Raw genomic sequence first — 57,671 nt, 5'->3', positions numbered from 1 at the left:
AACAAAGTAAAATACGCCTTGCTTGTGAACGCTGATCAACAGTTAGTGATTCATAATCTTTGATTTTATTAAACAAGCTATTCGCTATACTTAACGTGATAAAGGAGCGCGAATAATCACAATGATATTTATTTAAATCCCCCACAGGAGTTGTTGTATCTACGGTTGTTTGTTTACCAATAACCGTATCAAGTTCATCATTATGAACAGTAAAATACTCTTCAATATTATGAATCGCATTGCGCGTATTAGTAATTTCATAAGTTGATGCACTCATATTCACAATAAAGCCTGCGGGTGCAATGCCCATTAATACTAGCATTAACAAGCCAATACCTTTTTGACCATCATTAGCACCATGTGAAAAACTGACACCTGCTGCTGAGATAATTAACATTATACGTATCCAAAATGGAGGTTTTTTCTTACCATATAATTTCTCTCGTTGCTCTGGTGTCATAAAAATACGTTCTCTTTTCTTACTACTTTTTTTACTTTGGCCTTTTCGTGTCCAATATTTTCGTAGTAAAAAAATCATCAAGCCTGCAATTACCAATCCAACAATAGGTGAAATTATTAATGACAAGAAAATCTGAATCATTTTAGAAATATTAAGAGCATCAATAATTGATGTATCCATAATAAATGCATTAGCTAGTGCCACACCAATAATTGAGCCAATCAACGTATGCGAGCTAGATGCGGGGATCCCTATATACCAAGTACCTAAATTCCAAATTATGGCTGCTAATAAGATTGAAAAAACCATCGCTAGCCCATGCATTGAACTTACATTAAGGAGTAAATCCGTTGGTAAAAGATGCACAATCGCATAAGCAACGCTTAGTCCACCAAGCAATACACCTAGAAAGTAAAACATCCCCGCCATAAAAACAGCAAGTTGTTCTTTTAATGCTCTAGTATAAATAACAGTTGCTACCGCATTAGCCGTATCATGAAAACCATTAATAGCTTCATAAAATAGGACAAAAAGCAAAGCAAGAATTAATAATACGATAGTTGAAAATTCTAAATCAGCAAATAGATGAAACATAATATATCTTTCTGTTGTTAATAGCGGCTCTATTATCCTTGAGAATAGATTAATGAGCAAAACAATTTTTACATTTTTCGTTTAGCATAATGAGACGCTAATACGGCACAAATCATTAATTGGATTTGATGGAAAATCATTAAAGGCAAAATCATTATTCCTATGATGGAAATGGGGAAGATCACGCTAGCCATTGGAATACCACTAGCCAGACTTTTTTTGGAACCACAAAAAACAATTGTTATTTCATCTTCTTTATTAAATCCAAGTAATCTTGAACTATAAGTCGTAATAACTAATACCACAGTTAATAATAAAATTGAAAACAAGATAATTTCTAAAAGAGAGAGGAAGCTAATTTGTGCCCAAATACCATTGGCTACAGCATCACTAAAAGCGACATAAACTACTAGTAAAATTGAGATACGGTCAGTTTTTGAGATTAGACTTTTATACTTATCAACCCATTTACCAATGAAACGTCTCGATAAATGACCAATAATAAAAGGTAACATCAGTTTAAACATTATAGAAGTTATTGCATCTAGCATATTCATTGAACCCGCAGCTTGTGTATGCATTAAAATTCCAACTAAAAGCGGAGTAATAAAAACTCCCAATAAAGTTGATGCGGATGCACTACAAATAGCAGCTGCAACATTACCTTTAGCTATAGAAGTAAACGCAATAGCCGATTGTACTGTCGCCGGTAAAACACATAAATAGATAAATCCTAAATATAGATTTTGTGATAAAAAAGTAGGTACAAATACATGCATTGCCAACCCTAGAATTGGGAAGATAACAAAAGTGGTACAAAATATTATCAAGTGTAATCGCCAATTTTTAATACCAACGATAATCGCTTGTAACGAGAGTTTAGCGCCATGCATAAAAAATAATAAACCAATAGCAAAAGTAGTTAAGTAATCAAAAACCACTTTGGTCTGACCTTTACATGGAAATAAACTTGCTGTAATAACAACACCAATTAAAATTAATAAAAATGTATCGATCTTAATACGTTGCAATATATTCATCGGCATCAGCGTAATTGATTAAAAAAATCGCCACAAATGTGGCGATATAATTAATGAGTGATAGTTTATTCTAAAAAGCTACGAAGTACATCTGATCGACTTGGATGTCGTAATTTGCGTAGTGCTTTAGCTTCGATCTGACGTATACGTTCACGAGTTACATCGAATTGTTTACCAACTTCCTCAAGAGTATGATCAGTATTCATATCTATACCAAAACGCATACGTAAAACTTTTGCTTCACGAGGGGTTAACCCTGATAAAATATCACGGGTTGCACTACGTAAGCTTTCGGAGGTTGCCGCATCTAACGGTTGTTCTAATGCGGTATCTTCAATAAAATCACCTAAATGTGAATCTTCATCATCACCTACAGGCGTTTCCATTGATATTGGTTCTTTGGCAATTTTTAATACCTTACGGATTTTATCTTCTGGCATCTGCATGCGTTCTGATAATTCTTCCGGAGTTGGTTCACGACCAATTTCTTGTAACATTTGACGCGAAATGCGGTTTAATTTATTGATAGTTTCAATCATATGTACCGGTATACGAATAGTTCTTGCTTGGTCAGCAATCGAACGGGTAATGGCTTGTCTAATCCACCAAGTAGCATATGTTGAAAATTTATAACCACGACGATATTCAAATTTATCCACCGCCTTCATCAAACCAATATTACCTTCTTGGATAAGGTCTAAGAACTGCAATCCACGGTTAGTATATTTTTTAGCAATAGAGATAACCAAACGTAAATTAGCCTCAACCATCTCTTTTTTGGCTCGACGTGCTTTTGCTTCACCAATAGACATTCTTCTATTAATATCTTTGATTTGCTCGATAGAAAGGCTAGTTTCTGTTTCGATTTGTTGTAAAAGATCAATCTGAGCCATTATAGGTTCTTCAAATTCTTTTAAATTAGCAGCAAATGCACCCTTTGCAGTTAAGGCTTTTTTATACCAGTTCATATTAGTTTCATTACCGGTAAAATACGCCATAAATTGTTTTTTCGGCATTTTGCATCGTTCGACACAGATCTTCATAATTACACGTTCATGTGATCGCACGCGATCCATCATGCTTCTCATATTATTAACAAGAATATCGAACTGTTTACCCACTAAACGGAATTGTTTAAAAATTTCAGACAGATTTTCTATTTCTTTTTGTGCTTTTTTATGTGCACGCCCGTGTTTTTTAATTGCCTCAGAGGTTTTATCATGTTGTTCTTTTAATTCAGCAAATTTAGCTTTTGCCACTTCTGGATCAATAGAGACATCATCATCAGATGAAGAATCGCCTTCTTCATCTTCATCTTCATCTTCATCTTCGCCATCATCCAGATCAATTTCTTCTTCACTATCTTCTAAGTCTTCAGGTAGATCTTCTGTTGATTCTTCGGCATTTGGATCTACAAATCCGGTAATCAAATCAGATAAGCGAACTTCGCCTGTTTCAATTAAATTATACTGTTCTAACAGATAAGTAATTGCTTCAGGATATTCTGATACTGAAGTTTGCACCTGATTAATACCATCTTCAATACGTTTAGCTATATCAATTTCGCCTTCACGCGTCAGTAACTCTACTGCACCCATTTCACGCATATACATACGCACTGGGTCAGTTGTTCTGCCTATTTCTGATTCCACATTAGATAGTACTAAAGCCGTTGCAGCTTCAACGGCTTCTTCATCAGGGACATTATCTGAAAGTAATAATTCATCAGAATCAGGAGCTTCTTCAAGAACCTGAATCCCCATATCATTGATCATTTGGATAATATCTTCAATTTGATCTGAATCAATAATCTCTTCAGGCAAATGATCATTGACATCAGCATAAGTCAAGTATCCTAACTCCTTACCTCGAATGATTAGGAGTTTTAGCTGTGATTGAGAATTTTGCTCCATAAAAGGTATCCACGCTTTGTTATTAGGTCATGTATATTATATATGTAGTGTATGACATTTTTATTTGCACTGCATATACTCTGTATATTTAGTCTTTTTTCGATAAAACAAGTATTAACGTCGCTAATTCTTTTTTCTCTCCAGTACTTAAGCCTGAGACTCTCTCTTTGGCGATCAACTCATCTTGTCTTTGGGCAAGTATATTATCATATAACTCTTTCAAAGTATGACTAAAAATTGTTGCTATTTCATCTTCTTGGTAATGAAACTCCCAAGTTGATAACCGGTTTAATTGTTTATAAAATGGTCGGTCAATGCATTCCGTTAATAATTGTGCTGTATTTATATTTGGATAACGTTGGCATAATTCAAGTAGTTCTATAAAAATTTCGATGCCTGCAAGTTTGACTTGGCGAATAGTATTAAGATCTGATACTTTTTTGGCTAGATCGGGATATTGAACTAATAAGCCGATTAAAATACGCATCGTAGTTAACTTCATTTGTGGCACTGGGGTGGGTTCAGAAGGTTTTTTATCATTATTAACACGAATCGTATTAATTAGCTGTTCAAGCTGGGATACATCAAGTAATCCTAAATAATTACCTAACTGCTGTAATAAGTTCAATCTAAACGCTTTAGCTTTAACCTGATCTAGCAATGGTAAAGCGAGAGAACTTAATTTAGCTTTTCCTTCAGCGGTTTTTAAGTCTACTTGTTTCAAGAGCTCGTCGAATAAAAACTTAGATAAATTTGGCGCTGATTTTAAATAATCTTCGAAACCATTTTTACCAATTTTTCGTACTAAACTGTCAGGATCTTCATTTTGTGGTAAAAATGCAAAGGTAATATCTTTACCATCAATCAAGCATGGTAATAAAACATTCAAAGCGCGCCAAGCTGCATTGCGCCCAGCATTATCACCATCATAACAAAAAACAACAGAATCGGTCGCACGAAACAATAACTTAATATGTTCCTCTGATGTTGACGTCCCTAGAGCAGCAACCGCATAATTAATGCCGAATTGAGCAAGAGAAACAACATCCATATAACCTTCAACTACAATCAATTGCTGTGGATTACGATTTATTTCCAGCGCTTCATAAAGTCCATATAACTGAAAACCTTTATGAAAAATAGGAGTTTCAGGAGAATTTATATATTTTGCGGAGTCATTAATAATAGTTCGGCCACCAAATGCAATGACATTACCTTGCCGATCACGAATAGGAAACATGATACGCCCACGAAAGCGATCGTACTGATTACCACTATCATTTTTTACCAACATTCCAGCTTGGTTATACAGTGTTGCTTCTGCTTTAGACTTAACAACATTTTGCGAAGTTAATCGCCATTCATTAGGCGCAAAACCAATCTTATATCGAGCAATAATCTCGGCATTAAGTCCACGTTGTTCCAAATATTGATTAGCATCTTTTGAAGTTGGTAAGGTTAATTGTTGTTGGTAAAAATTAGTTATTTTTGCCATCAATGTATAGAGATCACGCCTAACATTACGTGATTCTATTTGTTTAGATTGGTCTGAAGGATTGTTATTATTATCAGTATAAGGAACACGAATCCCTTGCATACTAGCTAATTCTTCAATTGCTTCGGGAAAGGATAATCTTTCATATTGCATCAAAAAATTAACAACAGAACCAGAGGCGCCACATCCAAAGCAATAATAAATCTGTTTTTTTTCGTTAAGCGAAAAGGATGCGGTTTTTTCATCATGAAAAGGACAACAACCAAAATAATTATTTCCTTTTTTCTTCATTTTCACGCGTTTGCTGATCACATCTAGAATATTAGTGCGAGCCATCAAATCTAAAATAAAATCGCGAGGAATAAGACCTTTCATGATAAATAATCAACCAATTTTGGTATTGTCAGAAAGACAACAAGCCGTAGCTACATGTACGGCTTGTTTGAACTGTTCATATCAAAAATAACAAATTGATTTTAATATCAATTTAAATTTTTAGTATAAATATTAGTATAGACGAGTGCGACGAGCGTTTTCTCTTTCTAATTTTTTAGCATGACGTTTAACTGCTGCTGCTTTTGCACGTTTACGAATGGTTGTTGGTTTTTCGTAAAATTCACGATTACGGACTTCAGCTAAAACTCCTGCTTTTTCGCAAGAACGTTTAAAACGACGTAATGCTACATCAAAAGGTTCATTTTCACGTACTTTAATTACTGGCATGTGCCTCTCACCTCAAATTTGTTTAATATCACAAGGAACTAAAAATTAGTGCCGAATTTTACCTCTAATTAACATAGGTTGTAAAGTAAAATATCTAATTATTGCTTAAGAACAAATTAATTTGCTTCTCATCTGCCAGAGTCAGATAATAACGCTATTCTTATTAAGAATAAGTAGGAGTTTTAATGTCACCTTTTATTACTGGGCAATATCCAGAGCGTAGATTGCGCCGCAACCGTGCACACGACTTTAGTCGTCGTTTAATCGCTGAAAATAGCTTAACAGTCAATGATCTTATTTATCCTGTTTTCATTGTTGAAGGTAAAAACATTGCCCAACCTGTTGCATCGATGCCTAAAGTCAACCGGATGAGCATAGATGTATTATTAAAAGAAGCGGAGCAAGTGGTCAAATTAGGGATCCCTGTTTTATCATTATTCCCTGCTATTGACGCTTCAAAAAAGTCTTTACTAGCAGAAGAAGCCTATAATGAAAACGGCCTAGTTCCCAGAGCTATCACGGCGTTAAAAAAAGAGTTTCCGGAGTTGGGAATATTAACTGATGTGGCTCTCGATCCTTATACAACACACGGACAAGATGGTATCATCGATAATAAGGGATATGTACAAAATGATATAACAGTTGAAGCTTTAGCCAAACAGGCATTAGTACAAGCACAGGCTGGTGCTGATATTATTGCTCCAAGCGATATGATGGATGGACGTATTGGTGTAATCCGTGACGAACTCGAAGAACAAGGCTTTGTTAATACTCAAATCATGGCTTATTCGGCAAAATACGCATCCTGCTTTTATGGTCCATTCCGTGATGCCGTTGGTTCAGCAAAAAATATTAAAGGTGGTAATAAAAAAACCTACCAACTTGATCCTGCTAACAGTAACGAAGCCTTACACGAAATTTATCAAGATCTCAGTGAAGGGGCTGATATGGTCATGGTAAAACCAGGTATGCCTTATCTCGATATTGTCCATCGAGTAAAAGAAACTTTCGCTGTACCAACTTTTGTTTATCAAGTTTCTGGGGAGTATGCTATGTTAACCGCGGCTATTGAAAATGGTTGGTTGGATAAAAAAAATGCAATTATGGAATCTCTACTTTGCTTTAAACGAGCTGGTGCCGATGGCATATTAACCTATTTTGCTAAACAAGTAGCTGAATGGTTAAAAAACTAATAAATCTTATTATAATACTTAATAGAATCGACTTATCTAGATAAAGAAGTCGATTTTATTAACTTAGTAATTCATCCGAAAGTAACTCATTCTCCAGCAATCACTTAAAAACATAAGCTATTTTTTAATAATATTAAAATTAAAAGATAATTAGCCACTAAATCTTAAATAATTTTTTTAGTTTCAGCATATGTAAAAAAGTTTCAGGAGCACTATATGTTTACGTAAAAATCTGTTACTATTTGTTAGTAATAGTAATATTGGAGTAACACATGATTTACGAACTCGTTCCAACTGAGTTACATGATGAATTTAGGGCCTTTCATCATGATTTGGAAAATATAACATTACAACATATTGAAGGTTGTCCATTTTGTGGTGAAAATAGCTTTTATTTGATCCGTTCTAAACCAACAAATACTTATCGTTGTAAAGCATGTAACAAATATTTCACTGCTGCCACTAATACACCTTTTAATCGTTTAACTCCATTTAACTGGCTAGAAATCATTTTCGTTCATCGAATCAAGAATAAAAGTTATCAATTTATTGCCGAAAAAAAGCTGGGTACTTCGCTCGAGAAAGTAATGCGTAGAGACCATGCTATAATAGATTTTTTGCAACAGCATTATTCGTCTTTACATAAGTGGTATACCAATCAAAAACAAGCCACATTAACACCTACTTTGTCAGAACAACATAAAATTATTAATACCAAAATAATGACATTATTAAATGAGCAAACTCCAGTTTGTATATACTGTGCATCGACCAATACCACAAAAGTTGGCACCAGAACTTGTTACCGTTGCAAACATTGTCGACGGAGTTTTAACCTTTTAAGTGATACCCCTCTCAATAGGTTACCTCGCCCTGAATTATGGAGAGAATTTATTGATTTGTTAGTTGCCGGGAAAAATAATATACAAATTCAGAAAAAACTTCATCTTAATAGTAATACTGTTAGTCGCTGGCGTTCAGCTTGGTGTGAAATGATGAAAAGATGGGATTGTGAAGCACTTGCTACTTGGTGTAGTCGTCATTAACATATTTTTAATATTTATAAAATAAGTAACTTAACTTTATAATATTATTAGCAATAATATAATTTTATTATTAAACAATATAACATTAATAGAAGCCAAAATTATGAAAAAATATATTTCTTTATTATCTGTAGGTGTCGTTAGTGCCACCTTATTGCTTGTTGGTTGTGATGATAAAAAAACAACTACTGCTGAGAACAGCGCTAATGCGAATCAAGATTCTAAATCTGAGACAGCCAAAGCTTCAACAAACTTAACAGTTGGAGTAATCAATAGCTATCTTTTCCATACAGAACCTGAATTATTACCTAATAGTAAATTAATTAAACAGCAACATATTCAAGGTTCTTCTGACAAGGTCATTAATTATAATACCCAAGGTTATGTTGCTAATTATGACCTTGAGGGTTTACATGCTGAAATTAATTATGATACCGCTAAGTATATTTATGGTATGAAAGAAACCCGAAATGATTATGATATTACTTTTGATGCCACTAAAAATATTGTCGGTATGAAAAACAGCAATGGTGATATTGTAGCTAGCTCAGAATTTGATGAACAAGGCCGCCTAGCTGAAATGACATTATCTCATTTTGCTGATAATAATGTTATCTTCCATAATCAAATCATTTACGATCAAGATCAGGTGGATCAGATCTTATCTAACGCTTATGTGCCTGTAGATGAAAAGACTAAATTTCCAATTTTAGTTCAAGAAAAAAATATCATTTACAACAGCAACAAACAACTGGAAAAAACAATTACCACAACTTTTAAACTTACATCAAATGGTGAAATTATTATTAATAATAAAAATGAAAAAGAAGTAGAATCAAGCGAAACTTGTACATATTCAGATTACAATGAAAATAATGATTGGACCAAAGCTGTTTGTGTAACTACTGGGGATGAATCAAAAACGGTAAATCTTACTAGGACAATTCAATATGAATAGGCTTTATGCCTATTCATATTAAGTTGATAATTAACTTAATCATCACCATATTCATCATATTCACGACAAAGAACAATAGTGTCTTCGATTAAGCGCCTCGCAACTGTTCCATACTCAGGAATTTTTGGTAACTCTGTGTAATGGTACCAATTTGCTTCAACTAACTCATTTTTATCTACTGTAATATCACCACTTTCATAATCAGCTAAATAAGCCATCATTAATGAGTTAGGAAAAGGCCAAGGTTGAGAGGCAACATAACGAATGTTTTTTATTTTAATTTTTGATTCTTCAAAAACTTCTCGCTCAACAGCCATTTCCATGGTTTCACCAATTTCAGTAAAACCAGCTAAAACCGTATATAAATTATCTTGGTTATGCCGAACATGTTTTGCTAGCAAGATTTTATTTTTATGCCTAATAGCAACAATAATCGATGGTGATATTTGTGGATAGTAGCGTTGATGACAGTTGTCACACATACAACACCACTCAGTTTTGCTGATATACATTTCGTGACCACAGTAACCACAATACTTATGAGAACGATAAAACTCAGCTAATTGTACTGCTCGTCCAGCCATATTAAATAAAGATAAATCATCACCATTCAATAATGGGCGGATGGAACTCATAGAGTTAGGCATTTCTTGGCAAATCAACCAAGCCGATTGCCCATTCCATTCTCCAATAAATTGTGCTAATTGGTTACTAAAACCAAACTCACTAGCTAAACCTAAGGGAACCTGACCATCAGGTAACCATAGACGCCCATTTTTACTGACAAACCAATAACCGCGTTCGTTTCCAGTTAAATAAAATTGTTGTTGTATATTCATAAAGATGTACCAAAACCAAGACTAAAAAAGAGGATTTTACTCCTCTTTTTTAAAGTTATATTATTTCTTTTTCTTCTCATGTAGCCCTTTCTTCTCAAGCTCCCAATAAATAATACGTTGTTGAGCAATTGTGAACAAGTTACTTACAATATAATATAAAACTAAACCTGACGGGAACCACAAAAAGAACACTGTAAAAATCAATGGCATATATGTCATTAATTTTTGTTGTAATGGATCAGTAACTGGTGTTGGTGACATCTTCTGAATTAAGAACATGGTACCGCCCATCAATAAAGGTAAAATATAGTATGGATCTTGTGCCGATAAATCATATATCCAAAGTGCAAATGGCGCATGGCGAAGTTCAACCGTATTACCTAGCATATAAAATAAGGATAAAAAGATTGGCATCTGTATAATTAGAGGGAAACAGCCACCAAGTGGGTTGACTTTCTCTTGCTTATAAAGAGCCATTGTTTCCATACTCATTTTTTGTCTATCATCACCATAACGCTCTTTTAGTGCTTGTAAACGCGGTTGTAATAACTTCATTCGTGCCATTGAACGATACTGTGCACGCGTTAATGGGAATAAAATACCTCGAACAATAAAAGTGATAACAATGATAGAAAAACCCCAGTTACCGATAAAACTATGGATAAACTTCAGTAAATAAAACAGCGGTTGTGATAAAAACCATAACCAACCATAGTCGACAATTAAATCAAGATGATTAGCTGTTTCTTGTAACTGATTTTGAATCTCTGGTCCAAGCCATAATTTAGCACTAATTACTTGTTTACTACCAGCTTGGACAACGGTTGATTCACCTTTAAAACCAATAGTAGCTTGCGAATTTTTAGCGGTTGCACGGGAATAAAGGATATTACTTTGATCTTGTGTTGGTACCCATGCTGATGCAAAGTAATGCTGTAGCATAGCAATCCAACCAGTTTGTGTTTCCACCGATAAAGTTTTATCTTTTATGTCATCAAAACTATATTTGCTATAGTTTGTACTAGAACTAGAATAAGCTGTGCCACGGAAAGCGCTAAGCCCTAATCCGCCGCCGCCTTCAGTTACTGCATCATGAGGTAATTCAATAGTTTGTTTTAATTGACCATACATTGACACTTCAACTGGTGCTGGACTTTGGTTATCAACATCATATTGCACGTCAATGGCATATTTGCCACGATGTAATATGTAATATTTAGTATAAGTCACCCCATTAACTTGATAAGTTAATGGTACACGTAATTCATCTTCACCATCTGCTAAAACATATTCTGTTTGTGATGTTTGATACACAGGTCGTTTGGTACCTTGAGTAGCATTATCTGGTCCATCTTTACCAGTTAAACCACTCTCGGCAATATATACAAAATCCGGACGAGAAGTTAATAACTGAAATGGAGTACCTGAATGTAGTGTTTGCTCATATTTTAATAACTGAGCTGACTGTACATCTCCACCATAAGTGTTTATTGAAAGCGATAGTACATCTGATTTAACAGAAATGGTTTTACCGAGAGATAAACCATCGGTTGAGTCATCTTCACTAACTTGTTGTGTTAATTGATTGGTTGTTGCAGGCTTAGGTTCATGATCTTTTTGCCACGTTGTCCAAATCAAAAAAGTTAAAAAAAGTAAAGCAATAACTAAAATATTACGTTGGGATGCCATTAGTGTTTTTCTCTATTGTTTTTAATTCTTGGAGGAACAAAATCTTCTCCTCCTTCATGTAAAGGGTGACATTTTAATACACGTTTGACCGTTAGCCAACCTCCTTTTATTAATCCAAAGCGTCTTAATGCAATTATGGCATATTGTGAACATGTTGGTGTAAAACGACACTTAGGACCAAGCAATGGACTAATAATACGCTGATATATACGGATTAACAAGATAAAAAAGTTAACTATCAATAACTTGCATGCAAAAACATGCTGTTTGATTATTAAGATAATCTTATTTAAACCATTTGTTTGGTGATGATTCGTTGACATAATTGGTCTAGTGTATCAACTAATTGTTGATTAGTTAATCCAATAACAGGTTGTTTAGCCATCAAAATAAAATCAAGATTAGGTAATTGATGTTGATAATGACGAAAATACTCTTTAGTAAGCCGTTTGATGCGATTACGTTCATGAGCTCGTTTCACCTGCTTTTTCGCAATTGCAAAACCTAAACGTGGATGAGCTAGAGTATTTTTTCGCGTGACTAATGTGAGGAAAGGAGAACCGGCGCGAATAGATTCTTGAAATACGTAACTAAAATCAAAGGGAGTTAACAAGCGCAACTCCCGAGGAAAAGTGAGTTTAACCACCCAACTTTAAATCAGCTAGCAACAGTTAAACGAGCACGGCCTTTGGCACGACGGCGAGCAAGAACTTGACGACCATTTTTAGTAGCCATACGAGCGCGAAAACCGTGAGTTCTATTACGTTTTAATACTGATGGTTGAAATGTGCGTTTCATGACGATTTATATCCAAATCTAATTTATCAACAGGTTGCAGAGTGTAAACTCCACAGCATTAATTAAGGAGGTCGGAATTATAGAAGTTATTTTATTTTTCGTCAATGAGATTTTCACAGATAAATTGTAGGGGAATATCATCGTCCTTAATAAAACATCACTAAATAATAAACACTCTTATTCATCATTAAATGTAAGTACGCGTTTACTTTTTTCTCCCCCTATTTCTCGCGCCAATTTAGGTACTAAATAACCAGATACTTGTTCAGCAAGCGCTTTCATCAATTGTTTTGCAATTTTATCTTCCACCAAAAAATGGGCTGCCCCTTGTACTTTATCTAATAAATGAATGTAGTAAGGTAAAATACCTGTATTGAAAAGTTTATTACTTAAATCTGCTAAAACTTTTGCATTATCATTCACATTTTTTAATAATACACTTTGATTAAGCATGGTCACACCATGTCGTTTTAATTGATCTATAGCATCACTGACACCATCATCAATCTCATTTGGATGATTAATGTGAGTAACTACTATGATTTGTAAACGGCTTTGAAAAAATAACTTACAAAGTGCTGTCGTTATTCTTGTTGGGATAACTATAGCTAAACGTGTATGGATGCGTAATCGTTTAATATGAGGGATCTTTTCTAACTCATTAACCAAAAAAGCTATTTCATGATCTTTGGCCATTAAAGGATCACCGCCAGAAAGAATAATCTCATCTAATTCAGAATGATTGGTAATATAGTCAATTGCATTTTTTAGATTTTTCTTATTACTTTGATTATCTTGATAAGGAAAATGTCGCCGAAAACAATAACGACAATTAACAGCACACGCAGTTTTAGTTATTAACAAGGCTCGATTATTATATTTGTGAAGTAATCCGGGAATAGTATTTTCTTGTTCTTGTAACGGATCATCACTATATCCAGCAACATTTTTCATTTCATTAGCATCACAAAGTACCTGTAACAATAATGGATCATGCTTATCTCCTTTTTTCATTCGGTTAATGAAAGATACAGGTACACGTAGCGGAAACTGTTTCTTTGCTTGTTGCATCGGTAATGAAATAGTTTCATTATCAAGATTTAACCAACGATAAAGTTCTTTAATATCAGTAACGACATTAGCAAGATCAAAAACCCACTCATCTTTATTTGGTAGTTCAATTTTTTGCTGTATAATATGGCTCATTTTTTTGAAATTCAGAATAATAGTTGGAGCTTCTATGGCATCTTATAGTACGAACGAGTTTAAAGCTGGTCTAAAAATAATGCAAGATGGTGAACCATGTGTAATTGTTGAAAACGAGTTTTATAAACCAGGGAAAGGGCAAGCAATTAACCGTGTAAAAATTAAAAAATTACTTTCCGGGAAGACTGTTGATAAAACATTTAAATCTGGTGAATCAGTTGAAGGTGCCGATGTTGTAGATATGAATTTAGCTTATCTATACACTGATGGTGAGTTTTGGCACTTCATGAATAATGAAACCTTTGAACAGTTATCTGCTGATGCTAAAGCGGTTGGTGATAATGCAAAATGGTTAGTTGAGCAAGCTGAATGCATTTTAACATTGTGGAATGGACAACCTATTGCGGTAACTCCACCAAACTTTGTTGAACTCGAAGTTATTGAAACAGATCCTGGCTTAAAAGGTGATACCGCCGGAACCGGAGGTAAACCAGCAACATTATCAACAGGTGCAGTTGTACGTGTACCATTATTTGTGCAAATTGGTGAAGTACTTAAGGTAGACACTCGTTCTGGTGAATATGTTTCACGAGTAAAATAAAACCATAATTTTCACTGAAAATTTATAATCATATGAAATACAAAAGCAGATGAGTTGCATTAACAACACACTGCTTTTGTATTAATATTATTTTACTACATTTATTGTTCAAGCAGTTTTATTTTAATCAATCTTATGAGATTCAATTCGCACCCTGATAACCAAGTTGTCGCCAAGATTCATAGACAACTACTGCAACAGAGTTAGATAAATTCATACTTCTGCTATTAGCCCGCATTGGAATCCGAATCTTTTTGTCTTGAGGTAACCTATCTAATATCGCTGCAGGTAATCCCCTAGTTTCTGGCCCAAACATTAAAAAATCATTGGTTTGATAATGAACTTCACTATGAGGTTTCTGCCCTTTTGTAGTTAAAGCATAAACTTGATTTTCTAAATTAAGTTGATTGTCAGCTAAAAATTGTTCAAGATTTTTGTAACGTTTTACATCAACAAATTCCTGATAATCTAACCCTGCTCTTCTCAACTTTTTATCATCCCAAAAAAAGCCCATTGGTTCAATAATGTGTAAATTAAAACCGGTATTAGCACATAGGCGAATAATATTACCGGTATTAGCTGGTATTTCAGGTTCAAATAAAACAATATTTAACACGATATTTGACACAATTCGTTCTCTTCTATTATTAATGTTTATGAAGGGGTAACACTATTACAATTCTAAGCCCGCCTAAATGGCTTTTTTCGGCTCTAACGATACCATTATCGCGAGTGATGGAATTAGATACGATGGCAAGGCCTAAACCTGTTCCCCCTGATTCACGATCACGAGCTTCACTGGTACGATAAAAAGGTCTAAAAATTTGTTCCAATTCTTCACTTTTAACACCAGGTCCATCATCATCTATAGTAATAGATAGCCTATGTTGATTGATAGAAAAATTGATCACAATTTCTTTATGTGAATAACGAAAGGCATTGCGAATTACGTTCTCAAGGGCACTACATAAAGCATTGGGGTAACATAAGATTATGCTTTTTGTTGGAGTTTGTTCAATTGAAAAGCTTTTACCAATCTGTTCGGCTTCAAAAGCAGCATTATCAAGAACAGGTTTGAATAAGATATCAATTTGTTTTAGTTCTCGAATTTCTTTATAATCATATTGTTGTCTTGCTAAAGATAATAAATCTCCAATCATTGAATCAAGTTTTAATGCTTCACTATTAATACGTATAACTTCTTTACTTTCACCTTGTTTGCGGCGCAATAATGAGGTTGCTAGTTGTAACCGCGTTAATGGCGTTCTCAGTTCATGAGAAATATCTGAAAATAACTGCTGTTGTAATTCTTGCATTCTATTTAATTCACGCAACATATGGTTAAAACTGGCACCAGTAGCTTTATATTCAGAAGAACCAATTTTTTCAAGTTCTGGCCATTCTTGTAGATTTCCTTTAGCGACTTGATCGGCTACCTTTTTTAACCGCCGAGCAGGTTTTGCAATGCTCCATGACAACCATAAAAGAAAAGGCGAACTTGCTAGCATGGTTAAACTTAATAATAAAAAAGGGTGATCAAAAATTAAATTAACAAATTGTGATTGAATATCAGACGCTGGTTGTAAAATATATAATTGGTAATTTTCTTCATTATAATGAATTAAAAAAGGTCCAATAATTTCCTGAGAATCATAGATTTTTTTTGCAGGATCATCAATGTTATGAGATTTTTCATTAAAATTTTTAACAAGATCTATATGATTACTATCCGCAGTAATAATCTGTTGGTTTGGAGTAATAATAAATAAAAACTGCCCTGGTTTTTGGTAATTATCCATCACCACAATAAAACGCATCCACCAACGAAAACTATTCTTAGGTATATTAATCAGGTCTTTTTCAATTTGGTTAGCAAGTATAATACCTGTTTCTTTCTCTTTATTAGCTAAATAAGTTAGATTACGAGAGTCAAAATTAGGCAATAACATAATAAGCATCAAGAAAAAAGCAATAGTTATAAAAAATATTGTGAAAATTCTGATTGTAAGACGATCAAAAATCCACATATCACTTTCCCTTAGTTAATAAAAATCTTGGTTTTGTTCAACATCGTCATTATGATCCACAATAAACAGATAGCCTTTAGAACGTAATGTCTTAATCCAAGGTAATCCATCTCGACGTAAAGGCAGTTTTTTGCGTAAATTTGATACATGAACATCAATTGAACGAATTAGAGGGGTAAATTCTTTACCTAAAACAATTTCACATAATGTATCTCGAGAAATAATTTTACCCGCATTGTCTAGTAAAGTAAGTAAAACTTGAAATTCTGTACCAGTTAATTCAATACACCTTTCATCAAAGTAAACTGATTGCTTAATTCGATTAACAGTTAATTTATCAATAGTGTATTGAACTGGTTTATCTATACTGCCATTTTCTTTATTATCCCAATGAGTTCTACGTAATAAGGCATTAATTCGTGCAACAAGTTCACGATCATTAAATGGCTTTAAGATGTAATCATCAGCACCGAGTTCAAAACCAATGATTTTATCAGATACATTATCTTTAGCGGTTAGAAAAATGACTGGTACAGTAAATTTAGCTCTAAGTTCAGATAACATAGTAAGCCCATTCATTTCGGGCATCATAATATCTAATAGAATAAGATCAATAGTACTGTCAAACTTTTTTAGAGCTTGTACTCCATTATTAGCAGTTTCTACTGCAAATCCTTCTAATTCTAATATTTCACTCAATAAAGAGGTGATTTCTGGGTCATCATCAACTATAAGTAATTTGTTCATTACAAACCTCTTCGACTTATTAATTTATCAGTATTTATAATTATCCAATTACAAATAAAGACTTAACTTATTAAGTTATAATAATATATAAAAAAAGTACTAGCTACATAATAAATTCATGAACGAGAAGCTAATCTTTAAATACTTTAACGTTATAAAATCCTTGTTCAATCAGGTAAAGCGCTTGTAATTTACTCATTACGCCTCGGTGACAATAAAGTAAATATTGTTTGGATTGATCTAAATCACCAAATTGAGTTGTTAATTTATAAAATGGAATTAGCTTAATTTCAACATCATTTAATTTGAGAGGCTGAGCTTCTTGCTCTTCCGGAGAACGAATATCTATGATGATCTGATCTGGTTTAAGTGTTGTTACAGTTTCGACTTCGGAAATAGTTGTATTCGTTTGTTTAGCTATTTCTCGAATATCAATATTTTCTGCTTTAGCAACTGCGTTATCTAATATTGAAAAATCAAAATTAAGCTCTTCTATTTCTATTTTTTCTTTAACCGCTTTTACTGTAGGATTTTTAGAGATCACACCACAAAACTCAGGCATGGTTTTAGCTATATCCTCAGTACCAATCTGGCGAGCAAGGTTAATAATAGTTTCTTTATCATGTGTGATAAGCGGCCGTAAAATTAATGTATCACTAACATTATCAATTAACCTTAAATTAGTTAAAGTTTGACTGGATACTTGTCCTAAGGCCTCTCCGGTAACTAAAGCTTCAATTTTATAACGCTCAGCTATTTTTGACGCAGCTCGGATCATCATTCTTTTCAAAATGACACCCATTTGACCGTCATCAACCTTTTCAAGGATCTCGCCCACTACATCAGAAAAATCAATAGCAATAAAACGTACTTTATGTGAACTACCATAGCGTTCCCATAAATAATGAGCCATTTGTTTTACACCTATTTCGTGAGTTTTACCACCAAGATTAAAAAAACAATAATGAACTCGTGACCCACGTCTAATTAGCATATAGCTCGAAACACCCGAGTCAAATCCACCTGAAATAAGTGAAATAACATCTTCTTGAGTACCTGTTGGGAAGCCGCCTATTCCTGCATGACGCCCTTTTATCAATAGCAACTTGTCTTTATCAATTTCTAAGTGGACGGTGAAATCAGGGTGAGTTAATTTAACTGTTGCTGAAGCAACATGCTGATTTAACCCTCCCCCCACATAACGTTCAACATCAATTGAAGTAAAATCGTGTTTCCCTCTACGTTTAACGCGGACGCAAAAAGTTTTGTTTTCAATTAATGGCGCATAGTAATCTAATGCTTGTGTATAAATATCATGCAAATCAATAAAAGTTAACTCATCAACGACTAAAATATGATGAATACCAGGAATACGGGTTAGTAGTTCTAAAATTTGAGTTTCACTATTTTCAATTTTTGGACGTACTTCAATAAAATCCCAATGACGAACAACAGCAACTTCATCGATATGATGTTTTAAAATATTCCGAATATTGCTAGTTAATATTTTGATAAAACGTAAACGAACAGAATCACTTTTGATGGTAATTTCAGGAAAGAGCTTAACAATAAATTTCATAGATCTAAATGTTTTATACTAAAAATGGCAACATTATACTAATTTTTCGGTAAAAACGCACAATTGATTAGGAGAAATACAGAAAATCCGAAAATCTACTTGCTTGTTGGACGCTCTTTCGCTAATATTTCGCAACAATAAATTCTGTTGTATAACATATAAAATTGACAGGTTGAAATGTACGAACTTTTAATTGTAGGTTACTTAGTTATCGCTCTTGTGATAATTGTTTTAGTATTAATTCAGCGCGGAAAAGGTGCTGATATGGGATCATCGTTCGGTGCTGGTGCATCAGCGACTTTATTTGGTTCATCAGGCAGTGGCAACTTTTTAACTCGCACTACGACCATCTTAGGTATATTATTTTTTGTCTTAAGTATTGTTTTATCAAATTTAGGCAGTCATAGCCATAAAACATCAAGTGGTGAATTTAATAATATTGAAGAAGGTGCACCTGTAACTACTCAGCAAGATACCAATCAAGCTGAACCTGCAACAGCTCCAGTTACACAACCGAATACCACAAATCCAACATCTGATATTCCGGAATAAAAACGGCGCCGTGGTGGTGAAATTGGTAGACACGCTATCTTGAGGGGGTAGTGCTTCAGGGCATGCGGGTTCAAGTCCCGCCCACGGCACCAAATCAATAATCAGTAACATTCTTTAAAACTCTTTAAAGCACATCAAAACTAGTATAAATAAGGCTTAAAGCCTATTTTGCTATTTCGTAAGCATCAGTAAGATACGTTTACAACCACATTTTTTAGATATACGATTAGGTATACATTTCGAATATATCTATTTACCATATACTTAAAAAAGCAATAATTATGGCTAAACTTCCCCCTTTTACAGATACGCAAATTAAAGCTAGTAAGCTTCATTATAAATGACTACTCAATATTTGACGGTGGAGATACGTATTTGTTGATTAGATCTAATGGGGCTGAGAATTGATTCTGTCCGAAATACAAGACTTAATAATCCATTGTCCTTGATTGGCTTTAGTGCATCATTAAATTACGCAATAAATGAAAACAAATAGATAATTAATTTTATTTTGCTTACTATACAGTTAATTATATAAAAATATGATGGTTGTATATTTTATATGGTAAAGGATAAGGATGAAAATAATATATAAAGTTATTTTAATAGGTATGTTTGTTATAACTTTAGTTGGATGTGATAACAAAGTTGAATTTAATAGAGTTGAAACTCTAAATAATAGCTCACCAGAGTATGCACCTTATTCTAGGTATATCAAAAAACAAATTTTAATATTAAAAGTCGATGATAAATTAGAAAGAACCATTACGGATAAATATGACAAACAAGGTAGATGTATATTAACTTATGCTGTTAGTGATATAAAAATTTTTAATGATCGAAGTAAAAAAAACTATCAAAATAAAACTTTTAATTACTATTCGAGTTTATTTAGAACGAATGCTAGTGGTCATGTTGTTTTTGATTCAATGGGTAAAGAAATCGCATATATTGGTGTAGCTACTGAAGATGGAAAATCTGAACAACTTCCTTATAATAGTTTTAATTTTTATGACAATGATAAATTGGTTTCTAATGAGACTCAATTAGGAAATTTTTTAATAAAGGGTAAAGCTAATTGGAAAAATGATTTAATTACCTATAAGACATTTTCTTATTTTAGAAAATATGGTGCTGAATTATTTTCTATAGAGCTAGGATACGGTTATGATAAGCTAAATCGAATATCAACGTTAACGACTTGGGCTAAATTTCCAGATCGCACAATTAAATCAAAAACAACCTTTACTAATTATAATCAATTCGGTGACTGGACAAAAGGATTTGTTGACCACTCAGAATCAGGTCAAAAGTCTCCAACTATAATCACTCGAGAAATAGAATACTGGTAAATGTTGTTTACTTTATAGAGATCATCTATATAGGAGAAATAAAATGAACAATCGCATTGAGTTACTTCAAGCCGATATTACTAAAATCCCTGTAGATGTTATTGTCAATGCAGCCAATACTTCTTTACTTGGCGGTGGTGGCGTTGATGGTGCAATACACCGTGCTGGGGGTAAAACTATTCTTGAAGAGTGTATAAAAATTAGAGCTAAACAAGGTGGTTGTAAAGTAGGTGAAGCCGTTATCACAACTGCAGGTAACCTTCCGGCTAAATATGTAATACATACAGTTGGTCCTCGCTGGAATAATGGTAACAATGATGAAGAAGAATTATTAAAACGGGCGTATATAAGCTGTTTCAAACTGGCTTCTCAATATGATATTGCCAGTATATCATATTCCTAATATCAGTACTGGTATTTACCGTTTCCCTAAACAGAAAGCGCCACAACTAGCCTTAAAAACAATAGAGGCATGTTTAGTACGGTTTTCAACAATTTTGAAAGTGAACATTGTCTGTTTTGACATTGAAAACTATCAAATTTACCAATCAATGATTTAGAATCCATATTTAGTGCCAATAATAACGAAACATATATTAACTACCATGTGACAAATTAATAAAGTTAATAAACTGTTTTTAATGGGAATTCTGATTTGATATTAGATTGTATGAATTAAAAATATATGCTACTGTGTAAAACTATATTAAGGAATTGACTGTTAAGTTCTTAACAGAATCAAATATATCCAGTGTATGAATGCCTTAAACACCTCTAAAATTAGTTAATTATAGATTAATTAGCTGTGATAGTGTTGGTGGATTAATTTGAGCATCGTACATTTTAATAATAAGTATTCGATTATTAATAAGGTTATAAATTTATGTTACTCACTGCAATTATCGTTATTATTTTAGCTTGGTTATTCTTTGCATATAACAAACTTAGACGTCTAGCTGAGAATGTAAAACAAAAACAAGCTAATATCTATGCCACTATAAAGAAAAAATATGATATTGCCCAAAGACTTTCCGATATAGCACTTAGCTACGGTGATCATGAAAAACTAACCCACCTTACAATTACTGAGAGTGATAGTATTACACAAGCTAATACAGCTGCATCACAAGCTTCACATGTAATTGGCAATGTTCAAATGTTAGCAAATCGTTATCCAGATTTAAAAGCTAATACAACTTACCAACAATTGATGGTTCAACTTGATGAAATTGAAAATACAGTATTAACCAGAAGAGAAGCTTATAACGCAGCAGTTCAAACATATAATGCTACACGTGGAAGTATTCCACATTTATTCTACGCTAACAAGTTAGGATTTGTTGAGGCTAATTATTTTGAAGTTGATGAAACAGGAATGGATCAACTTAGCTCATTTAAAACTGACGATGGCAAAATATTAAGAGATACAATGGGAAGAATGGCTTCGGTAGCTACAGAAAGCGTAAAAAAAATTAAAGATAAAACTAGCAAAAGTTTAGAAGAAGACCAACAAAATCTTAATCAAGAATAGTTATCTTGTTAACATTGAATACTTTACTATTTGTACTTCTAGTAAGGTATTTTTTATATTTAAGCAAAATTAATTTTAGTGTTAATCCAGCATTATTAAGTTGATCTATTACTATTACTTTTACTCTTTCTATATCTGATTGTTGATATACTCGATAACCATTTAGACTCCGAGCAAAATCTAATAACTGTTCTTGTTCATAATAACGTAACATTTAGGACTAATTTCACTTTGTTTTGCTAACACGCTTATTTTTATAACCATTTTCTTTATTGACTTTAACACTACTGTCATACTTTATCATTATTGCAATCAATTATAAACTAAAGAGAATGTCATGATTAAATTAACAGTGATAGTTAAACGTCTGCCCCAAATTACCTATGAACAATTTGATCATTATTAGAATGAATACCATGCACCACTAGTTGCATCTTTACAAAATATATTAAATATTATTAAATTATGTACAAACCGTCCCAAATTATTACCCTCGTTTGGATAAAACTATTCAAACAAGTCGTCAAGCACAAGGTTTTTATTTTAATGGTATGGCTGAAATATGGTGGCAAGACCTAGAAAGTATGCAAAAAAATCACCAATCGCTAGAAGCGATAAAAGCATTAAATTAGAATGATATTTTTTTATCTTTTTTTAACTAATTCTTAATTGATGTTAGTACTTTATATTTCAATATTAGTATTAACATAAAAACTAAATATTTCCCCTTCCCTTTTCCTTTCAGAACACGCTTTAAAAAGATATGCAAATACTTCTGGATTTTTATTTAAGCGACTTGTATTCATTATTTATTTTCATTTATTAAAAAAATGATTTAAACTAGCCATAAATGAAATTAAATAAAAATATATGAATACAAATAAAAGGAGAAGTTTATGAAAACACATTTAACCTCTAAAGCATTAGCAAATATGATTGATCATACATTATTAAAAGCAGATGCAATTAATGAACAATTTAAAAAACTTTGTGATGAAGCTAATTCTTACGGTTTTAAAATGATTGCGATTAATTCATCGCCAGTGAAATTATGTGCTGAATATTTAAAAGACTCCCCTGTCCATGTTGGCGCTGCTATAGGTTTTCCTTTAGGTCAAACATCAATCAAAGTGAAAGCATTTGAAACTCAAGATGCAATTATTAATGGAGCGGATGAGATTGATTACGTCATTAATATTGGAGAGTTAAAAAATGGTAATTTGCAATATATAGAACAAGAAATGGTCGAAATTGTCGATGTTTGTCGAAAATCAAACGTCATATGCAAAGTCATTTTAGAGAATTGCTATCTTAATGATGAACAGAAAATAAATGTGTGCAAAATAGCAAAAAAAATAAGACCAGATTTTGTAAAAACTTCAACAGGATTCGGTACAAGTGGAGCGACGATTTCTGATATTAAATTAATGAAATCAATTGTCGGCAATGATGTAAAAGTTAAGGCCGCAGGAGGAATACGCTCATTGGAAACAGCAATTAAAATGATTGAGGCTGGAGCCGAACGTCTAGGTACTAGTTCTGGTATTGCTATCATAAACGAGTTTAATCAATAAAGAGGTTCAAGATGGATTTAATCAATAAAGATCTTGTCATACTCGATATGAAAGCAAATGAAAAAAATTTAGCTATAAAAGAACTTGCTGATTTATTACGAGACCGTGTATCAAATCAGCAGATATATTTACAAGCTGTAATGAAGCGTGAAGAGGAGTTTACAACAGGTATTGGTATGGGAATAGCCATCCCTCATGGACGCTCTAATAGTGTTAAAAAAAGTAGCTTATGTTTTGGTCGTAGTAAAAAAGGGATTAATTATAACTCAACTGATGGTCAACCTGTTCATTTGTTATTTTTGATTGCTGTTCCAGAATCATCTCATGATGAACATTTAAAAATACTAAGTCAACTTTCTCGCAAATTAATGCATGAAAATATTCGACAAGCACTTTTACAAGCAAAGACCGTTGATGAGGTTCTAACAATTATAGAGAGGGAATAGATTATGAAAATTATTGCGATAACATCATGTTCAACTGGAATTGCTCATACCTATATGGCTGCTGAGAAATTAATCATTGCGGCAGAAGAAAAAAAATATCAAATAAAAGTTGAAACTCAAGGTTCAATTGGTGCGGAAAATGTTCTAACTAAAGATGATATTGATAAAGCAGATTTTGTCATTATTGCGGCTAGTACTTCAGTAAATAAAGACCGATTTATTGGCAAAAGATTAATATCGGTTGATGTTAATGAAGCTATTCAAAATCCTGACGCATTAATCGAAAAAGCAATTAAAGCTCCTATATACCAAGCCAAACTATCAAATATTGAAATTTCAAATGACACAAATTCCCCAACTAAACCAACGAGCAAAAAAACTTTACAAGGTATTTATGCTCATCTTATGACAGGGGTATCGTATATGATTCCATTTGTTGTCGCTGGTGGGTTGTGTATAGCCATTTCATTTGCATTAGGAGGTATAAATGCAGAAGGTGAACTTGCCTCTTCAGTTATGTCATTTGGTCAAATTACCATGGGATTAATGTGGCCAATATTAGGAGGGTATGTAGCATTTTCTATAGCAGATAGACCAGGGCTTGTTCCTGGAATGCTTGCTGGCATGATGGCTTCTACCATGAATGCAGGTTTTTTGGGAGCGCTAGCTGGTGGATTTTTAGCTGGTTATACAATACTTTTACTGAAAAGAACTATTAAGCTACCAACAGTTTTTGCAGGTCTATTACCAATCCTCATTTTACCAATTATATCTGTTTTAGTTGTTGGGTTATTATTTAAATTTGTTATTGGAGTCCCTGTAACATGGATCAATGATTCATTAACTGCTTGGCTAAATGGTCTTTCAGGTGTTAATTCAATTATTCTTGGACTAATTTTGGGGGCTATGATGGCAATCGATCTTGCCGGACCTATTGGAAAAGCATCTTACTTTTTTGGTGTTGCCTCTTTAACCAGTCTAGGGGGAGCCAGTACTGTAATGGCTGCAGTAATGGTATCTGGAATGGTACCTCCATTAGCGATGGCATTATCTTCAACAGTGCTTAGAAAAGATCTTTATAGTAAAGATGAAGTTGAAGCTGGTAAATCAGCCTGGGTGCTTGGACTTTCATTTATCTCTGAAGGAGCTATTCCATTCGCAGTAGCTGATCCAGTAAGAGTCCTCGCTTCAGTTACGATTGGTGCAGCCATCGCGGGTGGTTTATCCATGTTCTTTAATTGTGCAATCGCAGTACCACACGGCGGTTTCTTTGTGTTCCTGATACCAGGGGCGGTAATAAATGTACTTCAATATATTTTTGCATTAGCAATCGGGACATTAGTCAGTGGAACATTGATTTCATTTTTAAAAATAAAAAGAGGGTAATATGTTAAATATTTGTTTAATAGGAGTGGGACGAGCTGGCATGATTCATGCTAGAAATTTTACTTCACATGTAAATGGAGCAAAATTATTAGCAATATGTGATCCTTCGGATGATAACCTTGCTGCAGCAAAACAAGAATTAAATGTTAAATATGTTTATAAAGATTATAGAGAAGCCCTAGATAATAAAGAGATTGACGCTGTTGTTATTGTTACTCCAACTATTTTTCACAAAGATATTGCAATAGCCGCGGCCAATGCTAAAAAGCATATTCTATGTGAAAAACCTTTAGCAATGAATGTACAAGAGTGTGATGAAATAATAGAAGCAGCCAACATTAATAATATAAAACTTCAAGTTGGGTTCATGAGAAGATTCGATGAAAGTTTCCAAGAAGCAAAAAATCGTGTTGATGATGGTGAAATAGGTGAAGTCGTAATGGTTAAATCACTGACTCATGGACCTAGTCATCCTAAACCATGGATGTTTGATATTAAAAAAAGTAATGGTCCTATCGGTGAAGTAAATAGTCACGACTTAGATACTGTCCGTTGGTTTCTTGAAAGTGAAGTAGTTTCAATGTATGCCATTGGAGGTAATTATCGCTCGCCTGAAGTTAAAGATAAATACCCCGATTATTATGATACGGTTAGTATGAATCTATCATTTGCTAACGGCAAAATCGCTGCTATTGCAGGAGCTCAATATGTTCAATATGGCTATGATGCTAGAGTAGAAATACTAGGTACACATGGAAATATCATGATTGGTCAACAACATAAACAAGCATTAATTGTAGCAGGTAAACATGGAAAAATTGAACGCCCAGCAATGAATAGTTGGACCTATCTATTTAGGCAGGCTTATGTCAATGAAGCACAAAGTTTTGTTAATTGTGTTGTTAATAATTTACCAATTTTAGTGACTGGGTATGATGGTAAAAAAGCTGTAGAGTTAGTCAACATGGGTGTTAAATCATATCTTTCAAAACAAATTGTTTATTTAAAGTGAGGAATTTATGAAAAGTATTATGTTATTTGGTAAAAAAGATATTCGGTTTATTAACACTGAAATACCTAGCATCAATGATAGAGAAGTTTTAATTAAAGTAAAGGCGGCTTCTTTATGTGGAAGTGATGTTCGTATGTATAATAATGGTTATAACAATGTAAATGAAAGCAATCCATTAATCATGGGGCATGAAGTTGCCGGTATTATCGAAGATGTAGGCATAAAAGTAAGTGGATATAAAAAAGGTATGAGAGTTGCTGTTGCACCAAATATGGGGTGTGGTACTTGTAAACAATGTACATCAGGTCATACTCACTTATGTTATGACTACCAAGCTTTTGGTATTAATATTCCTGGTGCTTTTGCTGAATATTTAGTGATACCTGAAAAAGCAGTACAACAAGGTAATATTTCTATATTAGATGATAATATTTCATATGAAGAAGCTGCATTAATAGAACCTTTGAGCTGTGTTTTCAATGGACAAGAAATTATCAATATCCAATTAGGTGACGTTGTTCTAATTGTTGGTTCTGGTCCAATTGGGATTATGCATGCAATGCTTGCTAATATTAGTGGTGCGGCAAAGGTGATAATGACCGATCTACAAGAGGCTCGTCTTGATACTGCTAAAGAAATTTTACCATGGTTAATAAAAGCACCAACTACTAACTTACTTGAAATAATAAATAAAGAAAGTGATGGATTAGGTATTGATGTTGCAATAATTGCCGCACCTTCACCAAAAGCTCAAGAAGAATCATTTAATTATATGGCTATGAATGGTCGAGTTTGTTTTTTTGGTGGCATTCCGAAAGGAAAGGAAATTGTGCCATTGAATACTAATGTTATTCATTATAAACAGTTACAAATTGTTGGCAGTACTCGAGCAAGCATAAACCAATATAGAACATGTTTAAAACTAGTTGAGAATGGTAGAATCCCTCTCAATAAATTAATTTCTCAAAAGTATGCTATTGAGGACTTTACTGTAGCATTAGATGCTGCAGCTAATGCGCAAGGCTTAAAACATATTATAATGTTTGACTAAGTTAATTAAATGAATGAAAAAAGAGGGGTAGTATTTACCTCTTTTTTATTATTAAGTTGGAATATTTTATAAATTTGTTATAGTTCATTCTTTATATTAGGAGGATATTTTGTCAAATTTATATGCAGAAGAGCGCCTTGAAAAGATTGTAACACTAGTTGAATCTCAACAAAGAGTTTCAGTTCCCGAACTTGAAAGGTATTTTAAAGTTTCAGGAGCAACAATAAGGGCAGATCTCCGTAAATTAGAGAATGAAAATAGAATTTTGCGTACTCATGGTGGAGCAATTCCATATCAGAAGAAAATTTTTGAAGATTTGCCTGCTTCGCGTAAAAATGAAGCTTCAAAAGTAAAAATTGCTAAAAAAGCCATAGAATATATAGAAAACAAAGATACTATTTTACTAGATACTGGCACTACTTGTTGGGCGTTAGCACAAGAGATATCATCACGAGGTTTTACAGATCTTACTGTTGTTACGCATGATTTAAAGATTGCAATGATTTTGGAAATTGTACCTCATATAGAAGTTATTCTTATTGGTGGAAAAATTCGTAAAAATTTTTCTTATACACATGGCAGTCAAGTAATTCAATCAATATCAGATTATTCTGTAGATAAAGGTTTTATTGCAACCTCAGCATTCTCTATAGAGAATGGTTTTTCAACACCTAATATTGAAACTGCAGCAATTAAAAAATCAATGATATTAGCGTCTAAAGAAGTTTTTATGTTAACTGATAGTTCTAAATATGGACTTGATAGCTTTAAAAAATTTGCCTCTTTTAAAGACATAGAATGCCTTATTATTAATCAGGGAATTCCTGAACCAGTAATTACTAAACTTAAAAGTAAGGGATTAACAATCATTATTGTATAACTAGTTTACATTAATAAATAATTTGCTAATTGTGTAAAAGTAAAAAATTAACTTATCATTTTTTCTACTAAATAATTCCAGTTTTGGTAAATTTTATCTATAGCAGATAATAAATCACACTCATTGCCTGCTATTAAATGGCAATTGTTAATTGTAACTAACTTAGTGAAATGGTCAGAACTTAATATAATTAGAGAAATTTTAATAACAAATTATAAAATATCCCTAGAGCGCAGATAGAAACTTACTATTACTTGCTCTCCTGATTGAAAGATTCAAGAGATCGTTAGAAGTAAAATAATAATTTTCTTTAATCGTATGGACTAATATTAATACTATGAAATTCTTTTTAGTTAAGCATTATTTCGATAGCCACTAACGTTCGTTCCGACATTACTAGGTAAAGTAGAAAAATTAAAAAGTGCAATTAGTGGTAATGTACAAATAAAAATGAAGCATAATTGAAAATCTTCTCTTATTAAGTTAATTCCATCATTTGCGTGAAGTAAACTAGCTAAATAAAGAAACAATGCAGCAAACACAATCGCCAAAACATTACTAATTTGTTGGAATTCACTATCGACAACATTGGCACTAGCCATATCTTGACTCTTTATTTCAGCAAATGTCATTGTATTTAGAGCTGTAAACTGTAAAGAACGAGCTGCCCCAGAAAACAATAATACACATATAATCCAGATTAAAGAATCATCAGGAGAAAAAGAAGCATACAACAAAAAACTTAATACAATACATGCTCCATTTATAAGCAAAACTTTTTTAAAACCAAAACAATGTATGATTTTTGTTGTTAAAGTTTTCATCAATATATTACCTGTAAATAACACTAATAATAATGAACCAGCCTTAATAGCACTCCAATTGAATGAAATTTGAAACATTAAAGGTAATAAAAATGGTGCACTATTTAAGGTTATACGAAATAATGAACCACTAATTGTTGCTGATCTAAATGTTCTTTTTGTTAAAACGATTAAATTGAATAAAGGATATTTAGTATGCTTAAGATGATAAACAGACAAAATAAGAAATGTCATTCCTGCCAAAATAATTAATAAATTTAAACCTAATTCGGCATTAGGTTTGGAAACAGACTCTAAACCATAAACAAACAGTAATAAACCTATTCCTAAACTAAAAAAACCTAACCAATCAAACGGCTGTTCGTCAATAAGCTCTCTCGGAATCAATTTTAAAGCAAAAAAGAAAGCCATTACTCCTAACGGTATATTTAATAAAAAGATCCAAGGCCAAGATAAATATTGTGAAATAATACCACCAATCAAAGGACCTACTACAGGAGCAATTAGTCCCGGCCAAACTAATATTGAAATAATATTTATTAAATTATTTTTTTCTGTACTTTTTAATACTACTGTTCTCCCAACTGGTACCATCATTGAAGCCGAAAAACCTTGTAATAAACGCGCACAGACAAAATGTATTAATGTATTAGATAATGCACATAATAATGAAGCCAAACTAAAAAAGAGTATAGCACAAGTAAAAACACGTCTTGCAGTAAAACGTTGAATCATCCAACCACTAGCGGGTAAGCTGACGACTAACGCTAATATATAAGCGCTTACACCAATGGATAGATCTTGAGGTTGCACAGAAAAACTTTCTGCAATTACAGGTAAAGAAGTAGTTATTACTGTAGCATCTAAGTTTTCCATAAACGATGTTGCAGCAATTAAAATAGCTATTTTTCCAATATTATAACTATTGGAACATGATATGTAATGTTGCATCGTGATGATAACCTTTACCAATTCTTTTAAATTTATAGTAATAATTAAGTTAATTTTAAGATAATATAATGGCAATATTTTGAATAAATGTTAACTCAATTTTAATGAAATAAAATAGATTTTAAAAGTAATATAATAATTAAATAGATTATTTAATTGATTTTTTGTAAAATTTTAAATTATTTTAATGAATTGTTTTGAGCTATTTTTGATATGTTTTAACAAATACAGTAGGCGTGCTATTATTTTACTTATTTTTAGGATATTAATTAATGTCAGTCTATTAAATAGATTTGAGTATTTATTCTACTTTTGATTAAATCAAAATATGTTAGAAGCTAATAGATTTTCATTAGAATTACAAAAATTTTGGGGAGTGTTCCCAATAAGGTTAAATTAATATGAAAGAAAAAAGAATAAATTTAATTGATTATTATATTCAATCGGTGGGTGTATGCTCTATGGAAGAGTTATGTAATCATTTTAATATCTCAATTAGTACTTTAAGACGAGATATAAATACTTTGCTTATTCAAAATAGAGTACAAAAAATTTATGGTGGAGTAACTTCATTAACACAAAACCAACAAGTAATTCCATTTGAAAATCGAGATATTATAAATAAAAAAGAAAAATCATCGATAGCGGAAAAAGCTGCAGAATTTATTAACTCCAATGAGCTAATTTTCATAGACTCTGGAACCACAGTTAGAGAACTTCTTAAATTTTTACCTAAGGGAGTTACTAAATTAACAGTTCTTACAAATAATTTAGATATTATTAATTATATAGCTGATTACAGATCGGATATTAATTTAATTACGTTAGGTAACTTTTATAAAAGTTCCACTAGATCTTTTGTTGGTAATGATACGGTACATCTTATTGATAAATATAATATTAATAAAGCATTTATGGCTGCCACAGCTGTTTCTATTGAAAATGGGCTTACCAATTCAGATGTTCAAGAATTCGAAATTAAGAAAAAAATCATTGCAAGAGCAAATAGTGCGTACTTATTAGTTGATATTTCAAAGTTTGATAGTTCAACATTATTAACATATGCTCAACTTTCAGATATTAAAGGCATCATTACTTCCGAGCGCCCTCCTGAAAACTATGTTTCTTTCTGTAAACAAAATGGAGTTCAATTAATTTATTAACATAATCACGCTATTTAATCTTCTAGATTGAACTTAGAGACTATTTATTAATTGATAAATTTATGGTAATTAATTCACGAGAGGTAAACTTATTTATATAAAAAATATATTTGCTTTAATAATAAATAAGTTAGGTCTAATGAGACTATTTATGTAATTTTTGATTATTAGCACTATCTAGAGCTAGAGTAATAATCAATGACTGGATTAAACTCATTGAGGCAATTTGCGAACGGAATCCATTTAATTGAGCTTCTCTAACTATAAAATTAACATCACTGAAAGCGACTAATGGACTAACCTGACTATCCGTAATTGTAAGAAGTTTTGCCCCTAGTTTTGTCCCTTCATTAATGATATCTAGTACTTCTGATGCGTATGGGGCATAACTTATAGTGATAATCGTATCTTTATTTGTACACATGTTTAATTGCTCTATATACATTCCACCAAGACCATCCAAGAGATTAGCTTTTATCCCTAAATGACGCAATGCATAAACCACGTAAACAGCCAAACTAAATGAACGACGCACTCCAATAACATAAATATTTTCTGCTTGCTTTATTAAATTTATTGCATTATCTAATTGCTCATTTGTAACGTACGACTGTAATTGATTTAATGCTTGGCTATTAACAATAGAAGATATTTTTAAAATATCGTTGGGGTTTTCTAAAATGTCATCACTTGAGGAGCGGAGTAAACGAGCACGTTCAGTATAATTAGCAGTATTTTCCATATAATATTGGCGAAATATTTGCTTTATTTCGTTAAAACCATTAAAGCCAAATTCATTTGCAAAACGAATAAGCGTCGAGGGCGGTATGTTTAATTTTTCAGCAATTGAAGATGCTGTATCGATTGCAACATTATTACTATTATCAAGCAAATATCTAGCAACTTGTTTGAGACGTTTACTTAGTTTATCGTAACGAGCAAGAATAGTATCTTTTAATTCAGTTAATTGTTTTTTAGGGTCATTATTTTTCATGATTAAACAGTCTCAAAAATTTAAGATTATTATTCTAATCCAAAATATATATTCTATTCTATATTTATAATGTAATGACATAAAAAAATATACTTTATATTCTTAAATTTTTGTTAAAATTATTCATTTTTTAATATTTCATTCCGAGCAATGTATTGAATAATATACTGCATCAAACTATGGTTTGATTTTAGTAGTATTACATTTTTTTATAATGGCATTGCAGAGTCTTCCAACAAATGCCATCTAAACTAAATATTAACTTCTGAATTTAACAAAACAATTCAATTTATTGATAAACAGCCCGGTATAATTCAACAAGTTCCACTAATGATGCTTGACGAGGATTGTTTGCAGGAGAACCTGAATCAATAGCTTGTTTTGCCATGATAGGTAATAAAGCTTCATATTCTATCTGATTTACACCAAACTCCTTAAGTGTTGGCACATTTAAATCTTGATTCAATACTTTAAGTTCTTTAACTAAGTTTTGGCATGCTATTTCGTCGGAATCCTCTTCAGTTGCCACACCAATCGTCCTAGCACAAATTGCATAACGCTGTTTTGCTTCAGGAAAACTATATTCAGTAATTGTTGGTAACAACATAGCATTAGACAATCCATGTGGAACATGAAAATGAGCGCCAATAGGTCGACTCATCCCGTGAACTAAAGCAACTGAAGCATTAGTAAAAGCAATTCCTGCAAGATGAGAACCAAGCATCATTGCCTCTCGCGCAGCTATATTTTTAGGATTGTTATATACAATACGTAGATTTCTAGCTACCAATTTCATAGCAGCTAAAGCTTGTATATCAGTAAATGGATTAGCCTTTCGACTAACATAAGCTTCGATTGCATGCGTCAAAGCATCTAAACCACTATCCGCTGTTGCTCTTTGAGGAACTGTGATGGTTAATTCATAATCCACCAATGCAGCTACCGGTACAAAACCGTTTCCCATACACAACATTTTTTCATTATTCTTTTGATCTGTTATAACTGTTGCTTGTGTAGCTTCAGAACCTGTCCCTGCAGTTGTCGGAATAGCAATAAGTGGTAACCCAGAAAATTTCACAATAAATGGAAATTTATAATCACCAATATTACCTCCATATTTTGCAACAAAAGAAATTGCTTTAGCACTATCGATAACACTTCCACCACCAATTGCAATAATGGAATCAAATTTGTGTTCTTGAGCTTGTTTAATACCTGCAGTAATAGATGCGGCCGTTGGTTCTGGTATAGTATCAGAATAAATACCATAGGTAATGTTTTTTTCTTGCAGGATTTTTTCTAACCGAGAAACATATCCTAATTGCACCATAATTTTATCAGTAACAATCAATGGATGTGAAACTTTTAATGTTTTAAGCACCTCAATTAATTGGTTTACAGAACCTTTTCCTAAATGAACAATTCTAGGAAGGATAATATTGTAACTCATAATAACTCCTTTAAAAAATTAAATTTATAAACCGATATAAACGCCTAATAGCAATATTAGGGTCGCTAAAAAAGGAAATACTACTGAAATAACAAAAATTTGTTTATAACTTTCCCTGTGAGTGAGACCACATATTCCTAGTAAAGTAATAATTAAACCCGAATGAGGTAAAGTACCTAAAATATTTGCACCAAAAATAATTACTCGATGCATATTGTCTTTTGACAAATCATATAGTTGTGCAATTTGGATAAATTCCGTACTAAATACTTGCATTACAATGCCTGTACCACCTGAAGCAGAACCTACCATTCCTGCTATCATCGCTGCAATAAAAGTCATTAAAATTAATTTAGGTCCTGCTAAAGCCAGCAAAGTTAATTTGATAGTAGCAAAGGCGCTAAGCTGTTTGATAACACCACCATATCCAACTTGGATCGCAGTATTAAAAATAGGTAATAAAGAGTCAGAAGCACCTTTCGAAAGATCTTTTAATGGTTGAGATAAATAATGTCTTAACAATAACAACATGATCACAATAGTAATTGATAGAGAAATTGTGATAGGCCAAATTCCCTGAACTCCACCAAATGGAGCAAAGTAGTTTTTTACCTGTGGCTGTTCAAACATAATAGTAAAGATGTAGTTTAGTATTATTACTAATAAAATTGGAGTCAGGGCCAATAACGTTGAAGGAGTCTTTTTTCCGGATAAATTTTCTGTATCGTTTATTGTTTGCGTTAATGCTTCCCCACAAAATTTATGAGACTTTTTGACTTGATATCCCATATAGATAATAGAGATAATAATCCAGAAAAATGTAGCAATCGTGCCAGTAATGAACCCCGAATAAATTGTAGTATCAAAAAAAGGAATAGGAATAGTATTTATAAATTGAGCTGCACCTGGTGCTGAATAAGCAGGCATAGCACCAGCTAAAATTGTTGCCGGAATTAACCTACGAGGCATATTATTTGCTAAGAATATATTTTCAGCAATCGGTAATACAGCGAAAACAACTACAAAAACAGATACCCCACCATACACAAGTAAAAAGGAAGCTATAACAACTGCCATACATGCATGCTTTGCACCAATAAATTTCAAGATCCATAACGCAATTATTTTAGCACTTCCACTGTTACTCATTAGTAAACCAAATATTGCTCCGACCAAAAACACTGGAAAATAATCACGAATAAATCCAGCAGTTGCGGTCATTAAAGGGCCTGTCCATGCCATAAGTATTGGCATATCATTACTAAACAAAACCGCTAACATAGCCATTAATGGCGAAACAATCAAAATTGAAACACCTCTATAGACCAAAATAATAAGCAAAACTAATGATAAAAAAATACCAAAAAAATCCATAATAATGTTTCCCTATTAAAGCGATGTACATTGCAATTAAATGAAATATTAATTTCATTTAATATTATTATGAATAATAAATTTCATCAACAGTTATGTTTAATATTTTAATATAAATTTAAAAAACACTAAATTTCAATAAATTAATTAAATAACATTACATCATCAAACTAAGATGATATTTAGCTTAAATAATAAATAGAAATATATATTTCTATTTATTAAATAGTTGACATTTAAATTTCATAAAACTATTTACTATAAGTCCTACTAAAACTGTTCAATTTTAATATCAATAGTTTTTTATATTAAAAATGTGAACTTTAACTTTTTAGTGCCTTCAATTTAGCCATATAAAACCAAAATATGTCCAAATATATCGCGCGATTTATCTATTTATTTTTTAGTATAAAGGTCAAGAAAACATTAGAGTTGTGAGAATAACGATAGTTAGTTATCTGCTTATTAAATAAGACTTATTTGATAGGAATTTATCTGACTATGTAATCGATAATATCTAATGAAAAGAGGTATAAATAGTATGGAAAATTATGTTTCAAAAAATCCAGCTTCAGGCCCAAATAGCCCTACCAAAATGGAACCCTTTGTTAAAATTGTTGCAGTAATTGCAACATTAGGAGGGCTATTATTTGGTTACGATACAGGTGTGATTGCCGGAGCATTATTATTTATCAATGTTGAATTAGGATTAACTCCTTTTACAACTGGGTTAGTAACTAGTTCTCTACTCTTTGGTGCAGCTATAGGTGCAATGTGTTCTGGTCGCTTATCAGATAGATTAGGTCGTCGAACCGTCATTCTTTATTTATCTGTTCTGTTCTTTATTGGTGCAATTGGTTGTGCACTCGCTCCTAATTTAGAAGTTATGCTTTTATCAAGAATTACACTAGGTTTAGGTGTTGGAGGGGCCGCAGCAGTAGTTCCTGTTTATATAGCTGAAATTGCACCTGCTAATCGACGTGGTCAATTGGTGACTATGCAAGAATTAATGATAGTTACAGGCCAATTACTTGCTTATATCTCTAACTATATGTTTGATACTTTTTATGGAGGGGAAACAACATGGCGGTATATGTTAGCCATTGCATGTATTCCAGCCGTTTTATTATTTATTGGTATGTATTGGATGCCAGACACTCCTCGTTGGTATGCAATGTGGGGGAAATTAGCAAATGCACGTAGTGTTTTAGAAAAAACACGTTCTAAAGATGACGTTGTTTGGGAAATGTTAGAAATTGAAGAAACACTAGAATCCGAAAAAAATCAAAAAGGTACTTTCAAAGATTTAGCAACGCCATGGATACTGAAAATATTTTTACTAGGAATCGGAATTGCAATGATTCAACAACTAACAGGGATCAATGCCATTATGTATTATGCTCCAATGACTTTAACTTCAAGTGGAATGAGCACTAATGCCGCATTATTTTGTACTATTGCTAATGGAGTTATTTCAGTTGTTATGACATTAGTTGGAATATGGCTATTAGGATTTATTGGCCGCCGCTCATTAGTATTAGTTGGTCAAATTGGTTGTACATGTTGCTTATTTTTCATCACGGGTATTTGTTTCTTTTTACCTGAATTAACCATTACTGGCGAACCAAACTTAATACGTAGTTACCTGGTTTTATTAGGGATGTTGATGTTTTTATGTTTTCAGCAAGGAGCACTATCTCCAGTAACATGGTTATTACTATCTGAAATATTCCCTATGCGTATTCGTGGATTATGTATGGGAGCTTCAGTTTTTGGTTTATGGTGCACTAACTTCATCATAGCTTTAGTGTTTCCTACATTACTAAGTTCGTTAGGATTAGCTGGTGCATTTTTATGTTTTGCTTTAATTGGCATTTTAGGTGCAATTTTTGTTATCAAATTTATTCCTGAAACAAAAGGACGAAGTTTGGAACAAATTGAACAGTATTTTAGAGAAAAATTTAGTAAAAACTAAAATGAATTTAATAATTTTAATCAATTGTGTTTGTATTTAATAAAATTTGATATTGAAAGAATATTAACTAAGGAGAAAATCATGAAAATTGATAAAAATCGATTTTGCATAAACCGCAAAATTGCGCCAGGACTAAGTATTGAAGACTTTTTCAAAGTTGTTCAAAAATGTGGACTAAATAAAGTTGAAATACGTAATGATATGCCAAGTGGCAAGATTTTAGATGATTTAACAGTAGATCAGTTTAATGCATTAACTAAAAAATATGGTTTAGAAGTCGTAACTATTAACGCACTTTATCCATTTAATTTACCTTCAGCTAGAGCGGATTTAACCAAAAAAGCAGAAGAGATGTTAGATATCGCCAAAAAAGTAAACTGTAAAGCCATCATTATGTGCCCATATAACGAAACAGATACGCGTTCTTTTGGTGAACGTGAAGTTGATACCGCAAACTCTATTAAATACTTTACTGAATTATTTGCTAAATATGGCATTCAAGGTTTAGTTGAACCGCTAGGATTCCCTATTAGTTCACTACGTTCTTATAACTTAGCGAGTAAATTAATTGATACCGTTAAATCACCATTCAAGCTTGTTTTAGATACTTTCCATCACCATTTAGCGTGCTTGCCTGTTGAACCATTTGATTTGACTGTTGATGTCAATAAAATAGGTTTAGTTCACTTATCCGCAGTAGAAGATACTCGTCCTGTTGAGCAGTTAACTGATGAAGAACGTTTAATGATGTCACCAAAAGATGTACTAAAATCAAAAGAGCAAGTCGTTCAGCTTGAAAAATTAGGCTATAAAGGTATTTATGCCTTTGAACCATTCTCTTCCACATTAGATAGCTGGACGGCCTCAGATGTTGAGAAGGCTATCAATGATAGTATCAATTCTATTTTAAATTAATTATTTTTCAGCAGTTATAGGAGAAAGAACATGGTATTAAAATTTGGAGTAATTGGAACTGGCGCCATTGGACAAGAACATATAGAACGCTTGAGTAAAAAACTAATCGGTAGTCAGGTTGTAGCTGTAAATGATATTAATGAAGCTAGCGCTAAAGAAGCAGTAAAAAAAATGGGTATCAATGCGCATTTTTATAAAAATGCTCATGATCTAATCAATGCAGATGAAGTTGATGCAATTGTTGTAACTTCTTGGGGCCCTACTCACGAGGAATTTGTATTGGCAGCGATAGCTGTAGGTAAACCAGTATTTTGCGAAAAACCTTTAGCTGTAACAGCAGATGGCTGCAAAAAAATTGTTGATGCTGAAATTAAGCATGGTAAACGTTTAGTTCAAGTTGGATTTATGCGCCCGTTTGATAGCACCTATCGCCAATTAAAAGCCGCACTTGACAGCGGTGAAATAGGTCAACCACTACTTTTGAATTGTAAACATTTCAACCCTATAGTTGGTGATAGTTATACAACCGATATGGCAATTGTAGATACCTTAATTCATGAATTAGATGTTCTTCGTTGGTTATTGGATGATGACTATAAATCAGCACGGGTTATCTATCCAAGAAAAACTTCTAAAGCCAGTGGTCATTTGATGGATCCTCAAATGGTAATTTTAGAAACAACAAAAGGCATTGTTATTAATACCGAAATTTTTGTTAATTGTATGTATGGCTACGATATACAGTGTGAAGTAATTGGTGAAAATGGTATTGCATCATTACCAGAACCTACACAAGTAGTATTTAGAAAAGATGGTAATTTGCAAAGGGCTATTTTGGTTGATTGGAAAAAACGTTTTATTGATGCTTATGATGTTGAGTTACAAGCATTTATTAATAATGTGACATCTGGTCAATTTACACAAGGCGCATCTGCATGGGATGGTTACTCTGCAGCTGTTGCTGCAGATGCTTGTGTAAAAGCACAGCAAACAGGTAATCAAGAACATATTTCTATGCCAGCAACACCAAGCTTCTATAGAAAAAAATAAAAGCAAATTATTAAATTCAGAACTTACTAATCTCGGTTCTGAATTTAATAAACATAACCTCTTTATAAATGAGAATACTAATACAAAGAGTTATCAATAAATAAAGTTGTTGGAGAATCTGAAAATGAATAAAAATAAAATAAAATTAGGAATAGCACCTATAGGATGGACAAATGATGATATGCCAGAATTAGGCAAAGAAAATACATTTGAACAATGCATCAGTGAAATGGCATTAGCAGGTTTTACCGGTAGTGAAGTTGGAGGTAAATATCCAAGAGATACCAAAATATTAAAACATAAACTTCAAGCAAGAGGTATTCAAATTTGTAATGCATGGACAAGTACATTTTTTGGGGATGGGAAAAAGGATCAAACTATAAAAGAATTTATTAACCAAATGAATTTTTTACATGAAATGGGAGCTAAAGTCATTGGTTGTTCGGAACAAAGTGGTAGTATCCAAGGGTTAAAAAAACCTATTTTTGGTAAAGATAAAAGAATTTTTTCCGACAAAGAATGGAATTTGCTTGCTGATGGTTACAATGAAATAGCTGGATTAGCAGCAGAAAAAGGAATGAAAGTTTGTTTACATCATCATATGGGAACAGCAATTCAAACAACAGATGAAATTGATCGTTATATGGAGGAAGTTAATGATGATGTTTATCTTTTATTTGATACAGGCCATGCTTATTATTCTGAAGGATCACAAAAAGCAATGCTATCTATTTTAGAAAAATATATAACACGTATTGTACATGTACATTTAAAAGATGTTCGAGACTCTATTGTTGAAGAAGTTAAAGCTAAAGGTCTAAGTTTTTTAGACGGTGTTAGAAAAGGGGCTTTTACTGTTCCTGGTGATGGCGTTATTGATTTCAAACCAGTCTTTGCTATTTTGGATCAAGCCGGTTATCAAGGGTGGATGGTAGTAGAAGCAGAGCAAGATCCCTCAATTGCTAATCCTTTTGATTATGCAGTTAAAGGGCGTAAATATATTAAGGAGAATACAGGAATTTAATTTAATAAAACGCAGCTCTAATTTTCTTAACTAAGAATATTCTTCTTTACCTAAGAAGAATATTCCACTCATAATAACTGACAATACAATTTTAATTTTACAACTAAAAAATATGAAATATAGCGTTTATCACAATATTGAAAAAATAATTTTTTTATTTGATCTAGTACACAGAAATGAATTTCTTTATTTTACAATAAGAAGACAAGAATATATAAATTTATAAAATACATAACAATTAATTATATTGTTAAATGGTTTTGAATTTTTTGCTCTCTTCATTTCAATTTAATTTATTATAATTTGGAGTGCTTTGTTTTATGGAATTACTCACCATTAAACAATTTTTTAATCATGAAACAGATCTTCTAGCTTTTACCTATACTGATCCTGAAACAAAAGATAGAGAACATAATCATCAGTTTAATGAATTAGTTATTGTAGATCAAGGTTATGGTGTTCATGTTCTAAATGGGGAACTTTATTTTATACAAGAAGGAGATATTTTTTTTATTCTTAAAGATGACCGGCATTTTTATAATGAACTTGGTACATTAAAATTAATGAATATTTTGATTAACCCTAATGAATCTTTTAATTATCTAAAAAATCTAGATTTAATCTTGCATCAATTTTTGGTAAATAAAAGTTCTCCATTTATTTGGTTAATAACAGAAGATAAAGAGAAATGTATAAATTTAGCTAAAAAAATACATCAAATCTATATGTCAAACACAGTATCAAGTGATTCACCTTATTTGTTACAAATTGAAGCTTTTTTTATTCAAATTATTAGTATCATGATTACTAGTCAAAAACGATATCCAAAAAATAGTACACAATATAAGATCCGAAGTTTATTAAGATATTTACAACAAAATTATTGCGAACATATTGACTGGAAAAAATTATCTGAACAATTTTACATGTCGAGTAAAACAATTAATCGACAAATAAAAAAATTAACTGGATTATCATCGGTTAATTATCTAAACCGTCTAAGAGTGTTAGCAGGAAGAGATAAATTAAAACAATCAGATGATTCGATTACAGAAATATCTTTATCTTGTGGTTTTTTAAATAGTGATTACTTTGCTAAATGTTATCGAAAAAATTTTGGCATATCACCATCAGATGAAAGAAAAATTAGAGAAAATATTAAGCTTTAATATAATAAGTTCTTTTCTAAAATTTTAGATAATATGTTAAGTGTGATTTTCGATTAAACTTAAGGAATTGATAATGAATTTATAATCAACTAGTTTAAATTATATTTTTTATTTTAATAATTAAAAATTTCAAGTTTATTTATGTTTAGTAAGCATGGTTCAATAATTTGTTAATATCTAAATTATTGAACCAAAAAAGTTGTTACAATTTATTACTTATAATCTACCCAAATTGCCCCTTTATCAGCTGAAGATACACAGTTTTCAATCCATTTGACGCCTTCAACACCAGCATGAAGATCAGGATACCAAAATGTAGATAAAAATTTATCATCTTTTCTATCTGTAGCATCCATTGCAACAGCAAAACGCCAGTAAAGATTGGACCACGATTCAAATAAACCTTCAGGATGCCCCCCCCCAATACGATCATCTTCCAATGCTCTAGGTGACAAATATCCCATACCTCGTTCAAGGATTTGAGCTGGTTGTCCTTGAATCTCATATTTCATTTGATTTGGTCGTTCATCCCACCACTCAAGACTAGCTTTAGAACCAATAATACGTATGATTTGTCCATGCATACAACCAGCATTAACTGCCGAACACCACATATGCCCCATTGCACCATTATCGTATTCCATTAAAACGTAAGCATTATCTTCTAATGGGGCACGGCTTTTTACAAAGCTTTGGCGTGAACATAAAAGTTTTTTAATACGTAGTCCTGGTAACATGGTTTCTGCTAAAAAAAGTGGATGAGTAGCAAGGTCACCAAGCACATAACTTGGCCCTACAATTTTAGGGTCAACACGCCAGCGAGTACTTTCATTCTGTAATTCAACAGCTTCCGAATGAAAACCATGAGAAAATTGCATATGAACCATACGAATCTCACCTAGTTCCCCTCTAGCAATCATATCTCTTGCTTGATGAATTAACTGATGACCTGAATATCCATATGCTACACCTACAATCTTGTTATATTTTTTCGATAATTCCACTAATATATTTGCTTCACTAGTTGTGAAACACAATGGTTTTTCACATACAACATGAAGACCTGCTTCTAATGCAGCTTTACAAATTTCAAAATGAGTACCATTAGGTGTTACAACTGATACCGCTTCAATACCATCACTTCGCTTCGCTTCCTCTAAAAACATTGTTTTATAATCAGGATAACAGCGATCTTCTGCAACCAAAAGTTGTGTGCCAAAATTTTTACCTCTTTGGGCATCTATATCAAATGCACCCGCCACTAACTGAAAACTATTATCTCTTAATGCTGCACTTCGATGAATATAACCAATTTGACTAGTACTGCCTCCACCCACCATTCCCCAACGAATGGTTCGATTAATTTTACGTGTACCATTAATCATTTTTTACTCCCTATAAGATGCTAATTTATTAGAAACCAACTGAATGTAAGAATTTCAAACTATTGGTTACATCAGTTAAACTGCCTTCAACATTACGAGGATCTCGTTCTTGTTCTATTGTTATCCAACCTTGATATTTAATATTATCTAAAAATTGTTTAACTTTAGGATAATCTATAGCTCCAGTACCAATCGGACACATAACACCTTCAGCACAAGCTTTGAAAAAATCAATTTTCTTAGGAATTACACGATCAAAAACTTCTTTATTCACATCTTTAAAATGAAGATAATCTAAACGATCTTGATATTCATTAAGTGATAAAATTGGATCCATACCTGAATAATATAAATGCCCAGTATCCAAACAAAATCCAGCAATATCGTAAGAAATATCGTTCGCAATCATTTTAATTTCATCAGAAAACTCAATACAACCACCTGCATGAGGATGAATAACAGGACGAACGCCGTATTCTTCCCAAGCAAGTTTACTAACATATTTGATATTCTTGATCATTCTCGCCCAATCTTCTTTTGATAAGCGAGGAGATTCTTTTACTTGACCTGCCATTTTTGCTCGTTCAGGATTGCCAAAATCAATAACAACAAGATAAGGAGGTTGGTACTCCATTCCTGCCACTTTTTCAGCGGTTGGAATTTTTGATATTAGTGAACAAATATTTTTTGTTAATTCAAGAATATTAGGAAAATAGGACTCAGTAACTAAATCATCAAAAATAGTACCCGCAACAATAGAAAGTCCATGTTCATTTAATGCATCACTTAATAAAACTGGATCTGTTGGTAGATAACTATAAGGACCTAGTTCAATACTTTTATACCCCGCTAATTGAGCTTCTTTTAATACACGTTTCCAAGGTGGTAGATAAGGATTTTTAGGATCATCAACACCCCAACTACACGGTGCATTTGCTATTTTGTAGCTCATATTTTTACTCCTTCTATTAACAATAAATTAATTACCTTTTGAATTATTCTTAAAATAATATCTTTGATTTTATTAAGTAAAATACCTTTGGTTACTGGTATATATTTTGGGGTAAAATGAAAGCTATCGCGAAAAACAATACAAAAATTCATTGTTGCGATCATCATTCAACCACCCATAATTTATTATAAATATTTCACCAATCTGTGGTCATACAACTTATCCTCAACTTGTTTCAAAATAAAACAAGAAAATAAAACATAAGAATTCAACAAGTTATATATCAACCAATAATACTTTTAGAGACTATCCAATCTGTTTTCAACAGAAATATAAAATTCCAATAAAGGGACAATTGATTTTGAAATTGTTGTTATTATTCTCGAAAAGTTAATTTATTAATTGCGAAATTTTGTTATTTTTAGGAGGGAAAAAGGTGTTTTTTTGTGACAAGGTTCTCTTTTATCTAAAGGAAAATTAAAAATCTTGCTTTTTAACAATAAAAACAAAATCAGAATATACTCAAAACATATCCATTTAGTTTTGATATTTTAAAAATAAATATCATATAAATAATACTATAAATAGCCATTGTGAGGATATGGCTAAACTAATTTATTATAATGTAGTCGTTTCTTTCTTTATCTAACATCAAACAACGGTATTTATGAGGAGTCATTCCAACTATTTTGACAAAAGTTTGTTGAAAATTGCTCATATTATTATATCCAACTATATAAGCAATATCAGTGACTCGATATTGCGAATTGATCAATAGTGTTTGTGCTTCACCAATGCGACGCCGGATTAAATATTGAACTGGTGAATATCCAGAAAATGTTTTAAATATATGAGATAAATAGAACTTATTAACATTAAGAGCATGAGCAATATTTTCAAGTTTTATATCTTTATTGTAGTTTTCATCTAAATAATTTTGAATTCTTGTTCCCAAAACATGATTAATTGTATGATTAGTTCGATTAAAATTATTCTGAGATAAATTATAAATTAATAGAATCAGTGCTTTTGTCAAATAATCAATGAGTTCACTATTTTTTGAATTAATTTTAACTTGACGAAGGATTAATTCAAACATAGTTTCTATATCTATAGCGTAATCACCACTTTTAATTAAGATATCTTGGCCAGCCGCAACAAGATGATTTGCAGGAAGTTTATTTATTTTCACACCAGAAATAGAACAACTATAAATTATAATATCATGGTTTGAAATATTATTTACATGGCATTCATCATGTAGTACACCACTATTATATACAAGGATATCACCTTTGCCGGTGGTATATTTTTCACCTTCAACCAAATAACTGCCATTACCTTTTTGCACAAATAAGATTTCCATCCTATCATCATGTTTATGCATCATTCTGGGGAATTTGGCAATATTATGATTCTGGTAACAAATACTTAATAACCTTGGCGCTGAATCATTACTAAAAATAGATTCGAATTTACATTTTTTTGCGTTGAGTGTAATCATACTTACCTTTACATAAATTCTGATTTAATTAGTTATCTATATTTAGTGTAATTATACAATAATATATAATTTCAATTATATTATAAAGATATATATTAATAGCATATAAATAAAGTAACTTATTAATATAATTATTGTTTTAAAAAATAAACAATAGTTATTGCATGTAAACATTTTAATTTATTTAATCTATTCAATATACTTCACTATCTACATAAAGAATACTCACTAATTAATAAATTCAAACATTCCTATTATTAATATTCTAATTGTTAATAAAATTATGAATAATTATTTTAATCAGAAATATATTATATATAAATCTATTCATTAATTAAAAAAACCTTAGAAAATCCAATAAAAGCTAGTCGGTATAACAATATAATTTAAAATAATTTTTTAAAATTAAATCTTCCTTACCAAGAATATATTAGACTAACTATTAGTTATAAGATAAATATTTATCACAATATACTCAAAAGTTTGTCATATATTATTTTTTATGTTATCTTTTATTCATCATTTTTTATAACTTAATTTATTGATTAATAGAATGAGGTGAATATTTTATGGAAAAGCAATTTGATTTGATTACAGTAGGCCGAGCTTGCATTGATTTAAATGCCGTTGAGTATAATAGACCAATGGAAGAAACAATGACATTTGCTAAATATGTTGGTGGTTCTCCAGTAAATATTGCAATTGGTACTTCAAAACTAGGAATGAAAGTAGGATTTATTGGTAAAGTTTCAAATGATCAGCATGGACGCTTTATTAAAAAATATATGGCTGATGTTGGAATTAATACCGAACATACTATTTTTGATCAGGAAGGGCATACCTCTGGTATGGTTTTTACTGAAATAAAAAGCCCTGAAGAATGTAGTATTTTAATGTATCGCGAGAATGTTGCTGATTTATACCTTCGTCCAGAAGAAATCCAAGAGGAATATATCAAAAAAACCAAAAAGATCCTCATTTCTGGAACTGCATTATCAGGAAGCCCTTCCCGAGAAGCAGTATTTCAAGTAGTGAAATATGCTCGTAAACATAATATTGAAATTCTATTTGAACTTGATTACCGCTATCCTACATGGAAATCAGATGCAGAAACATCTGTATATTACTCATTAATGGCCGAAATGTCAGATGTAGTAATTGGTACACGTGACGAGTTTGATAAATTAGAAAATAAAAAAGGTGAAAATAAAGATACTGTTGCTTATTTATTTCAACATCAACCAAAATTAATTGTTATTAAACATGGAGTAAAAGGCTCTTATGCCTATACCAAAGATGGTCAAGTAATTCAAGGTAAAGCTTACAAGAGTAATGTTTTAAAAACATTTGGTGCGGGGGATTCTTATGCTTCAGCATTTTTATATGCCCTAAATTCAGGAAGAAACATCGAAACTGCACTTAAATTTGGTGCTGCTGCTGCTGCTATCGTAGTTAGCAAACATAGTTCCTCTGAAGCAATGCCTAATGTTGCGGCTATTGAAGCTTTAATTAAGGAACAAGATAAGTAGTCATATATTTATAAATAAAATTTATTATGTAGTACTACTTATTTTTAATTAACCAAAACACTTAAGCGCGGTAAAGGAGTCATTATGGCTTTTGTATCAATGACAAATATGTTAACGCAAGCAAAACATGATCACTATGCTGTTGCACAATTTAATATTAATGGATTATTGTGGATTCAAGCAATTTTAGAAACTGCTGAACAACAAAAAACCCCTATTATTGTAGCAGTCTCAGACAGAATGGTTGAGTATCTCGGTGGTTTTGAGTGTATATATCAAATGGTGTTAACTACTCAAAAAAAATTAAAAATAACTGTGCCTGTAGCCTTGCATTTAGATCATGGTGCAACTGTTGAGCATTGTTTACAAGCAATTGATGCTGGATTTAGTTCAGTAATGTTTGATGGTTCCCATAGTCCTATAATTGAGAATATCAAAAATACAAAAGTTGTTTGTGACTATGCTAAAAATAAAGGTGTTTCGGTTGAAGCTGAAGTTGGCACTGTTGGTGGTAATGAAGATGGTCTGATTGGTGGCATCAATTATGCTGATTTTGATGAATGTATAAAGCTTGTTGAAGAAACTAAAGTTAACGCTTTAGCTGCTGCATTAGGCTCTGTTCACGGAAAATATAGCGGTAGTGGACCAAAACTAGGATTTAAGGAAATGGAAAGGCTTAACAACCATTTAACGATTCCTTTAGTTTTACATGGAGCATCCGGAATACCTGTTGAACAGTTAAAAAAATGCATTCAATTAGGTCATGCTAAGATTAATTTTAATACAGAACTTGTAACAACTTGGGCTGATTCCGTACGAAAAACAATACAAGAAAACCCACAAGTTTGTGAACCAAGATTAATTATGCTACCAGCGAAACAAGCTTTAATAGAAAAAATGACTAATATTATTCAGATAATTGGCTCAGCTAACAGAATTTAAATAAATTAGTCATCTTAAAATTTAAACGATTTATTGTAATTGATAAAATAAAGGGAGGAAGATTATATGTCATCATCTATTTTATCTAAAAAAAGTACTCCTGACTCTTTAGGACGCATTCAACACATTACCCCTGAAAATGCAGGGTGGAAATATATTGGATTTGATGTATATCTACTAAAATCAGGACAAACTGTTTCCTTCTCTACTCAAGATCGAGAATACTGCTTAGTGTTAGTTTCTGGGTTGGCATCTGTTAAAACAACCAAAGAAAATTATTTGAAAATTGGTAAACGCATGTCACCATTCGAACGCATTCCCCCTTATTCTGTATATGTACCTCATCATGATGAGATAAAGGTAACGGCAGAAACAGATATTGAATTAGCTGTATGTAGTGCCCCTGGTTTTGGTGAATTACCCGCTAGACTTATCTCTCCTGAAGATGTAGATACGGAACATAGAGGAAAAGGAAGAAATCAACGTTATGTTCAGAATATTCTTCCAGACTATAAACAAGCAGATAGTTTATTGGTTGTAGAAGTATATACCGATGAAGGTAATACTAGTTCTTACCCAAGTCACAAACATGATCGTAATGCGTTTCCTGATGAAACATTATTGGAAGAAACTTACTATCATCGATTTGATCCACAACAAGGTTTTTGCATGCAAAGAGTCTATACAGATGATCGTAGTCTAGATGAATGTGTTGCAGCTTATGATAAAGATGTAGTTAAAGTTCCCAAAGGATATCACCCTGTGGCAACGATTGCTGGTTATAACAACTATTATCTTAATGTCATGGCTGGTCCATTACGTCAATGGCGATTTACTTGGGAAAAGGATCATAATTGGATAAATAGTGATGCTTATCCAATAAAAAAATAAATGAATTTACTATGGACTATCACAAAGTGAATAACAATTGTGTAAGGAAATAAATTTATGTATCAGCAAGATGTTGTAATTACTGATCCAAATGGTATTCATACCCGACCGGCTGGATTATTTGTACGAGAGGCATTGACGTTTGAATCTTATATTACCGTTACATCACAAGGGAAATGTGCGAATGCTAAAAAGTTCTTTGGCTTACAGACATTAGACTTAAGCTGCGGATGTACCTTAACAATTAAAGCAGAAGGAACTGATGAACAAAAAGCTGTTGAGCATTTGGTTAATTTTATTAAAAAATTATAAATTACTTTTTAAGCATAGTTACTGTTGATTAATAACCAATATGTATAATTTATTTAAAATACAATGAGTTAAAACAACAGGCTTTTTTAGATTTTGATGATTTAAATTAAGATAGAGAGATTTTATTATGAAAAAAATAAAACTTACGGTTGCCCAAGCTTTAATTAAGTTTCTGGATAACCAATATGTGGAAGTAGATGGACAAGAAATCAAATTTGTTGAAGGTATTTTTGGGATTTTTGGGCATGGTAATGTTCTAGGTCTTGGACAAGCATTAGAACAAGATAGTGGTCAATTGATCGTACGTCAAGGTCGTAATGAGCAAGGTATGGCTCATGCTGCGATTGGATTTGCGAAACAAAAATTACGTCAACAAATTTATGCGTGTACATCTTCAGTAGGGCCTGGTGCTGCAAATATGATTACTGCAGCCGCAACAGCAACTGCAAATAGAATTCCATTATTGTTATTGCCTGGTGACGTTTTTGCAACACGTCAACCAGATCCTGTTTTACAGCAGATTGAACAACCAACTGATTTAAGTTTAAGTACTAACGACGCATTTAAAGTTGTCAGTAAATATTGGGATAGAGTTTCACGACCAGAACAACTTATGAGTGCGTGTGTCAATGCAATGCGAGTATTAACTGATCCAGCAGAGACTGGTGCGGTAACTATTGCATTACCACAAGATGTTCAAGGCGAATCATTTGAATATCCTGACTACTTCTTCCAAAAACGAGTTTACCGTATTGAACGTACAGCCCCTACTCCATTAATGATTAAAGATGCTCTAAAATTATTATCAGGTAAACGTAAACCATTGATTATTTGTGGTGGAGGTGTTAAATATTCTAGTGCCGCCAATATTTTATGTAAATTTGCTGAAAAGTTTGGTATCCCATTTGGTGAAACTCAAGCTGGTAAAGGTGCTATTGTTTCCTCTCACAGCCTAAACGTTGGTGGTATTGGCGAAACAGGATGCTTGGCAGCAAATACATTAGCAAAAGAAGCTGACCTCATCATTGGTGTTGGAACACGTTATACAGATTTTACAACAGCATCTAAATGGATTTTCAAAAATCCAGACGTTAACTACCTAAATATTAATGTCTCGCGTTTTGATGCTTTAAAACTTGACGGTGTTGATATTGTTGCAGACGCTAAAACTGCATTAGAAGCTTTATTCAATGCATTATCTGATAGTAATTATCAAGCTGATTGGAACGGTAAAATAGAACAAGCCCGAGCTGATTATACAAAAGAAGTTGAACGTGTTTATTCTGTTGAATACAACGAAAAAGATTTTGTTCCTGAAATTGCCGATCATATCGATAGGAAAGCGGTATTTTCTGAGTTTATCAAATTGACTGGTTCTTGCTTAACTCAAAGCCGAGCGCTTGGCATTATCAATAATACATTAAAAGATACTGACATCATTGTAGGCGCTTCTGGCAGTTTACCTGGTGATTTACAGCGTGTATGGCAATGTAAAGGCACCCATACTTATCATCTTGAATATGGTTATTCTTGCATGGGATATGAAGTTAATGCTTCATTGGGTGTAAAAATTGCCGAGCCTGAAAAAGAAGTTTATACCTTAGTTGGTGATGGTGCTTATATGATGCTGCATTCTGAATTAGTTACTTCTATTCAAGAAGGCAAAAAAATCAATGTACTGTTATTTGATAACATGACTAACGGATGTATCAATAATCTCGAATTAGAGCATGGCATGGATAGTTTTGGAACCGAATTTCGTTTTAGAAATAAAAAGACGAATAAACTTGACGGTGGCTTTGTGCCAGTAGATTTTGCAATGAACGCTGCATCTTATGGTTGTAAAACCTATACAGTTACCAATGCGGATGAACTAAAAGCTGCACTAATCGATGCACAAAAACAAAAAGTATCAACGTTAATTGATATTAAAGTCTTACCAAAAACCATGATTCATAAATATTTTAGTTGGTGGCGAGTTGGTGTTGCTCAAGTATCAACTAGTGAGCGTATAAATGAAGTTGCTCGTTGTTTAAATGAAAATATTGAAAAAGCTCGTCAATATTGATCAATAATTTTTAAAATGAATATTTTGATGTTAGGTTTTATTTAATCGTTTTTAGTAAATTTGATGATGCAATCATACAAAAACTATAAACTTTAAATGTTAAAAAGGATTATTATATGAAAATAGCATTTGATGTTGATGTCCTTGCTAAGCAAATGTCAATTAGTGATATGGTTTACAAAGTGGCTGACTGGGGATTTAAATATATTGAACAATCTCCACACCCACGCATAAACCCTTTTTACAACCATCCCCTCTTTTCTAGAGAGTGCCAAAAAGAGTATCAAACAGCACTAAACCGAACTGGAGTTGAACTTTCTTCTTTAATTGTTGTTTATCGTTGGAGCGGTCCTACTGAAGTCCAACGTCAACATGCTGTAGCTAATTGGAAAAGAATTATTGAAATTGCAGCCGGACTTGGTGTACAAGTTATTAATACAGAATTATCAGGAGATCCGAATCAACCCGAAATTTGTAATGGAATGTGGTTCAAATCTATGGAAGAATTATTACCTATCTTTGAAAAAGAAGGTATTCGTTGTGAAATTCAAAGTCATCCTTATGATTTCTGCGAATTGAATGATGAAACCGTTGATTTTGTTAAATCATTCCGAAGTGATAATCTCACTTATGTTTACTCAACTCCACACGGATTCTATTATGACCGTGGAAAAGGAGATGTAAGGCACATGCTTGAATATGCGGGCGATTCTTTATCTCATGTATTATTTGCTGATACCTATAATCATATGAAAGACTGCCGTTATATTGTCAATCCACCTACACTCAATCGTATGGGATGTTGTGATACGACTATACATCAACATCTTGCGATGGGAGAAGGTGAAGTTGATTTTGATGGTATCTTTGAAACGCTTCGCAAAATGGATTTTGCAAATCGCACATATAAAGTTGGTGGTGAATCAATTGCTTGTGTTTCTTATTTTGGTTTCCCAGAGAAAATGGATGTGCAAGCTCCTGCCGCTCGAGAAAGGATCGAAAAAGAGTTATTAGGTAAATAACATATAGTTTATTTATATATAAAAATTTCGAATCTATAAGTTATTTTGGAGTTACAGAAATTATCTTCTGTAACTCTTTTTTATATATAACTATCTACCGCTTTCTTCTAAAACAAGAATATGAAAAATACAAACAATCCATATCAAAATAGCAAAAATTCTAAACAAGAAAAATTCACAGAAAATAATATGTAGTCAAAATGAAAACATTATTAACTACTTTTAAAGATAAATTATTAATATATTGCCACTAGGTATTTGATATTTTTTTAAAATAATTAAATTAAGTTCTTTGTTTATTTCACATACACTATTATAACAAATGCTCTAAATTTAATATTATTAATGTTAAGATTAGCAATGAATTCATAAATATATATTAATTACTTTAATACGAATATTTTTTATAGATTAATAAAACGGATTTTAATATTTATCATAGTGACAATTATTGTATTCCATTTTCACTATGACTTATAAGAAGTGTTATTGTTTCAACTAAACGGTTAAAATCAACGAGGCAAACATATAGATCCATTCAATTGATTTTATCTGCCTCGTTCAATTTTATAATTCACTTTTTAGAATAATTATTTAGTACCATTTTTATAAAATTTGTCTAATACTTTTTGTTCAATATCTTCTAAAGCTATGCCTTTTGTCTCCGGTATAAAACGCCAAGCGAAATAGAGAGAAATAATTGCAAAGCAAGCAAAAATGATTATCGGAAAGCCGCCGTGAAATTTCTCAACAAGAAATTCATTCTTATTAAGAATTGGAAATAGTAAAGCAATAACAAAATTTGTAGCCCACATCATACTAATTGAAACCCCTGTACCAAATGTTCTAAGTTGGTTAGGGAATATTTCACTAATAAGTGTCCACACAACTTGTCCCCAAGACGCACCAAATGTGTACATAAATACAAATAAACCTAATACAGCCCAGATTCCAGGAAAATTATAATAAAAAGCGATAAATGTATAAGACATACTAAAAAATGCACAAATGGAACCCAACATCACGAGTTTTAGTCTTCCCATTTTATCAGTAATATACATTCCCGTAATAACCCCTAAAAATTGAGCTAATGCAAGAAAACTAGATTTAAACATTGCTTCATCAATATTAGCAGAAATATTCAATAATAAAGAAGGACCAAAGTATTGGATGACGTTTATTCCTGTACTCATACTACAAACTGCAAGTGCACAACCCAAAAATAAAAATATCATCGTTTTCTTATTCCAAGTTATTTTTGAAGTTGAATGCTGATTTATTTCTATAAATGAATTTTTTATCTCTTCCATAGTTTGTTGGGCATGTTGTAGATTTGATATTTTGGTTAAAGTTTTTAAAGCCTGTTGCTCAAAACCTTTCATAATATTCCACCGTGGTGATTCAGGAATAAACCAAATTAATACAATAAAAAATAGGCATGGAATAATAGCAACACCTAGAATATAACGCCATCCCAATAACTCCATCCATTCAGGCGATGCCCCTTTAGCTATATAATAATTGACAAATTGAACAATTACTTGCCCACCAACACAACAAAACATATTAAGAGCTCCAACTCGCCCTCTATACATAGATGGAGCCATTTCAGCCAGATAAGTTGGCGTAATTACTGATGCTAATCCAATACAAAATCCACCTAACATTCTAAATAATACAAACATAGTAAAACTAGTTGCATATGCTGTACCTAGCACAGATAGTACAAATAAAATTGCTGTAATAATTAACGATTTCTTTCGTCCAAGCTTGTCACATAACCCACCAGCAGTAAAACATCCAATAATACATCCAATAATAACATTAGAAACAGCCCAACCTGTTTCTGCTGGTGATAATTCATAATGTCGACTTAATGGTTCGATAGCTCCAGATATAACAGACGTATCATATCCGAGTAAAAATCCCCCTAATGCCGCAACACTACAACACAACATTACATATGTCATGTTATATTTAATTTTATTCATATTCATAATAATCCACCTCTATTTTAGTTTTGCTGTTTGATCTTGGTTAAATATTTATTTAAAACTACTTATATTATTATTGAATTTTTTTTCTAAAAAATATAATGGCGGAATTTTTATTTTTTAAGTTGTTCACAATTTAAATTAAAAAAACAAAAAAAATATGATTTAGTTCACAACTATTTAAGGTTTATATTGTTTATGAATGTATTGTTTAGGTTAAATTAATTTTAATTAATTGAATATTAATAATGTTTTAAATATAAATAGACATAAATTATACTTAGAATATTCATTCTTCATTAGGTAATGAACATCCTCCATAATTGTTAAACCTAACAACAATAACTGTGTCTATCTCTATTATTAAGATATATATGATTATTATCAGCTATAAAAATAATTTAGAGTAAATGAAATTTAATTAATATAAGTATTTTTCATTATCTAAATAGCACAAAATCAGACTTTTCGTTAGTGTTTAAATATAAAAAACAGAAAAAACAAATATATAACTTTAAAATGAAAACCCAAAAAAGTATTACTTTTTTTATAAATATATTTTAGATTAATAGTCAGTTATATAACTAGTTAAGGTTTAAATATGTTGATTAATATCAAATATGATAATCCGCCAGATACAATTTTCATAAGTAAACCTAAGTTACTTTTTGTAAGTAGGGTTCATGGTGAAAATGGTGCAATACCAAGAGTAATTCATAGTCATAGTGATCGACTTGAAGTTATGTTTATCTATAAAGGTAGTGGCAACTATAACATTGGTGGTGAATTTTATAGCGTAAAAGAAGGCGATGTTCTAATCTTTAATGCCGGTATTATTCATGATGAGCAACCTTTACCTAGCAAAGAATTAGTCATTTATTGTTGTGGTATAAGTAATTTAAGAATCAAACAATTACCAGTTAATAGTATTATTTCTAAAAACCAACAACCTGTGATTAATATGAATAATATAATTGAACAAATGAAAAACTACTTTGAAACTTTTCTATTCCATTCCACCCAATCAAATCCTATTCATAATGAAATTATTTTTTATTCTACATTAAGTTTTCTCTTAACTATTCATACTAGTTTTAATGAACGAGAAAAGCATGTAAATCATAAAAAAATAACTTTAGGACTGAGAATTAAAGAATTTTTAGATAAATATTACCTTGAACAAATTGATATTGAATCGATTAGTGAAGCGTTAAATGTTAACCGTTATTACCTTTCACATACTTTTAAAGCTTTTTCTGGTTACTCTCCTAAGCAATATATTATTCGCCGTCGTTTAGGTGAGGCTCAATCACTTTTACTGCATTCAAATTATAGTGTAGCTCAAATTGCAAATAAAGTTGGCTACAGTAACGTAAGTAATTTCCACAATATTTTTGAAAAAGTTATTGGAATGTCTCCAGTTAAATATAAAAATTTATGGCTAGATAAAACATAAAACTTATAGCAACAAATTTAATTTAAAAATATGCATGTAAGGAGAATAACATGGTAATAAAAATTGGTGTAATAGGTGTCGGCATGATAGGTCAAGATCATATTCGTCGATGCACTCAAGTACTAAATGGTTGCGAAATTGTCGCAGCATCAGATATTAATTTAGAACATGTTCAAAGCGTTCTAAAAAAATATAATATTAAAGGCAAAGCTTATACCAATGGTCATGATGTCATTTCATCACCAGATGTAGATGCTATTTTAGTCACTTCATCAGGACCTACCCACGAAGAATATGTCTTAGCCGCAATTAATGCAGGTAAACCCGTATTTTGTGAGAAACCGCTAGCAGTCACCGCTGAAGGATGTGAGCATATAGTAAAAGCTGAAATGAAAGCGGGTAAACGGCTAGTTCAAGTTGGTTTTATGCGCTCGTTTGATGCTTGTTATCGTAAACTTAAACAAACATTAACGGAAGGTAATTTAGGAGAACCATTAATTGTAAAATGTGTTCATCATAACTTAACAGTTGGTGATAGTTACACAACCGATATGGGTGTAACTGATAGTATGGTTCATGAGTTTGATATTTTACGTTGGTTACTTGATGATGATTATCAATCAATTCAAGTTGTATCACCTCGAAGAACAAAACATGCTCTCAAAGGTGTCCAAGATCCACAAATGGTTTTATTAAAAACCCAAAAAGGCATTCTTATTAGCATCGATCTCTTTGTTAATTGTCAATACGGATATGATATTCGTTGTGATGTTGTTTGTGAGGAAGGTATCGCTTATATGCCATCACCATTACAAGTTAAGACTCGGACAAAAGGTCAATTTGGTGAACATGTAAATTCTGATTGGCGCGAACGTTTTATTGTTGCTTATGACATTGAATTACAATCTTTTATTGATAATGCTAAAAATAATATTGTTGCTGGTCCTTCTGCTTGGGATGGTTTTGTTGCGTCTAAAACAGCAGCAGCAGGTATGCTCGCATTAAAAAGTGGTCAAATTACACCCGTTGATTTACCTAAATGTCCGGCATTTTATAGAAAATAAAAGTTGATATTAATTTAGAGGATACAATGATGAAATTAGCATTATGTACAGATGTATTAGCCACTCTTCCATACCCTGAAATGTTGGATAAAGTAAAAGCATACGGCATTAACGCAGTTGAAATGACTGCTGGAGGTTGGGCTACTTGCCCACATGTTAAAACCGCTGAGTTATTAGCTGATGATAAAAAATTAGCTTCATTTAAAGCCGAATTAACTAAACGTGGAATGGAAATTGCTGCGCTTAACTGTTCCGGTAACCCTTTAGCTCCAGGTGAAATGGGAGAAAAACATACACATACAGCTTACCAAACCGTTGAGTTAGCCGGTAAATTAGGCGTAAAAAAAATAGTAATGATGAGTGGATTACCTGGGGGGGGGCCTGATGATAAAATCCCTAACTGGATCACTTCTACTATATCTTGGCCTGATTATATGCCAGGTGCTATTGACTATCAGTGGAATAAAGTTGCTATTCCATGGTGGAAGCAATTTGCAAAACATGCAAAAAAACATGGCGTAGAAAAAATTGCACTAGAAGAATTTCCATGTCAACTTGTTTATAATCCTTCGACATTGCTACGTTTACGTGATGCAGTAGGTGAGATTATTGGAATGAACCTGGACCCTTCTCACTTAATTGCAATGGGAGCAGATCCAATTGCCGGTGCTCGTAAATTAGAAGGTGCGGTTTACCATGTTCATGGTAAAGATGCTCGCATTGAACGAGGATTAGCCGATATAGATGGTCTAATGGAATATAAACCTGTTACAGACACCAAAAACAGAACTTGGAACTATGTTGCTGTTGGTTGTGGTAAAGATCTACAATGGTGGAAAGAGTTCTTTTCAGTATTGAGCATGACTGGTTATGATGGTTATGTTTCTTTAGAAATGGAAGATTTGACTATGAGTGTAGAAGCAGGTTTGCGTACATCTATTGATGCATTAGAAGCGACCCTTAGTAAATAA

General features: G+C 32.2%; 53 protein-coding genes, 1 tRNA gene and 1 pseudogene (1 of these 55 running past the window's edge). 31 read left to right on the top strand and 24 right to left on the bottom strand.

All coding sequences use genetic code 11. The annotated features are described in order from the left end of the window. From pitA to rpsU, 5 genes are all read right to left on the bottom strand, one after another. Positions 1-1,054 carry the 5' portion of an inorganic phosphate transporter PitA gene (gene pitA / locus A9G12_RS05100; RefSeq protein WP_065564794.1) on the bottom strand. It extends 461 nt beyond the left edge of the window, so only the first 1,054 of its 1,515 coding nucleotides appear in the window; its start codon is at positions 1,052-1,054; its stop codon lies off the left edge, out of view. A gap of 68 nt (positions 1,055-1,122) precedes the next feature. Beyond that, positions 1,123-2,094 carry a bile acid:sodium symporter family protein gene (locus tag A9G12_RS05095; protein ID WP_065564793.1) on the bottom strand — a complete coding sequence of 324 codons (972 nt, stop codon included), beginning with the start codon at positions 2,092-2,094 and terminating at the stop codon, positions 1,123-1,125. A gap of 65 nt (positions 2,095-2,159) precedes the next feature. Next, a complete protein-coding gene (gene rpoD, locus A9G12_RS05090; protein ID WP_065564792.1) occupies positions 2,160-4,007 on the bottom strand; it encodes an RNA polymerase sigma factor RpoD in 1,848 nt (615 codons plus the stop codon). An 88-nt stretch (positions 4,008-4,095) separates the two neighbouring features. After that, complete coding sequence (gene dnaG / locus A9G12_RS05085) at positions 4,096-5,877, bottom strand: DNA primase (protein ID WP_065564791.1); 1,782 nt, start codon at positions 5,875-5,877, stop codon at positions 4,096-4,098. 132 nt (positions 5,878-6,009) lie between these two features. After that, positions 6,010-6,225 (bottom strand): 30S ribosomal protein S21, encoded by a 216-nt coding sequence (gene rpsU / locus A9G12_RS05080; protein ID WP_034882800.1) that lies wholly within the window; start codon positions 6,223-6,225, stop codon positions 6,010-6,012. 185 nt (positions 6,226-6,410) lie between these two features. On the opposite strand from rpsU, the gene hemB reads away from it, so the two are divergent. The 3 genes from hemB to A9G12_RS05065 all read left to right on the top strand — a co-directional run bounded on the left by hemB (position 6,411) and on the right by A9G12_RS05065 (position 9,422). Beyond that, positions 6,411-7,418, top strand: a complete 1,008-nt coding sequence (hemB, locus tag A9G12_RS05075) for a porphobilinogen synthase (RefSeq protein ID WP_065564790.1) — start codon at positions 6,411-6,413, stop codon at positions 7,416-7,418. Between the two features lie 272 nt (positions 7,419-7,690). Beyond that, on the top strand, positions 7,691-8,464 hold the full coding sequence (locus A9G12_RS05070) for a hypothetical protein (protein ID WP_065564789.1): 774 nt from the start codon (positions 7,691-7,693) through the stop codon (positions 8,462-8,464). A 103-nt stretch (positions 8,465-8,567) separates the two neighbouring features. Continuing rightward, entirely contained in the window at positions 8,568-9,422 is an 855-nt protein-coding gene (locus A9G12_RS05065; RefSeq protein ID WP_065564788.1) for a hypothetical protein, read from the top strand. A 35-nt stretch (positions 9,423-9,457) separates the two neighbouring features. Here the strand turns inward: A9G12_RS05065 and nudC are convergent, their stop codons facing one another. The 6 genes from nudC to epmB all read right to left on the bottom strand — a co-directional run bounded on the left by nudC (position 9,458) and on the right by epmB (position 13,954). Further along, on the bottom strand, positions 9,458-10,261 hold the full coding sequence (nudC, locus tag A9G12_RS05060) for an NAD(+) diphosphatase (protein ID WP_065564787.1): 804 nt from the start codon (positions 10,259-10,261) through the stop codon (positions 9,458-9,460). Between the two features lie 60 nt (positions 10,262-10,321). Continuing rightward, the gene (yidC, locus tag A9G12_RS05055) at positions 10,322-11,950 is read right to left on the bottom strand and encodes a membrane protein insertase YidC (RefSeq protein ID WP_065564786.1); all 1,629 of its coding nucleotides are present in this window, start codon (positions 11,948-11,950) and stop codon (positions 10,322-10,324) included. Next, entirely contained in the window at positions 11,950-12,273 is a 324-nt protein-coding gene (gene yidD, locus A9G12_RS12050; protein ID WP_081299666.1) for a membrane protein insertion efficiency factor YidD, read from the bottom strand. Before yidD ends, yidC begins: the two co-directional genes overlap by 1 nt. Beyond that, positions 12,240-12,596, bottom strand: coding sequence for a ribonuclease P protein component (gene rnpA, locus A9G12_RS05050; RefSeq protein WP_065564785.1), 357 nt, complete (start codon positions 12,594-12,596; stop codon positions 12,240-12,242). Before rnpA ends, yidD begins: the two co-directional genes overlap by 34 nt. An 11-nt stretch (positions 12,597-12,607) precedes the next feature. Then, positions 12,608-12,748, bottom strand: coding sequence for a 50S ribosomal protein L34 (gene rpmH / locus A9G12_RS05045; RefSeq protein ID WP_034944344.1), 141 nt, complete (start codon positions 12,746-12,748; stop codon positions 12,608-12,610). Between the two features lie 177 nt (positions 12,749-12,925). Then, positions 12,926-13,954 carry an EF-P beta-lysylation protein EpmB gene (gene epmB, locus A9G12_RS05040; protein WP_065564784.1) on the bottom strand — a complete coding sequence of 343 codons (1,029 nt, stop codon included), beginning with the start codon at positions 13,952-13,954 and terminating at the stop codon, positions 12,926-12,928. Between the two features lie 34 nt (positions 13,955-13,988). On the opposite strand from epmB, the gene efp reads away from it, so the two are divergent. Continuing rightward, positions 13,989-14,555, top strand: a complete 567-nt coding sequence (gene efp / locus A9G12_RS05035; protein ID WP_065564783.1) for an elongation factor P — start codon at positions 13,989-13,991, stop codon at positions 14,553-14,555. Between the two features lie 142 nt (positions 14,556-14,697). On the opposite strand, the gene trmL is transcribed toward efp, so the two are convergent. From trmL to thiI, 4 genes are all read right to left on the bottom strand, one after another. Continuing rightward, entirely contained in the window at positions 14,698-15,171 is a 474-nt protein-coding gene (gene trmL, locus A9G12_RS05030) for a tRNA (uridine(34)/cytosine(34)/5-carboxymethylaminomethyluridine(34)-2'-O)-methyltransferase TrmL (RefSeq protein WP_065565002.1), read from the bottom strand. A 31-nt stretch (positions 15,172-15,202) separates the two neighbouring features. After that, positions 15,203-16,576 carry an envelope stress sensor histidine kinase CpxA gene (gene cpxA, locus A9G12_RS05025; RefSeq protein WP_141674118.1) on the bottom strand — a complete coding sequence of 458 codons (1,374 nt, stop codon included), beginning with the start codon at positions 16,574-16,576 and terminating at the stop codon, positions 15,203-15,205. Between the two features lie 21 nt (positions 16,577-16,597). Continuing rightward, positions 16,598-17,329, bottom strand: a complete 732-nt coding sequence (locus A9G12_RS05020) for a response regulator (RefSeq protein WP_065564781.1) — start codon at positions 17,327-17,329, stop codon at positions 16,598-16,600. A gap of 130 nt (positions 17,330-17,459) precedes the next feature. Next, positions 17,460-18,908: a tRNA uracil 4-sulfurtransferase ThiI gene (gene thiI, locus A9G12_RS05015; RefSeq protein WP_065564780.1), complete on the bottom strand. Its 1,449-nt coding sequence runs from the start codon at positions 18,906-18,908 to the stop codon at positions 17,460-17,462. 177 nt (positions 18,909-19,085) lie between these two features. Between thiI and secG the strand changes: the two genes are divergently transcribed. From secG to A9G12_RS04990, 5 genes and pseudogenes are all read left to right on the top strand, one after another. Beyond that, the gene (gene secG, locus A9G12_RS05010; RefSeq protein WP_065564779.1) at positions 19,086-19,460 is read left to right on the top strand and encodes a preprotein translocase subunit SecG; all 375 of its coding nucleotides are present in this window, start codon (positions 19,086-19,088) and stop codon (positions 19,458-19,460) included. A gap of 7 nt (positions 19,461-19,467) precedes the next feature. Next, a tRNA-Leu gene (locus tag A9G12_RS05005) sits at positions 19,468-19,552 on the top strand. 486 nt (positions 19,553-20,038) lie between these two features. Next, positions 20,039-20,812: a hypothetical protein gene (locus tag A9G12_RS05000; protein ID WP_065564778.1), complete on the top strand. Its 774-nt coding sequence runs from the start codon at positions 20,039-20,041 to the stop codon at positions 20,810-20,812. 43 nt (positions 20,813-20,855) lie between these two features. After that, positions 20,856-21,372 (top strand): annotated as a pseudogene (locus tag A9G12_RS04995) (O-acetyl-ADP-ribose deacetylase). 323 nt (positions 21,373-21,695) lie between these two features. Beyond that, a complete protein-coding gene (locus A9G12_RS04990) occupies positions 21,696-22,343 on the top strand; it encodes a LemA family protein (protein WP_065564777.1) in 648 nt (215 codons plus the stop codon). On the opposite strand, the gene A9G12_RS04985 is transcribed toward A9G12_RS04990, so the two are convergent. Further along, positions 22,330-22,557, bottom strand: a complete 228-nt coding sequence (locus tag A9G12_RS04985) for a MerR family transcriptional regulator (protein WP_065564776.1) — start codon at positions 22,555-22,557, stop codon at positions 22,330-22,332. The genes A9G12_RS04990 and A9G12_RS04985 overlap by 14 nt on opposite strands. Positions 22,558-22,840: 283 nt before the next feature. Here A9G12_RS04985 and A9G12_RS12485 point away from each other — a divergent pair, with 283 nt between their 5' ends. The 7 genes from A9G12_RS12485 to A9G12_RS04955 all read left to right on the top strand — a co-directional run bounded on the left by A9G12_RS12485 (position 22,841) and on the right by A9G12_RS04955 (position 28,692). Further along, the gene (locus A9G12_RS12485) at positions 22,841-22,975 is read left to right on the top strand and encodes a hypothetical protein (protein ID WP_255306535.1); all 135 of its coding nucleotides are present in this window, start codon (positions 22,841-22,843) and stop codon (positions 22,973-22,975) included. A gap of 264 nt (positions 22,976-23,239) precedes the next feature. After that, positions 23,240-23,917 (top strand): deoxyribose-phosphate aldolase, encoded by a 678-nt coding sequence (deoC, locus tag A9G12_RS04980; RefSeq protein ID WP_065564775.1) that lies wholly within the window; start codon positions 23,240-23,242, stop codon positions 23,915-23,917. An 11-nt stretch (positions 23,918-23,928) separates the two neighbouring features. Next, positions 23,929-24,363: a PTS sugar transporter subunit IIA gene (locus tag A9G12_RS04975; protein ID WP_065564774.1), complete on the top strand. Its 435-nt coding sequence runs from the start codon at positions 23,929-23,931 to the stop codon at positions 24,361-24,363. Between the two features lie 3 nt (positions 24,364-24,366). Further along, complete coding sequence (locus A9G12_RS04970) at positions 24,367-25,749, top strand: PTS fructose transporter subunit IIC (RefSeq protein ID WP_065564773.1); 1,383 nt, start codon at positions 24,367-24,369, stop codon at positions 25,747-25,749. 1 nt (position 25,750) lies between these two features. Further along, on the top strand, positions 25,751-26,761 hold the full coding sequence (locus A9G12_RS04965; RefSeq protein WP_065564772.1) for a Gfo/Idh/MocA family oxidoreductase: 1,011 nt from the start codon (positions 25,751-25,753) through the stop codon (positions 26,759-26,761). Positions 26,762-26,768: 7 nt separating this feature from the next. Then, complete coding sequence (locus A9G12_RS04960; RefSeq protein ID WP_065564771.1) at positions 26,769-27,812, top strand: alcohol dehydrogenase catalytic domain-containing protein; 1,044 nt, start codon at positions 26,769-26,771, stop codon at positions 27,810-27,812. Positions 27,813-27,921: 109 nt separating this feature from the next. Continuing rightward, positions 27,922-28,692, top strand: a complete 771-nt coding sequence (locus A9G12_RS04955) for a DeoR/GlpR family DNA-binding transcription regulator (RefSeq protein ID WP_081299665.1) — start codon at positions 27,922-27,924, stop codon at positions 28,690-28,692. 353 nt (positions 28,693-29,045) lie between these two features. Here the strand turns inward: A9G12_RS04955 and A9G12_RS04950 are convergent, their stop codons facing one another. Continuing rightward, positions 29,046-30,467 carry an MFS transporter gene (locus A9G12_RS04950; RefSeq protein WP_065564769.1) on the bottom strand — a complete coding sequence of 474 codons (1,422 nt, stop codon included), beginning with the start codon at positions 30,465-30,467 and terminating at the stop codon, positions 29,046-29,048. A 401-nt stretch (positions 30,468-30,868) separates the two neighbouring features. On the opposite strand from A9G12_RS04950, the gene A9G12_RS04945 reads away from it, so the two are divergent. Then, positions 30,869-31,630: a DeoR/GlpR family DNA-binding transcription regulator gene (locus A9G12_RS04945; protein ID WP_065564768.1), complete on the top strand. Its 762-nt coding sequence runs from the start codon at positions 30,869-30,871 to the stop codon at positions 31,628-31,630. Between the two features lie 145 nt (positions 31,631-31,775). On the opposite strand, the gene A9G12_RS04940 is transcribed toward A9G12_RS04945, so the two are convergent. The 3 genes from A9G12_RS04940 to A9G12_RS04930 form a co-directional block, all read right to left on the bottom strand. Further along, positions 31,776-32,624, bottom strand: coding sequence for a MurR/RpiR family transcriptional regulator (locus A9G12_RS04940; protein ID WP_065564767.1), 849 nt, complete (start codon positions 32,622-32,624; stop codon positions 31,776-31,778). A 289-nt stretch (positions 32,625-32,913) separates the two neighbouring features. After that, positions 32,914-34,074, bottom strand: coding sequence for an iron-containing alcohol dehydrogenase (locus tag A9G12_RS04935; RefSeq protein WP_065564766.1), 1,161 nt, complete (start codon positions 34,072-34,074; stop codon positions 32,914-32,916). Positions 34,075-34,098: 24 nt separating this feature from the next. Then, complete coding sequence (locus A9G12_RS04930) at positions 34,099-35,448, bottom strand: GntP family permease (protein WP_065564765.1); 1,350 nt, start codon at positions 35,446-35,448, stop codon at positions 34,099-34,101. Positions 35,449-35,989: 541 nt separating this feature from the next. Between A9G12_RS04930 and A9G12_RS04925 the strand changes: the two genes are divergently transcribed. From A9G12_RS04925 to A9G12_RS04905, 5 genes are all read left to right on the top strand, one after another. Further along, positions 35,990-37,423, top strand: a complete 1,434-nt coding sequence (locus A9G12_RS04925) for a sugar porter family MFS transporter (RefSeq protein ID WP_065564764.1) — start codon at positions 35,990-35,992, stop codon at positions 37,421-37,423. A gap of 81 nt (positions 37,424-37,504) precedes the next feature. After that, positions 37,505-38,338, top strand: coding sequence for a TIM barrel protein (locus tag A9G12_RS04920; RefSeq protein ID WP_065564763.1), 834 nt, complete (start codon positions 37,505-37,507; stop codon positions 38,336-38,338). A gap of 30 nt (positions 38,339-38,368) precedes the next feature. After that, positions 38,369-39,388 carry a Gfo/Idh/MocA family protein gene (locus A9G12_RS04915; protein WP_065564762.1) on the top strand — a complete coding sequence of 340 codons (1,020 nt, stop codon included), beginning with the start codon at positions 38,369-38,371 and terminating at the stop codon, positions 39,386-39,388. Between the two features lie 124 nt (positions 39,389-39,512). Beyond that, positions 39,513-40,412, top strand: coding sequence for a myo-inosose-2 dehydratase (gene iolE, locus A9G12_RS04910; protein ID WP_065564761.1), 900 nt, complete (start codon positions 39,513-39,515; stop codon positions 40,410-40,412). 320 nt (positions 40,413-40,732) lie between these two features. Beyond that, a complete protein-coding gene (locus A9G12_RS04905) occupies positions 40,733-41,581 on the top strand; it encodes a helix-turn-helix domain-containing protein (protein WP_065564760.1) in 849 nt (282 codons plus the stop codon). 212 nt (positions 41,582-41,793) lie between these two features. On the opposite strand, the gene A9G12_RS04900 is transcribed toward A9G12_RS04905, so the two are convergent. From A9G12_RS04900 to A9G12_RS04890, 3 genes are all read right to left on the bottom strand, one after another. After that, complete coding sequence (locus A9G12_RS04900) at positions 41,794-42,966, bottom strand: Gfo/Idh/MocA family protein (protein ID WP_065564759.1); 1,173 nt, start codon at positions 42,964-42,966, stop codon at positions 41,794-41,796. Positions 42,967-42,994: 28 nt separating this feature from the next. Beyond that, positions 42,995-43,918, bottom strand: a complete 924-nt coding sequence (locus tag A9G12_RS04895) for a TIM barrel protein (RefSeq protein ID WP_065564758.1) — start codon at positions 43,916-43,918, stop codon at positions 42,995-42,997. A 610-nt stretch (positions 43,919-44,528) separates the two neighbouring features. Beyond that, positions 44,529-45,305, bottom strand: coding sequence for a helix-turn-helix domain-containing protein (locus A9G12_RS04890; protein WP_255306584.1), 777 nt, complete (start codon positions 45,303-45,305; stop codon positions 44,529-44,531). A 686-nt stretch (positions 45,306-45,991) separates the two neighbouring features. Here A9G12_RS04890 and iolC point away from each other — a divergent pair. The 6 genes from iolC to A9G12_RS04860 all read left to right on the top strand — a co-directional run bounded on the left by iolC (position 45,992) and on the right by A9G12_RS04860 (position 52,186). Then, positions 45,992-46,951: a 5-dehydro-2-deoxygluconokinase gene (iolC, locus tag A9G12_RS04885; protein WP_065564756.1), complete on the top strand. Its 960-nt coding sequence runs from the start codon at positions 45,992-45,994 to the stop codon at positions 46,949-46,951. Between the two features lie 84 nt (positions 46,952-47,035). Continuing rightward, on the top strand, positions 47,036-47,893 hold the full coding sequence (gene fba, locus A9G12_RS04880) for a class II fructose-1,6-bisphosphate aldolase (RefSeq protein ID WP_065564755.1): 858 nt from the start codon (positions 47,036-47,038) through the stop codon (positions 47,891-47,893). A 66-nt stretch (positions 47,894-47,959) separates the two neighbouring features. Next, a complete protein-coding gene (gene iolB, locus A9G12_RS04875) occupies positions 47,960-48,784 on the top strand; it encodes a 5-deoxy-glucuronate isomerase (protein WP_065564754.1) in 825 nt (274 codons plus the stop codon). Between the two features lie 57 nt (positions 48,785-48,841). Then, the gene (locus A9G12_RS04870; RefSeq protein WP_065564753.1) at positions 48,842-49,096 is read left to right on the top strand and encodes an HPr family phosphocarrier protein; all 255 of its coding nucleotides are present in this window, start codon (positions 48,842-48,844) and stop codon (positions 49,094-49,096) included. A 127-nt stretch (positions 49,097-49,223) separates the two neighbouring features. Beyond that, entirely contained in the window at positions 49,224-51,164 is a 1,941-nt protein-coding gene (iolD, locus tag A9G12_RS04865; protein WP_065564752.1) for a 3D-(3,5/4)-trihydroxycyclohexane-1,2-dione acylhydrolase (decyclizing), read from the top strand. Positions 51,165-51,280: 116 nt separating this feature from the next. Beyond that, complete coding sequence (locus A9G12_RS04860; protein WP_065564751.1) at positions 51,281-52,186, top strand: sugar phosphate isomerase/epimerase family protein; 906 nt, start codon at positions 51,281-51,283, stop codon at positions 52,184-52,186. Between the two features lie 590 nt (positions 52,187-52,776). Here A9G12_RS04860 and A9G12_RS04855 read toward each other — a convergent pair. Beyond that, positions 52,777-54,183 (bottom strand): sugar porter family MFS transporter, encoded by a 1,407-nt coding sequence (locus A9G12_RS04855; RefSeq protein ID WP_065564750.1) that lies wholly within the window; start codon positions 54,181-54,183, stop codon positions 52,777-52,779. Positions 54,184-54,781: 598 nt separating this feature from the next. Here A9G12_RS04855 and A9G12_RS04850 point away from each other — a divergent pair. From A9G12_RS04850 to A9G12_RS04840, 3 genes are read left to right on the top strand one after another with little or no spacing between them, the layout of a single operon-like run. After that, complete coding sequence (locus tag A9G12_RS04850) at positions 54,782-55,636, top strand: helix-turn-helix domain-containing protein (RefSeq protein ID WP_065564749.1); 855 nt, start codon at positions 54,782-54,784, stop codon at positions 55,634-55,636. A 50-nt stretch (positions 55,637-55,686) separates the two neighbouring features. Continuing rightward, entirely contained in the window at positions 55,687-56,700 is a 1,014-nt protein-coding gene (locus A9G12_RS04845; protein WP_065564748.1) for a Gfo/Idh/MocA family oxidoreductase, read from the top strand. Between the two features lie 29 nt (positions 56,701-56,729). Further along, positions 56,730-57,671 (top strand): sugar phosphate isomerase/epimerase family protein, encoded by a 942-nt coding sequence (locus A9G12_RS04840; protein WP_065564140.1) that lies wholly within the window; start codon positions 56,730-56,732, stop codon positions 57,669-57,671.

The sequence above is a fragment of the Gilliamella sp. wkB112 genome, assembly GCF_001690685.1.
Classification (GTDB): domain Bacteria; phylum Pseudomonadota; class Gammaproteobacteria; order Enterobacterales; family Orbaceae; genus Gilliamella; species Gilliamella apicola_J.
This window is presented reverse-complemented; position numbering and strand designations above follow the sequence as displayed.

Bases quoted from the DNA above. Each gene is read 5' to 3' on its own strand.
- A9G12_RS05095 (WP_065564793.1), bottom strand. From the start codon at position 2,094: ATGAATATATTGCAACGTATTAAGATCGATACATTTTTATTAATTTTA.
- rpoD (WP_065564792.1), bottom strand. From the start codon at position 4,007: ATGGAGCAAAATTCTCAATCACAGCTAAAACTCCTAATCATTCGAGGT.
- dnaG (WP_065564791.1), bottom strand. From the start codon at position 5,877: ATGAAAGGTCTTATTCCTCGCGATTTTATTTTAGATTTGATGGCTCGC.
- rpsU (WP_034882800.1), bottom strand. From the start codon at position 6,225: ATGCCAGTAATTAAAGTACGTGAAAATGAACCTTTTGATGTAGCATTA.
- hemB (WP_065564790.1), top strand. From the start codon at position 6,411: ATGTCACCTTTTATTACTGGGCAATATCCAGAGCGTAGATTGCGCCGC.
- A9G12_RS05070 (WP_065564789.1), top strand. From the start codon at position 7,691: ATGATTTACGAACTCGTTCCAACTGAGTTACATGATGAATTTAGGGCC.
- A9G12_RS05065 (WP_065564788.1), top strand. From the start codon at position 8,568: ATGAAAAAATATATTTCTTTATTATCTGTAGGTGTCGTTAGTGCCACC.
- nudC (WP_065564787.1), bottom strand. From the start codon at position 10,261: ATGAATATACAACAACAATTTTATTTAACTGGAAACGAACGCGGTTAT.
- yidC (WP_065564786.1), bottom strand. From the start codon at position 11,950: ATGGCATCCCAACGTAATATTTTAGTTATTGCTTTACTTTTTTTAACT.
- yidD (WP_081299666.1), bottom strand. From the start codon at position 12,273: ATGTCAACGAATCATCACCAAACAAATGGTTTAAATAAGATTATCTTA.
- rpmH (WP_034944344.1), bottom strand. From the start codon at position 12,748: ATGAAACGCACATTTCAACCATCAGTATTAAAACGTAATAGAACTCAC.
- epmB (WP_065564784.1), bottom strand. From the start codon at position 13,954: ATGAGCCATATTATACAGCAAAAAATTGAACTACCAAATAAAGATGAG.
- efp (WP_065564783.1), top strand. From the start codon at position 13,989: ATGGCATCTTATAGTACGAACGAGTTTAAAGCTGGTCTAAAAATAATG.
- A9G12_RS05020 (WP_065564781.1), bottom strand. From the start codon at position 17,329: ATGAACAAATTACTTATAGTTGATGATGACCCAGAAATCACCTCTTTA.
- thiI (WP_065564780.1), bottom strand. From the start codon at position 18,908: ATGAAATTTATTGTTAAGCTCTTTCCTGAAATTACCATCAAAAGTGAT.
- secG (WP_065564779.1), top strand. From the start codon at position 19,086: ATGTACGAACTTTTAATTGTAGGTTACTTAGTTATCGCTCTTGTGATA.
- A9G12_RS05000 (WP_065564778.1), top strand. From the start codon at position 20,039: ATGAAAATAATATATAAAGTTATTTTAATAGGTATGTTTGTTATAACT.
- A9G12_RS04990 (WP_065564777.1), top strand. From the start codon at position 21,696: ATGTTACTCACTGCAATTATCGTTATTATTTTAGCTTGGTTATTCTTT.
- A9G12_RS04985 (WP_065564776.1), bottom strand. From the start codon at position 22,557: ATGTTACGTTATTATGAACAAGAACAGTTATTAGATTTTGCTCGGAGT.
- deoC (WP_065564775.1), top strand. From the start codon at position 23,240: ATGAAAACACATTTAACCTCTAAAGCATTAGCAAATATGATTGATCAT.
- A9G12_RS04975 (WP_065564774.1), top strand. From the start codon at position 23,929: ATGGATTTAATCAATAAAGATCTTGTCATACTCGATATGAAAGCAAAT.
- A9G12_RS04970 (WP_065564773.1), top strand. From the start codon at position 24,367: ATGAAAATTATTGCGATAACATCATGTTCAACTGGAATTGCTCATACC.
- A9G12_RS04965 (WP_065564772.1), top strand. From the start codon at position 25,751: ATGTTAAATATTTGTTTAATAGGAGTGGGACGAGCTGGCATGATTCAT.
- A9G12_RS04960 (WP_065564771.1), top strand. From the start codon at position 26,769: ATGAAAAGTATTATGTTATTTGGTAAAAAAGATATTCGGTTTATTAAC.
- A9G12_RS04950 (WP_065564769.1), bottom strand. From the start codon at position 30,467: ATGCAACATTACATATCATGTTCCAATAGTTATAATATTGGAAAAATA.
- A9G12_RS04945 (WP_065564768.1), top strand. From the start codon at position 30,869: ATGAAAGAAAAAAGAATAAATTTAATTGATTATTATATTCAATCGGTG.
- A9G12_RS04940 (WP_065564767.1), bottom strand. From the start codon at position 32,624: ATGAAAAATAATGACCCTAAAAAACAATTAACTGAATTAAAAGATACT.
- A9G12_RS04935 (WP_065564766.1), bottom strand. From the start codon at position 34,074: ATGAGTTACAATATTATCCTTCCTAGAATTGTTCATTTAGGAAAAGGT.
- A9G12_RS04930 (WP_065564765.1), bottom strand. From the start codon at position 35,448: ATGGATTTTTTTGGTATTTTTTTATCATTAGTTTTGCTTATTATTTTG.
- A9G12_RS04925 (WP_065564764.1), top strand. From the start codon at position 35,990: ATGGAAAATTATGTTTCAAAAAATCCAGCTTCAGGCCCAAATAGCCCT.
- A9G12_RS04920 (WP_065564763.1), top strand. From the start codon at position 37,505: ATGAAAATTGATAAAAATCGATTTTGCATAAACCGCAAAATTGCGCCA.
- A9G12_RS04915 (WP_065564762.1), top strand. From the start codon at position 38,369: ATGGTATTAAAATTTGGAGTAATTGGAACTGGCGCCATTGGACAAGAA.
- iolE (WP_065564761.1), top strand. From the start codon at position 39,513: ATGAATAAAAATAAAATAAAATTAGGAATAGCACCTATAGGATGGACA.
- A9G12_RS04905 (WP_065564760.1), top strand. From the start codon at position 40,733: ATGGAATTACTCACCATTAAACAATTTTTTAATCATGAAACAGATCTT.
- A9G12_RS04900 (WP_065564759.1), bottom strand. From the start codon at position 42,966: ATGATTAATGGTACACGTAAAATTAATCGAACCATTCGTTGGGGAATG.
- A9G12_RS04895 (WP_065564758.1), bottom strand. From the start codon at position 43,918: ATGAGCTACAAAATAGCAAATGCACCGTGTAGTTGGGGTGTTGATGAT.
- A9G12_RS04890 (WP_255306584.1), bottom strand. From the start codon at position 45,305: ATGCATAAACATGATGATAGGATGGAAATCTTATTTGTGCAAAAAGGT.
- iolC (WP_065564756.1), top strand. From the start codon at position 45,992: ATGGAAAAGCAATTTGATTTGATTACAGTAGGCCGAGCTTGCATTGAT.
- fba (WP_065564755.1), top strand. From the start codon at position 47,036: ATGGCTTTTGTATCAATGACAAATATGTTAACGCAAGCAAAACATGAT.
- iolB (WP_065564754.1), top strand. From the start codon at position 47,960: ATGTCATCATCTATTTTATCTAAAAAAAGTACTCCTGACTCTTTAGGA.
- A9G12_RS04870 (WP_065564753.1), top strand. From the start codon at position 48,842: ATGTATCAGCAAGATGTTGTAATTACTGATCCAAATGGTATTCATACC.
- iolD (WP_065564752.1), top strand. From the start codon at position 49,224: ATGAAAAAAATAAAACTTACGGTTGCCCAAGCTTTAATTAAGTTTCTG.
- A9G12_RS04860 (WP_065564751.1), top strand. From the start codon at position 51,281: ATGAAAATAGCATTTGATGTTGATGTCCTTGCTAAGCAAATGTCAATT.
- A9G12_RS04855 (WP_065564750.1), bottom strand. From the start codon at position 54,183: ATGAATATGAATAAAATTAAATATAACATGACATATGTAATGTTGTGT.
- A9G12_RS04850 (WP_065564749.1), top strand. From the start codon at position 54,782: ATGTTGATTAATATCAAATATGATAATCCGCCAGATACAATTTTCATA.
- A9G12_RS04845 (WP_065564748.1), top strand. From the start codon at position 55,687: ATGGTAATAAAAATTGGTGTAATAGGTGTCGGCATGATAGGTCAAGAT.
- A9G12_RS04840 (WP_065564140.1), top strand. From the start codon at position 56,730: ATGAAATTAGCATTATGTACAGATGTATTAGCCACTCTTCCATACCCT.